Origin of the sequence: Novosphingobium sp. Chol11 (genome assembly GCF_900218065.1) — a bacterium.
Taxonomy (GTDB): domain Bacteria; phylum Pseudomonadota; class Alphaproteobacteria; order Sphingomonadales; family Sphingomonadaceae; genus Sphingobium; species Sphingobium agri.
On record NZ_OBMU01000001.1, the window covers coordinates 1879298 to 1936968 of the forward strand.

The 57671-nt window shown below is 59.2% G+C and carries 48 protein-coding genes, 2 tRNA genes and 4 pseudogenes (1 of these 54 cut by a window edge); 37 read left to right on the forward strand and 17 right to left on the reverse strand.

All coding sequences use genetic code 11. The features are described from left to right. Positions 1 to 416: 416 nt before the first annotated feature. Together NCHOL11_RS09425 and NCHOL11_RS09430 are read left to right on the forward strand one after the other, a co-directional pair. Complete coding sequence (locus NCHOL11_RS09425) at positions 417 to 1079, forward strand: protein-L-isoaspartate(D-aspartate) O-methyltransferase (RefSeq protein ID WP_097092077.1); 663 nt, start codon at positions 417 to 419, stop codon at positions 1077 to 1079. 242 nt (positions 1080 to 1321) lie between these two features. Beyond that, positions 1322 to 2311 carry a LacI family DNA-binding transcriptional regulator gene (locus NCHOL11_RS09430; protein WP_097092078.1) on the forward strand — a complete coding sequence of 330 codons (990 nt, stop codon included), beginning with the start codon at positions 1322 to 1324 and terminating at the stop codon, positions 2309 to 2311. On the opposite strand, the gene NCHOL11_RS09435 is transcribed toward NCHOL11_RS09430, so the two are convergent. After that, on the reverse strand, positions 2308 to 3165 hold the full coding sequence (locus NCHOL11_RS09435; protein WP_097092079.1) for an SMP-30/gluconolactonase/LRE family protein: 858 nt from the start codon (positions 3163 to 3165) through the stop codon (positions 2308 to 2310). The genes NCHOL11_RS09430 and NCHOL11_RS09435 overlap by 4 nt on opposite strands. A 3-nt stretch (positions 3166 to 3168) precedes the next feature. Beyond that, positions 3169 to 4263 (reverse strand): aldose epimerase family protein, encoded by a 1095-nt coding sequence (locus NCHOL11_RS09440; protein WP_097092080.1) that lies wholly within the window; start codon positions 4261 to 4263, stop codon positions 3169 to 3171. A 165-nt stretch (positions 4264 to 4428) separates the two neighbouring features. On the opposite strand from NCHOL11_RS09440, the gene NCHOL11_RS09445 reads away from it, so the two are divergent. Further along, complete coding sequence (locus NCHOL11_RS09445; protein WP_097092081.1) at positions 4429 to 5733, forward strand: sugar MFS transporter; 1305 nt, start codon at positions 4429 to 4431, stop codon at positions 5731 to 5733. Positions 5734 to 5804: 71 nt separating this feature from the next. Here the strand turns inward: NCHOL11_RS09445 and NCHOL11_RS09450 are convergent, their stop codons facing one another. Beyond that, positions 5805 to 6698, reverse strand: a complete 894-nt coding sequence (locus NCHOL11_RS09450; RefSeq protein WP_097092863.1) for an N-formylglutamate amidohydrolase — start codon at positions 6696 to 6698, stop codon at positions 5805 to 5807. 147 nt (positions 6699 to 6845) lie between these two features. Between NCHOL11_RS09450 and cpdR the strand changes: the two genes are divergently transcribed. Next, the gene (cpdR, locus tag NCHOL11_RS09455) at positions 6846 to 7223 is read left to right on the forward strand and encodes a cell cycle two-component system response regulator CpdR (protein WP_097092082.1); all 378 of its coding nucleotides are present in this window, start codon (positions 6846 to 6848) and stop codon (positions 7221 to 7223) included. A 7-nt stretch (positions 7224 to 7230) separates the two neighbouring features. Here the strand turns inward: cpdR and NCHOL11_RS09460 are convergent, their stop codons facing one another. Continuing rightward, positions 7231 to 8565 carry a dicarboxylate/amino acid:cation symporter gene (locus tag NCHOL11_RS09460; RefSeq protein WP_097092083.1) on the reverse strand — a complete coding sequence of 445 codons (1335 nt, stop codon included), beginning with the start codon at positions 8563 to 8565 and terminating at the stop codon, positions 7231 to 7233. A gap of 123 nt (positions 8566 to 8688) precedes the next feature. On the opposite strand from NCHOL11_RS09460, the gene NCHOL11_RS09465 reads away from it, so the two are divergent. Together NCHOL11_RS09465 and NCHOL11_RS09470 are read left to right on the forward strand one after the other, a co-directional pair. Beyond that, a tRNA-Val gene (locus NCHOL11_RS09465) sits at positions 8689 to 8763 on the forward strand. Positions 8764 to 9307: 544 nt separating this feature from the next. Then, positions 9308 to 10345, forward strand: a complete 1038-nt coding sequence (locus NCHOL11_RS09470) for a tyrosine-type recombinase/integrase (protein WP_097092084.1) — start codon at positions 9308 to 9310, stop codon at positions 10343 to 10345. Positions 10346 to 10404: 59 nt separating this feature from the next. Here NCHOL11_RS09470 and NCHOL11_RS09475 read toward each other — a convergent pair whose 3' ends face one another. Continuing rightward, positions 10405 to 10692 carry a HigA family addiction module antitoxin gene (locus NCHOL11_RS09475; protein WP_176502211.1) on the reverse strand — a complete coding sequence of 96 codons (288 nt, stop codon included), beginning with the start codon at positions 10690 to 10692 and terminating at the stop codon, positions 10405 to 10407. Between the two features lie 13 nt (positions 10693 to 10705). Then, positions 10706 to 10960, reverse strand: a complete 255-nt coding sequence (locus NCHOL11_RS09480; RefSeq protein ID WP_255254755.1) for a type II toxin-antitoxin system RelE/ParE family toxin — start codon at positions 10958 to 10960, stop codon at positions 10706 to 10708. 341 nt (positions 10961 to 11301) lie between these two features. Between NCHOL11_RS09480 and NCHOL11_RS09485 the strand changes: the two genes are divergently transcribed. Continuing rightward, positions 11302 to 12945, forward strand: a complete 1644-nt coding sequence (locus NCHOL11_RS09485) for a GtrA family protein (protein WP_217991052.1) — start codon at positions 11302 to 11304, stop codon at positions 12943 to 12945. A 19-nt stretch (positions 12946 to 12964) separates the two neighbouring features. On the opposite strand, the gene NCHOL11_RS09490 is transcribed toward NCHOL11_RS09485, so the two are convergent. Next, entirely contained in the window at positions 12965 to 13885 is a 921-nt protein-coding gene (locus tag NCHOL11_RS09490) for a class I SAM-dependent methyltransferase (RefSeq protein ID WP_097092087.1), read from the reverse strand. Between the two features lie 61 nt (positions 13886 to 13946). On the opposite strand from NCHOL11_RS09490, the gene NCHOL11_RS09495 reads away from it, so the two are divergent. From NCHOL11_RS09495 to NCHOL11_RS09535, 9 genes are all read left to right on the forward strand, one after another. Beyond that, positions 13947 to 14795, forward strand: coding sequence for a transketolase (locus NCHOL11_RS09495; RefSeq protein ID WP_097092088.1), 849 nt, complete (start codon positions 13947 to 13949; stop codon positions 14793 to 14795). Beyond that, positions 14788 to 15651, forward strand: a complete 864-nt coding sequence (locus tag NCHOL11_RS09500) for a transketolase family protein (RefSeq protein WP_097092865.1) — start codon at positions 14788 to 14790, stop codon at positions 15649 to 15651. Before NCHOL11_RS09495 ends, NCHOL11_RS09500 begins: the two co-directional genes overlap by 8 nt. A gap of 37 nt (positions 15652 to 15688) precedes the next feature. Then, positions 15689 to 16465: a glucose-1-phosphate cytidylyltransferase gene (rfbF, locus tag NCHOL11_RS09505; RefSeq protein WP_097092089.1), complete on the forward strand. Its 777-nt coding sequence runs from the start codon at positions 15689 to 15691 to the stop codon at positions 16463 to 16465. After that, on the forward strand, positions 16447 to 17541 hold the full coding sequence (gene rfbG / locus NCHOL11_RS09510) for a CDP-glucose 4,6-dehydratase (RefSeq protein WP_097092090.1): 1095 nt from the start codon (positions 16447 to 16449) through the stop codon (positions 17539 to 17541). The genes rfbF and rfbG overlap by 19 nt, the downstream gene beginning before the upstream one ends. Continuing rightward, positions 17538 to 18452 carry an NAD-dependent epimerase/dehydratase family protein gene (locus NCHOL11_RS09515; protein ID WP_097092091.1) on the forward strand — a complete coding sequence of 305 codons (915 nt, stop codon included), beginning with the start codon at positions 17538 to 17540 and terminating at the stop codon, positions 18450 to 18452. Before rfbG ends, NCHOL11_RS09515 begins: the two co-directional genes overlap by 4 nt. After that, positions 18452 to 18835: a GtrA family protein gene (locus NCHOL11_RS09520; RefSeq protein ID WP_255254804.1), complete on the forward strand. Its 384-nt coding sequence runs from the start codon at positions 18452 to 18454 to the stop codon at positions 18833 to 18835. Before NCHOL11_RS09515 ends, NCHOL11_RS09520 begins: the two co-directional genes overlap by 1 nt. Continuing rightward, complete coding sequence (locus NCHOL11_RS09525) at positions 18832 to 19851, forward strand: glycosyltransferase family 2 protein (RefSeq protein ID WP_097092093.1); 1020 nt, start codon at positions 18832 to 18834, stop codon at positions 19849 to 19851. The genes NCHOL11_RS09520 and NCHOL11_RS09525 overlap by 4 nt, the downstream gene beginning before the upstream one ends. Before the next feature lie 74 nt (positions 19852 to 19925). Continuing rightward, positions 19926 to 21389 (forward strand): hypothetical protein, encoded by a 1464-nt coding sequence (locus NCHOL11_RS09530; RefSeq protein ID WP_097092094.1) that lies wholly within the window; start codon positions 19926 to 19928, stop codon positions 21387 to 21389. Further along, entirely contained in the window at positions 21389 to 23332 is a 1944-nt protein-coding gene (locus NCHOL11_RS09535) for a hypothetical protein (protein ID WP_141397831.1), read from the forward strand. The genes NCHOL11_RS09530 and NCHOL11_RS09535 overlap by 1 nt, the downstream gene beginning before the upstream one ends. A 133-nt stretch (positions 23333 to 23465) precedes the next feature. On the opposite strand, the gene NCHOL11_RS09540 is transcribed toward NCHOL11_RS09535, so the two are convergent. Further along, positions 23466 to 25277 (reverse strand): AAA family ATPase, encoded by a 1812-nt coding sequence (locus NCHOL11_RS09540; protein ID WP_369680236.1) that lies wholly within the window; start codon positions 25275 to 25277, stop codon positions 23466 to 23468. On the opposite strand from NCHOL11_RS09540, the gene NCHOL11_RS18790 reads away from it, so the two are divergent. Together NCHOL11_RS18790 and NCHOL11_RS09550 are read left to right on the forward strand one after the other, a co-directional pair. Then, positions 25198 to 29319, forward strand: a complete 4122-nt coding sequence (locus tag NCHOL11_RS18790; RefSeq protein WP_369680237.1) for an autotransporter domain-containing protein — start codon at positions 25198 to 25200, stop codon at positions 29317 to 29319. The two genes, NCHOL11_RS09540 and NCHOL11_RS18790, sit on opposite strands and share 80 nt — an antisense overlap. 196 nt (positions 29320 to 29515) lie before the next feature. Continuing rightward, positions 29516 to 29589 (forward strand) — tRNA-Gly (locus tag NCHOL11_RS09550). 249 nt (positions 29590 to 29838) lie between these two features. Here NCHOL11_RS09550 and NCHOL11_RS09555 read toward each other — a convergent pair. After that, positions 29839 to 30204 (reverse strand): hypothetical protein, encoded by a 366-nt coding sequence (locus NCHOL11_RS09555; RefSeq protein WP_217991053.1) that lies wholly within the window; start codon positions 30202 to 30204, stop codon positions 29839 to 29841. Positions 30205 to 30548: 344 nt separating this feature from the next. Between NCHOL11_RS09555 and NCHOL11_RS09560 the strand changes: the two genes are divergently transcribed. The 13 genes from NCHOL11_RS09560 to NCHOL11_RS09620 all read left to right on the forward strand — a co-directional run bounded on the left by NCHOL11_RS09560 (position 30549) and on the right by NCHOL11_RS09620 (position 46014). Further along, positions 30549 to 31805: a polysaccharide biosynthesis/export family protein gene (locus NCHOL11_RS09560; RefSeq protein WP_097092099.1), complete on the forward strand. Its 1257-nt coding sequence runs from the start codon at positions 30549 to 30551 to the stop codon at positions 31803 to 31805. Positions 31806 to 31868: 63 nt separating this feature from the next. Further along, positions 31869 to 33161 carry an HAD-IIIA family hydrolase gene (locus NCHOL11_RS09565; protein WP_097092100.1) on the forward strand — a complete coding sequence of 431 codons (1293 nt, stop codon included), beginning with the start codon at positions 31869 to 31871 and terminating at the stop codon, positions 33159 to 33161. Between the two features lie 187 nt (positions 33162 to 33348). Further along, positions 33349 to 34362, forward strand: coding sequence for an AGE family epimerase/isomerase (locus NCHOL11_RS09570; protein ID WP_255254806.1), 1014 nt, complete (start codon positions 33349 to 33351; stop codon positions 34360 to 34362). A gap of 17 nt (positions 34363 to 34379) precedes the next feature. After that, complete coding sequence (locus tag NCHOL11_RS09575) at positions 34380 to 35414, forward strand: GHMP family kinase ATP-binding protein (RefSeq protein ID WP_097092102.1); 1035 nt, start codon at positions 34380 to 34382, stop codon at positions 35412 to 35414. Between the two features lie 29 nt (positions 35415 to 35443). After that, positions 35444 to 36388, forward strand: coding sequence for a GDP-L-fucose synthase family protein (locus NCHOL11_RS09580; RefSeq protein WP_097092103.1), 945 nt, complete (start codon positions 35444 to 35446; stop codon positions 36386 to 36388). Positions 36389 to 36424: 36 nt separating this feature from the next. Beyond that, positions 36425 to 37441: a GDP-mannose 4,6-dehydratase gene (locus NCHOL11_RS09585; protein ID WP_255254756.1), complete on the forward strand. Its 1017-nt coding sequence runs from the start codon at positions 36425 to 36427 to the stop codon at positions 37439 to 37441. 94 nt (positions 37442 to 37535) lie between these two features. Next, on the forward strand, positions 37536 to 39626 hold the full coding sequence (locus NCHOL11_RS09590; protein ID WP_097092105.1) for a glycosyltransferase family 4 protein: 2091 nt from the start codon (positions 37536 to 37538) through the stop codon (positions 39624 to 39626). A gap of 27 nt (positions 39627 to 39653) precedes the next feature. Further along, positions 39654 to 39944: a hypothetical protein gene (locus tag NCHOL11_RS09595; protein ID WP_097092106.1), complete on the forward strand. Its 291-nt coding sequence runs from the start codon at positions 39654 to 39656 to the stop codon at positions 39942 to 39944. A 284-nt stretch (positions 39945 to 40228) separates the two neighbouring features. Next, positions 40229 to 41338, forward strand: a complete 1110-nt coding sequence (locus NCHOL11_RS09600; RefSeq protein WP_141397832.1) for a hypothetical protein — start codon at positions 40229 to 40231, stop codon at positions 41336 to 41338. 5 nt (positions 41339 to 41343) lie between these two features. After that, complete coding sequence (locus tag NCHOL11_RS09605; protein ID WP_097092108.1) at positions 41344 to 42144, forward strand: ABC transporter permease; 801 nt, start codon at positions 41344 to 41346, stop codon at positions 42142 to 42144. Continuing rightward, positions 42141 to 42803, forward strand: coding sequence for an ABC transporter ATP-binding protein (locus NCHOL11_RS09610; RefSeq protein WP_097092109.1), 663 nt, complete (start codon positions 42141 to 42143; stop codon positions 42801 to 42803). The genes NCHOL11_RS09605 and NCHOL11_RS09610 overlap by 4 nt, the downstream gene beginning before the upstream one ends. Positions 42804 to 42927: 124 nt before the next feature. Then, positions 42928 to 45111, forward strand: a complete 2184-nt coding sequence (locus NCHOL11_RS09615; protein ID WP_141397833.1) for a glycosyltransferase family protein — start codon at positions 42928 to 42930, stop codon at positions 45109 to 45111. 78 nt (positions 45112 to 45189) lie between these two features. After that, positions 45190 to 46014, forward strand: coding sequence for a WcbI family polysaccharide biosynthesis putative acetyltransferase (locus NCHOL11_RS09620; protein WP_141397834.1), 825 nt, complete (start codon positions 45190 to 45192; stop codon positions 46012 to 46014). A gap of 49 nt (positions 46015 to 46063) precedes the next feature. Here the strand turns inward: NCHOL11_RS09620 and NCHOL11_RS18050 are convergent, their stop codons facing one another. After that, positions 46064 to 47326, reverse strand: coding sequence for a glycosyltransferase family 4 protein (locus NCHOL11_RS18050; RefSeq protein WP_141397835.1), 1263 nt, complete (start codon positions 47324 to 47326; stop codon positions 46064 to 46066). A 584-nt stretch (positions 47327 to 47910) separates the two neighbouring features. Between NCHOL11_RS18050 and NCHOL11_RS09635 the strand changes: the two are divergent. Continuing rightward, positions 47911 to 48279 (forward strand): annotated as a pseudogene (locus tag NCHOL11_RS09635) (IS5/IS1182 family transposase); the annotation flags it as partial. Positions 48280 to 48499: 220 nt separating this feature from the next. Here the strand turns inward: NCHOL11_RS09635 and NCHOL11_RS09640 are convergent. Next, positions 48500 to 49714 (reverse strand): sulfotransferase domain-containing protein, encoded by a 1215-nt coding sequence (locus tag NCHOL11_RS09640; protein WP_176502213.1) that lies wholly within the window; start codon positions 49712 to 49714, stop codon positions 48500 to 48502. Positions 49715 to 49825: 111 nt separating this feature from the next. Next, positions 49826 to 50263 (reverse strand): annotated as a pseudogene (locus tag NCHOL11_RS09645) (IS5 family transposase); the annotation flags it as partial. A 74-nt stretch (positions 50264 to 50337) separates the two neighbouring features. Here NCHOL11_RS09645 and NCHOL11_RS09650 point away from each other — a divergent pair. Continuing rightward, the gene (locus tag NCHOL11_RS09650) at positions 50338 to 51363 is read left to right on the forward strand and encodes an IS110 family transposase (protein WP_097092115.1); all 1026 of its coding nucleotides are present in this window, start codon (positions 50338 to 50340) and stop codon (positions 51361 to 51363) included. Between the two features lie 274 nt (positions 51364 to 51637). Here NCHOL11_RS09650 and NCHOL11_RS09655 read toward each other — a convergent pair. Continuing rightward, positions 51638 to 51940: pseudogene (locus tag NCHOL11_RS09655) on the reverse strand (IS5 family transposase); the annotation flags it as partial. Between the two features lie 89 nt (positions 51941 to 52029). After that, positions 52030 to 52787, reverse strand: a protein-coding gene (locus NCHOL11_RS09660; protein ID WP_217991055.1) for an IS5 family transposase whose coding sequence is annotated in 2 segments (ribosomal slippage) — positions 52030 to 52454 and positions 52454 to 52787 — 759 coding nt in all. Because the reading frame shifts where the segments join, the coding sequence is not laid out codon by codon here. A 657-nt stretch (positions 52788 to 53444) separates the two neighbouring features. Here NCHOL11_RS09660 and NCHOL11_RS09665 point away from each other — a divergent pair. Together NCHOL11_RS09665 and NCHOL11_RS09670 are read left to right on the forward strand one after the other, a co-directional pair. Next, positions 53445 to 53678: a type II toxin-antitoxin system Phd/YefM family antitoxin gene (locus NCHOL11_RS09665; protein WP_097092117.1), complete on the forward strand. Its 234-nt coding sequence runs from the start codon at positions 53445 to 53447 to the stop codon at positions 53676 to 53678. Next, positions 53675 to 54061: a type II toxin-antitoxin system VapC family toxin gene (locus NCHOL11_RS09670; protein WP_097092118.1), complete on the forward strand. Its 387-nt coding sequence runs from the start codon at positions 53675 to 53677 to the stop codon at positions 54059 to 54061. Before NCHOL11_RS09665 ends, NCHOL11_RS09670 begins: the two co-directional genes overlap by 4 nt. 213 nt (positions 54062 to 54274) lie before the next feature. Here NCHOL11_RS09670 and NCHOL11_RS18540 read toward each other — a convergent pair. Continuing rightward, positions 54275 to 54644 (reverse strand): annotated as a pseudogene (locus NCHOL11_RS18540) (transposase); the annotation flags it as partial. Positions 54645 to 55135: 491 nt separating this feature from the next. Between NCHOL11_RS18540 and NCHOL11_RS09680 the strand changes: the two are divergent. Both NCHOL11_RS09680 and NCHOL11_RS18365 read left to right on the forward strand, forming a co-directional pair. Beyond that, positions 55136 to 56389 carry a Fic family protein gene (locus NCHOL11_RS09680; protein WP_217991056.1) on the forward strand — a complete coding sequence of 418 codons (1254 nt, stop codon included), beginning with the start codon at positions 55136 to 55138 and terminating at the stop codon, positions 56387 to 56389. A 270-nt stretch (positions 56390 to 56659) separates the two neighbouring features. Beyond that, positions 56660 to 56809 (forward strand): hypothetical protein, encoded by a 150-nt coding sequence (locus NCHOL11_RS18365; protein ID WP_217991057.1) that lies wholly within the window; start codon positions 56660 to 56662, stop codon positions 56807 to 56809. 108 nt (positions 56810 to 56917) lie between these two features. On the opposite strand, the gene NCHOL11_RS09690 is transcribed toward NCHOL11_RS18365, so the two are convergent. Both NCHOL11_RS09690 and NCHOL11_RS09695 read right to left on the reverse strand, forming a co-directional pair. Beyond that, complete coding sequence (locus NCHOL11_RS09690; protein ID WP_255254757.1) at positions 56918 to 57409, reverse strand: DUF1003 domain-containing protein; 492 nt, start codon at positions 57407 to 57409, stop codon at positions 56918 to 56920. 111 nt (positions 57410 to 57520) lie between these two features. Beyond that, on the reverse strand, positions 57521 to 57671 hold the 3' portion of the coding sequence (locus NCHOL11_RS09695) for a DNA topoisomerase IB (RefSeq protein ID WP_097092122.1). 968 nt of this gene lie beyond the right edge of the window; only the last 151 of its 1119 coding nucleotides appear in the window; its start codon lies beyond the right edge, outside the window; its stop codon occupies positions 57521 to 57523.

Genomic DNA, 57671 nt, shown 5'->3' on the forward strand with positions numbered 1-57671 from the left:
CTTTCGCTGGGATGACGGAATGAGGTGACGCTGTTTACAGTGTGATGTCGATGTGGATCTTATCAGCTTTGATCGATCAAGTCCCTAATGCGGCTTGCCCATTCCTGGAGCGTGAAGGGCTTTGCGAGCAGCGCGATGTTCGGGTCCAGCTTTCCGTCGCGCAGGAAAATTTCGCGGGTGTAACCGCTGGTGTAGAGGATCTTGAGCCCAGGCCGTGTCCGATACTTGGGGAAAATGCAGAGCCTATCATAACGCCTTGTTATTGAACCGCCAACCACTCCGACTCGCGGAAGTTGGCTAAACGAGGTTAAGGCGTTGGCGCACAATGGCGAGCGCTCGGAAGACCATTAGAGGTTATGATCATCGTCGAACGGCGGGCGTGAGTCGGCGGCTCGCAGGAGCGGTCAGGAGGCGGGATGGCGGATTGCGCGCGCCTGCGCCAGATGATGGTCGAGCAGCAGATCATCCGCCGGGGCGTGGGTGATCCCCGGCTGTGGGCTGCGATGCGGGCCGTGCCGCGCGAGCGCTTCGTTCCGGAAGATGTCCGAAGCCTGGCCTATGAGGACAGGCCCTTGCCGGTCGAGGGAGGCCAGACCATTTCGCAGCCCTATATCGTCGCGCGGATGATAGAGGCAGCGGCGATCAGCCCGGAGGATCGGGTGCTGGAGGTGGGTGCGGGCTCCGGCTATGCGGCGGCGGTCATGAGCCGCCTTGCCGCGCATGTCTTCGCGGTTGAGCGTATCGCCGAACTGGCCGCGCTGGCGGAGGGGCGGATGAAGGCGCTTGGCTATGACAATGTGTCGATCGGCTTGGGCGACGGCACCGCAGGATGGGCGGAGGAGGCGCCCTTCGACGCCATATTGGTGGCGGCTGGCGGTCCGGGCGTGCCGCCGCCGCTGCGCGAACAGCTGGCGATCGGCGGACGGTTGGTGATGCCGGTGGGAGACGGCGGCGAACAGCAGCTTGTGCGCCTGATCCGCAAGGACGAGGAGGAGTTCGATCTGACGGTGCTGGAGGCCGTGCGGTTCGTGCCGCTGATCGGCGCGCATGGCTGGAAAGATGGGAATGCCGATCCCTGAGTGGGAAAGCGCATCCCGGACAACCACATGCTCGTGCAGTTAGCCTGCAGCTGTCCGGGATGACCTTATTGCCATCAGGTATGACAACGCTGTCTTCCTTAAAGCGTTGGGCGGATCGATCAAGTCCTTTTTCCTTTCGGCCCTTAAAAAGCCGTGGCCTTGTTTTGCGTGGGCTTTCCATGCCAATGCGGTGGCGATGACATGGGGTGTTCATATCAGAGCGGGCGCGGTCCGGGGTTTTCATGGCCAGCATCCATGACGTAGCGGCGCTGGCTGGCGTTTCCATCAAGACCGTGTCGCGGGTCGTCAACAAGGCGCCCAATGTCAGCGAACAGCTGCGCGAGCGGGTGGCGGCGGCGATACAGCAGCTGGACTATCGGCCGAACCAGTCCGCGCGGCGGCTGGCAGGCGGGCGGTCGTTCATGATCGCCTTTCTCTACAACAATCCCGTCGCAAGCTATATCAGCGGCATCCAGGCGGGCGCGGTCAACCGGTGCCGGGAACTGGGCTATCATCTGGTGGTCGAGCTGATCCCGCTGGCGGGCGATGAGCGGTTCGACATTCTTGAGGGGCTGGCGGCCGCACTGCGCCCCGATGGCGTGTTCCTCGCGCCGCCGCTGTCCGACGATCCCGCCGTGCTGGAATGGCTGGCGGAGAAGAAGTTGCCCTGCGCGCGGATCGCGGGGCCGAACGGGGCGCAGAGCCTGAATATCGTGACCCCGGAATGGGAGGCGGGGCGGATGGTGGCCGATCATCTGCTAGGTCTTGGCCACCGCAGGATCGGCGTCATCACGCCGCCGCCTGCCCACGAGGCGGCGACGCACCGGGTCGACGGGTTCCGCGAAGGACTGGCCGCGGCGGGGCTGGCGGAGGAGGCGGAGTTGTTCGTTGAAGGCGGGTTCGACTATCCGTCTGGCATCGCTGCGGGCGAGACATTGCTGGGGCTGGCCGAGCCGCCGACCGCGATCTTTGCGACCAATGACGACATGGCGCTGGGCGTTCTGCAACTGGCGCGGCAGCGGGGCTTGCGGGTCCCGCAAGACCTTTCCGTGGTCGGCTTCGACGACACGCCCGCGAGCCTCACCGCCTGGCCGCCGCTCACGACCGTGCGCCAGCCGCTGGCGCAGATGGGGGCAGCGGTCATCGACGCGCTAATCAACCGGCCCGCGAAGGCGCCGCAGTTCGATTTCGAGCTGGTGCCGCGGGAAAGTTCCGCGCCGCCCCCGGCTTAGCCTGCATAAAGCGGCGTAATCATGCCCTTCACACCGGCATCGACCTCGAACAAGCCGCCGTCATAGTCACTGTCCGGCAATCCGACAGCCGCCGAACTCACGAACATGCGATCCAGCCCGGCACCTGCGAAGCAGATGTTCGTCACCTGCTGCGCTGGCAAGGCGATGGCGCGGTCTAGCTTGCCATCGGGCGTGAAACGGCTGATGCGGCTGCCGCCCCAATGCGCGATCCAGATATGCCCGTCGGTGTCCACCGTCATGCCGTCGGGATAACCGTCTCCGTCGCCAAACTGGATGAAGACCTGGCGCGCGGACAGGCCGCCGCCTTCGGTACGGGAGAAGCGGTAGACGGTGCGGCGCGCGCTGTCGGTATGATAAAGCCAGTTGCCGCAAGGCGAAAAGGCAGGCCCGTTGGGCACGCGATAGCCGCTGTCCATCTGCGTCCAGCGGCCGTCCGGGTCCAGGCGATAGAAGGCGCCGCTGTCCTCCGCCTCCGCCATGTCCATCGTGCCGCACCAGATGCGCCCCTCCGCATCGGCCTTGCCGTCGTTCATGCGATTGCCGGGCAGATGCTGTTCAGGATCGCCGAACGGCTCAAGCTTGAGCGGATCAAGGGAAAGCCGCGCAAAACCGCTTTGCAGGCCAGCGATGAAGCCGCCGCCCTGCCGCTCGGCAACCCAGCCGATCGGCTCCGGCATCGCCCAACGGTCGATGCTGCCATCCGTCAGGGAAAGGCGATTGAGCGCGGGAGCGATGATGTCGGTCCAATAGACCGCATTGTCGCGCGCGGACCAGAGCGTCCCCTCGCCCAGCTTGTCGCGCATGTCGCGCTTGATGAGTTGCCACTGCGCCATGGTTCAGCGCTTTACCGAAAGGCGATAGATCATGACGTGACGATAGGGCTTGCCGGGATCGACCCGGGCCGAAGGAAAGTCCGGGTGATTGGGCGCGTCCGGAAAATTCTGCGGCTCAAGCGCGAAGCCGTCACCCATGCGATAGAGATGATCATTTTTGCCAAGGAATGTCCCGTCGAGAAAATTGCCGGAATAGAATTGAAGTCCGGGCTCCGTGCTCAGCACTTCCAGCACGCGGCCCGACGCGGGGTCCTCAAGACGCGCAGCCAGCTCCGGCGTCGCTGTCCGCCCCTTGTCCAGCACCCAATTATGATCATAGCCGCGCCCGAAACTGATCTGCCGATCGGCACCGTCGCGCACGGCGTCATCCACGCGGCGAGGCGAGCGGAAGTCGAACGGCGTTCCCGCGACCGGCCTGATCTCACCAGTAGGGATAAGTCCCGCGCCGACGGGCGTATAAGCCTTGGCCGGTATCGTCAGCAGATGACCGAGGGCGCCGCCCGGTGCGCCTTCGCCCGCCAGGTTGAAGACGGCGTGGTTGGTGAGGTTGACGATGGTCGGCTTGCTCGCCTGCGCTTCGAAACTGATGGTCAGGCCGCCGCTTTCGTCCAGTGCATAGCTGATCCGGGTGCCGAGCTGGCCGGGATAGCCCGCCTCGCCATCCGGGCTGCTGTAGGACAGCACGACTTCCGGGCGCGGTTCGCTGCGGACCGACACGACCTTCCAGACCTGTTTGTCGAACCCTTTGCCGCCGCCGTGCAGCGTATTGCCTTTGTCATTCAGAGGCAGCTGGTAGCTTTGGCCGTCCAAAGTGAATTGGCCGCGTCCGATCCGGTTGGCATAGCGGCCGACCGTCACGCCGAAAAAGTCGGGTCGCGCCAGATAGCCCGCCAGATCGTCATAGCCGAGCAGCACGTCAGCCTGCTTGCCGTCCCGATCGGGGCCAGACAGCGACTGCAATGTCGCGCCATAAGTGAGAATGCGGGCCGACACGCCATGCCCATTGGAAAGAGTGATCGCCTCTATGGCCGTGCCGTCAGGAAGCTGGCCTGCAGGAGCGCGGCTGGCTTCAGCCGCAAGTGCTGACGTGCTTGCCATCAGACACGCGAAACAATAGGACGATGATGTTCGAAAAGCATGGCTGATCCAGCCCCTCTGCATACGATCCCCCTGCCGCCGGGGTATATTGACGCCCGACGGGCAGCTATATACTCGGACAAATAGAAGCAGCACAAGCCTGTTGGCCCCTGTTGGAGAAGATGAATGCCTGCACCTCCCTCATCATCAGCCACTCTGACTGCGGGCGACCATCCCGCCACCCGGTACGGGCCTGCACTGACGCTGCTGGCGAGCCTGTTCTTCATGTGGGGCTTCATCACCGTCATCAACAACACGCTGTTGCCGCACCTGCGCAGCGTGTTCGAGCTGAACTATACGCAGACAACGTTGATCGAGTCCGTATGGTTCATCGCCTATTTCGTCGCGTCGATTCCTTCGGCCAAGCTGATCGAACGTGTCGGATACCAGAAGTCGCTGGTGATCGGCCTGCTGATCATGGCGGCGGGGGCGCTGGGCATGATGCTGGCGGCCAGCCTGCCATCCTATGGCGTCACATTGACCATGCTGTTCATCATCGCGAGCGGCATCACGCTGCTTCAGGTGGCAGCCAACCCCTATGTGGCGGTTGTCGGCAAGCCTGAAACCGCATCTTCGCGCCTCAACCTGGTGCAGGCGATGAATTCTGCCGGAACGATGCTGGCGCCGCTGTTCGGTGCTTATCTGATCCTTGGCCGTTCCAAGGGCGGCACGTCGAGCGCGGACGTCGTGCTGACTCCGGCGGAACGGCTGGCGGATGCTCAATCCGTGATCCTGCCCTATGGGTTGGTTGCCGTCGTGTTGGTGGTGCTGGCGATCGTCATTGCCCGCTTTCCCCTTCCTGCGATGGGATCATCGACCGCCCGGCTGGCCAAGGAGGAACGGAAGAAGCACTCACTCTGGTCGCATCGCAATCTGGTCTTCGGCATCCCTGCCATCTTCATCTACCTGATTGCGGAAATCGGCGTCGCCAACCTGTTCGTGAACTTCGTCAGCCAGCCGGACATCGCCAATCTGACTCATGAACAGGCTGGCCGCTATCTGAGCTTCCTGTGGGGCGGCATGATGGTTGGCCGGTTCGTAGGGTCGGCGATCATGCAGAAGGTGGACGCGGGCAAGGTGTTGGCAGCTTTTGCCACGGGGTCGTTCATCGTGATGCTTGTCGCGGTGTTCAGCCATGGACCGGTCGCGATGTGGGCGCTGATCCTGGTGGGCCTTGGCCATTCGATCATGTTCCCGACCATCTTCACCCTTGGCATTCGCGGCCTGGGGCCGTTGACCGAGGAAGGTTCCGGACTGCTGATCATGGCGATCGCTGGCGGCTCGCTGGTGGTCGTGCAGGGATGGCTGGCCGACAATTACGGTCTGCAGAACAGCTTCCTGCTGACGGCTGCCTGCGAACTGTACATCCTCTTCTACGCGCTTTGGGGTTCAAGGCCGACGCACGCCCTGCCTGACCAGCATCTGGAATGACGGGCGTTTAGAGAGCCAAGATAATGAGCGGCCGGGGTGCATATAACGCCCCGGCCTTTTTGCATGGGCGGCTATTCAGCGGCGAGCGGATAGGCGGCGCGTGGCGCTTCGCAGGCGATCGCATCGACCAACGAGCCGATAGCCGCCTGGACCCGCGACAGGCCGGGACCGGGATTGTCCAAGGCGGCGTCCAGATAGAGGCTGCGGTCAATCTCCACCTGCATGGCGTAGAGGTCATGGCCCGGCTGGCCATGGCGCTCGATCATATGATCGCCCGCATAGGGATGGTTCTGCGCCACCGTCAGGCCATGCCCTTCCAGCACATCGGCCGCCAGCGTCATCAGCCGCGCTGATGCCGCCCGGCCGAAGCGATCGCCCAGCACCGCGGTGGGCGCAGGTTGACCGGCGGCAGCTGCGGGAAGCGGCGGCATGGAATGGAGATCGATCAGCACGGCATGGCCATGCGCCTCTCGCGCGGATCGCATCATGCAGGTCAGGGCGGCGTGATATGGGCGGTGGATCGTGTCGATGCGGCGGCGCACCTCCTCCCACCCGACAGGCCGCTGCCACAATTCATATGCCCCCGGCAGCCGGCGCGGCAGCAGGCCCAGGCCGCCGCGCAGCTTCGCGCTGCCTTGAAGAGCAGCGTCACGGGGCAGGCCCGTCACCATCGCGGGATCGATTTCCCGCTCATGCCGATTAAGGTCGATCATCGCCCGAGGCGCACGCGCCACCAGCACATGATAGCCGCGTTCGATCAAGGGGTGGGCGAGCAAGTCCGCCCAGCGATCCTCCAACCGCCGCAGCACGTCGGGCGCGACTCTGGCGCTGTTCAACAAGGCCGGGTCATAGGCTCGCCCGGCATGGGGCACCGAAATAACCACCGGGGCGATCGGCCGATCCGGTCCGTAGAGATCATGCGAAGTCAAGGATTCGGCCGGAGCGCGCGGTGCGGAATAGCTCAAATCATCTCCTTCCACAGGGCGCGGCAAAAATGGTTACCCGGCTGGATATATATGTTGGTTGTCGCATATAATGCCTGGCAGCGCCACCCGCGAGGGGTGCCGCACGAGATCGGCCGAGACCGGCCAGAGACGAGACTGACCCGAGCCATGGTTCGAATTCTGCTGGCCGAAGATGATGACAGCATGCGCACCTACCTCGCCCGCGCGCTTGAGCGGTCGGGATATGAGGTGGTGGCCGTCGAGACCGGCGCGCAGGCGGTGCCATATATCGAAACGGATCAGTTCGACCTGCTGCTGACCGATATCGTCATGCCCGAAATGGACGGGATCGAGCTTGCCCAGCATGCGGCCACGGTTGCGCCGGACATGCGGATCATGTTCATCACCGGCTTTGCCGCCGTGACGCTGAAGGCCGGAAAAGCGGTGCCGCAGGCCAAGGTGCTATCGAAGCCGTTCCACTTGCGCGACCTGGTGCTGGAGATCGATCGTATGTTCGGCAGCAGCAGCATGAGCGGGCTGAACTGAAAGCCGTTTAGCCGGGGACGACTTCTTCCATATCGGGGGTCGGAGGCAGCGCTTCTCCTGCCATGGCAGCAGCGAACCGCTCCCGATCGAGGCCCCTCTCCCATGCGGACACGACCACTGTGGCGACCGCATTGCCGATGAAATTGGTAAGGCTGCGGCATTCGCTCATGAACCGGTCGATGCCGAGGATCAGGGTCATGCCCGCGACCGGCACGGACGGGACGATGGAGAGCGTGGCGGCGAGCGTGATGAAGCCCGCGCCAGTGACGCCCGCCGCGCCCTTGCTGGACAGCATCGCGACCAGCAGCAGCAGGATCTGGTCACCTATGCTCAAATCGACATTGGTCGCTTGCGCTATGAAAACCGCCGCCAGCGTCATGTAGATGTTCGTGCCGTCAAGGTTGAAGCTGTACCCTGTCGGCACCACCAGTCCGACGACCGACTTGCGGCACCCTGCCCGCTCCATCTTTTCGATGAGGCTGGGCAGCGCGGCTTCCGACGAGGAGGTGCCGAGCACGAGCAGCAGCTCCGCCTTCAGGTAGCGGATGAGGTGCAGGATATTGAAACCGACGAGCCTCGCCACCAGCCCAAGCACGACCAGCACGAACAAGAGCGAGGTGAGATAGAAGGTCGCGACCAGTTCCGCGAGGTTCGCAAGCGCGCCTACGCCATATTTGCCGATGGTGAAGGCCATCGCGCCGAGCGCGCCGATGGGGGCGGCCTTCATGAGGATCGACACCAGCTTGAAAATGGCGTGGCTGGCGGAGTCCAGCACCTGCATCAGCGGCTCCGCCTTATCGCCGATCAGGGTCAGGGCGATGCCGAACAATATCGCGACGAACAGCACTTGCAGGATGTTGTGGCCATCCGCGACGGCCGAAATCAGCGTGGCAGGGATGATGTCCATCAGGAAACCCGTCAGCGTCCGGTCATGCGCCTGCTGCTGATATTCGGCGACCTTTCCCGCATCGAGGCTCGCCGGGTCGATATTGAGGCCAGCGCCCGGATGCACGACGTTCGCGACGATCAAGCCCAGGATCAGCGCGAGGGTGGAAAAGGTGAGGAAATAGGCGAAGGCCTTTGCCGCCACCCTCCCGATCGCGCCGAGCTCCTTCATGCCCGCGATGCCGGTCACGATGGTGAGGAAAATGACCGGGGCGATGATCATCTTCACCAGTTTGATGAAGGCATCGCCGAGCGGCTGGAGCGCGACGCCCGTCTGGGGCAGGAAATGCCCGATGAGGACGCCGACAGCGATCGCCGCCAGCACCTGAACATAAAGCTGCCGATAAAAGGGCAGCGGCCCCGCCGCTTCCCCCGCTGCATTATGGATGTCCTTCATGCCGACGGGCCCCCTGTTTCCCCGCACAATATGGGCTGCGCACCCTCTGTCCAGAGAATTAGCTTTTAAGCGAATTTCCCGCTTGCACACCCCACCACCCCCCGCTATTGGCGCAACTCCCGTGGGCGTGTAGCTCAGTGGTAGAGCACTGTGTTGACATCGCAGGGGTCGCAAGTTCAATCCTTGCCACGCCCACCATCGAAAACCCCGTCAAATCAACGATTTGGCGGGGTTTTTGTTTGCCTGGAGGAGGAGGCAGACTTGGCCCCTCCCCCGATTTTTTTGGGCAAATTCTGGGCAAATTTCACCCTGTTTGGGCAAATTCTGGGCATGAAAATGCTGGGCGAACCCAGCGAGATCCCGAGTCGCTCGTGCCTCGCGGACCTGCTTGCGCGGAGCCATATGACGCCTCGGCGGCAGTCGGTGGACGGCTCGTTTCCACAGTTGCGCATACCACCCAAGTTACGCGAACGAAGCGGCGCTGCATCGCCGCAAAGCAGGCAATCTCACCTGCTGGGAAGAGAAGACACGCTGCCTTCAGGCTCCATAGAGGCCGCGATCCGCCGGAACACACACCGCCCCTTCAAGTCTGGTGGGCACTATTTCTCAGCCCAGCATGCCGACGCCGTGCGTGCACCGGAATGTGCCACCTCTTCACGAAACATGACGTACCTCGCCTTCAGAAATGCGGATAAATCCGTGCGGCGGAGGCGCGACATCACATCCGACTGGAAAAGATCACATGCTTTCAATCCGTACCCGTGGGAAGAAAGGCATCTACTATATTCGAGGGTCGGTCTCGCTTGGCGACAAGCATATCGAAGTCCAGGAGTTTAGCCTGAGGACAACCGATCGCGATGCGGCAGCCCATCTGATGGCCGAACACGAAACAAAGCTGCGCCACCAGCTCATGTTCGGTCCCGCTGCGCTCGTCGCTCAAGGAACCATAGCCGACGCCTTCGACAGCTATCTGTCCAAGGCCAAGCCTCCTTGCGCATCCGACATCCTGCGCATCGGTAAGCTCAATGCGCTCATCGGCGACTTCAGCCTGCGCGAACCCAAACAGGCATGGGAGCATTTTCGCCGCACTTACCTAACCGGCCATGACCCGGGCGGTCAGGATCGTTATCGGTCGGTGTTTCAGGCGGCGATCAATGTCCATTATGATCTCCACGATCTTCCGCCGCTGCGGATCAAGGCAATCCCGTTCAACAATGAGCGGGTGCGCTTCCTTAGCAAGGAAGACCGCGATTGGCTAATTGCAGCCTATTCCCCTCACATCCAGCCGATCATCACCATGCTGGCTTTCCAGGGGCCGCGGATCCAGACGGCATTGCAGATTCCGTGGGGCGTCGATGGGGTCGATATGAAAGAGAGATCGATCCGGCTCAATCACAGTAAAAACGCAGTTATCAAGTCTGTGCCGATGCATCCTCGGCTGTTCGATGTGCTTCGGCCGATCTGGGAAAAGCGAGGACAGCCGACCACCGGTCACGTCTTCCTCAACCGGTTTGGCAAACCTTATTCGGACACGCGCAAGTCGAACATACCCGGCGGCAACCCGATCAAGAATCAGCATGCGACCGCCTGCAAGCGCGCGGGCATCGAGGATTTCACGGTCCACGACTGGCGCCACCATTGGGCATCCCACTGCGTCATGGCGGGAATCGACCTCATCACCATCATGAACATGGGCGGCTGGAAGTCGCTGCGGATGGTCCAGCGCTATTCCAGCGTCAGCGTGGATCACATGCGCGAGTCCATCAACAAGTTGAGTTGAAGGGAGCGGGCCAAAAGGTGGAATCGGCGGGGGAACCGACTCCACTTTTTGATAAAAGGTCAGGCTGCAAGCAGCGGCTCTATTTCCTTTATGTCCGCTGCGTCCGTCACCAGCAGGTCATGATGCGCCTGAAGGTTTAGCCAGAACTCAGCGGTTGTGCCCAGCGCCCGCGCCAGCCGCATAGCGGTATCAATGGTGACGGAAGTCTCCTCCGCACATAGGCGCTCGATCCGCGTGCGGGGTACATGGATATGCTTTGCCAGCTTTCCCGCGCTAATACCCATTTCCTCCAAAAATTCATGCTTCAGGATTTCGCCGGGATGGACCGGCACTTGCAGCATGGTCATGAGCGTTCTCCTTTCAATGATAGTCCACGATTTCAGCAGTTTCTGGGCCATTATCGGACCAAGTGAAACAGATACGCCACTGGTCGTTGATCCGGATCGAATGTTGCCCTGCTCTGTCGCCGGAAAGAGCTTCCAGTCGGTTGGCTGGTGGAACACGGAGATCGTCCAGCTTTATGGCAGCTTCCAACATGGCGACTTTGCGAAGAGCAACCCGAAACAAATCGGACGGGAAGCCCTTGCCCGCCTTACCGGCGAGCACCTGCTCCATCAGCTTCCCTTTAACGCTTTGTATCATGATATGGTACGTATCATCTCGAGATACAAAACGCAAGGATAAGACGAGAACGGACGACAGGAATGAGAAGAAACTGTGGAAGTGACAGGATATTCGTGAGGGCATCTTGGCACCGCCGACTCGGCGATCTGCTTTCGTCCCCCGCATTCACGAATGGCTGACGATAGACGATTTCACCGTCCGCGACTAGCGTCGCCACTTGGCATCTCACTGCGTTATGGCGGGGAAGCCGCTAAACGGCGAACGAACGGTGCAGGACCGTCCGGCCGGTCGCCGTAGGCATATCAGAAGTTGGCCTCACTGATTTTCCGTTTATGAAATCAGACGGTCTAGGAGGTTGCCTGATGAGATCCGGCTCGACTGAATTCAACGTCGTTGGCGAAGTCATAGCCGCACCTGTGGGTCCGGCACAGCGGCGTGCAAAGCTTCACAGCTGGCGGCGCCGCCTGCCCGACATATCACTTTGTCTGACGGCCTTCGTCACCTTTGCGTGGCTGCGCAATATCCCCATCACACATGATGTAGTCTGGCAGTTTTGGGTAGCCCGACAGCTGAGCAACGGCGCGGTGCTCTACCGCGACATTTGGGAGGTCAATCCGCCGCTCTGGTTTTGGTCAGCGCTACCAATCCACCATGCCGCTGCGTGGCTCCATGTCCCGCCTCTACGACTTCTGATCGCGATCATTGTAGGAGCGGGCGCTTTCTCCGCGCTGCTGATGGGTCATCTTTCTGGCGACCGCTCGACGCTCGGTCGACTTGTGACGATGCTGCTCGCCTTTTGGCTGACCGTGGTCATGCCGCTCTATGATTTTGGCCAGCGTGAGCAGCTCGCTCTCATCTGCGCCCTGCCTTACGCTGCATTGATCTCGCGACGCTCAACCGACAGTGCGGTGCCGTTGACACTGGCCCTACTTGTAGGCGCACTGGGCGCCTACGGCTTCGCACTCAAACATTATTTTATCGTCGTGCCACTCCTTTTGGAGTGCTGGCTGATCTTCCGAATGCGTAAGCAATGGCGCGCGATCCGTCCGGAAACCCTCACGCTAATTGCGGCCGCGCTCGCCTACGGTGTGGCCACTTTGACCTTTGCGCCCGCCTTCATCACCAACGCCGTGCCCATGGCGCGGACCGCCTACCATGGCTTTGAGTCAAGCTGGGACATGATGTTTGTCAGGCCCTGGATTGTTATCTGGGCCTTTGTCGCTGCCTTCTTCCTGACCTTTGGCGGAGCATTCGGCAGGAAAGCGCACCCCTTTGTGTCGACTCTGCTGCTCGTCGCCTTAGGCTTCGGCATCGCCTATCTCGTGCAGCGCAAGGGTTGGATGTATCATAGCATCCCTGTCACCGGCGCGGCTGCGCTCGCCCTGAGCTTGCGATTAACGATGCCGGACATGCGCCGCGCAATCCCAATGACCGTAGGGCTGTTCATGCTCTCGTTACCGATCCTGCTGCCGATCAAGGTCGGCCCCTATTTCAACTTCTTCCGCGAACAGGTCGACCCGCTTCTGTCCACCCTGCCCAAGGGCAGCCCGATCTTCATGGCGACCGGCGACCCGATGTGGGGCTGGCCCACCGTAGAAGATCACGGCCTTGTCTGGGCATCGCGCCTTCCAAGCTACTGGATGATCCCCGCAATAGCCCACGCCGAGGTGATCGGCCCCAACCCGGCGCCGCTGCGCGCACTGGGCCGGCAAATTCAAGACCAGGCCGCAATCGAGATAAGATGCGCGTCGCCCGCGGCTATTATGTTCGAGCGGCGCGGCAACTATGTCTTTCAGCCGCGCGCCTTTGATGTTCAGGGGTTTTTCCTGCGCCGAACGGAAGTGCGATCCTATATAGAGCGCAATTACCGCGAACTCCCGCCGACGCGCATGCTCTATATGTATCGACGCATCACGCCGCCCAGCGCCCCGCCCAAGGGCACCAATTGTCCGGCCTTCACCAGACCACTGTCATAGGAAGCGGGAAAGGCCGGCCTCAGGACGTCTTGAAGCCCCAGCTCATGAAATTGCCGACATTTACAGACAGCCGCCGCCGGTCCAGCCAGGAGCCGCGTACCATCCGGGTAAGCCCGGCCTTCAGTCCAGCGGGCAGCGGCACAAGCCGCAGCCAATAGCTTGGCCGATAGCTGTTGTAGAAACTCGCGCCGCCGACATCGCCATAGCCATTGATCTGAAGGAGGCGCCGCGCGCTTTTCGCCGAGAAAAGCTGCATATGCTCGATGTCGACGATGGGCGACCGGCGCCCCAGCAGCCGGTTGAGCAATCCGCGCCGGTCATGCGTCACGCCGACGAACACGCCGCCGGGCCTGAGCAAGCGATAGGCCGAAGCGACAAGCGCGCCCGGATCCTGCACATGCTCCAGCGTCATGAAGCAGCAGATGAGATCGAAGCTGTCGGGCGCAAAATCCCCTTCCTCGAAAATGCCCTCGCGGATCCATGCCTTCCGGTGCGTCGGCGCAGCCGCGATGGCGGCCGTTGAAGGCTCGACCCCGACAAGCGAAGTAAAGCCGGCATTTTGGAGCCGTTCGAGAAAGGCTGCGGTCCCCGTTCCGATTTCCAGCGCGGCCCCCCGCCCCTTTAATTGTTGCAGTACGGGCCCAAGCGCGCGCGCATAGGCGTCGGCGGCATCCTCCGCTTCTTCGGCACTGTCATAGTCGGCTTCATGATAGCTCGCCGCCAGCGACGCGACACTCGGCGGGCGATCCACATAGGCTAGGTCGCAGGCCCGGCACCGCACCATGGCGTGGCTCATATATTCCGGCACCTTCCGCGAGGCAAAGCTCGACGCGCTCACCCGGCTTTCGTCGCGCGTATCGGACAGGAAGGGTTCGGCCTGATCGGCACCGGCTCCGCAAAGAGGACAGGCACGCGCGGCAACGATGGGTTCGTGAATCATGCAATCTGCCTAGTGCATCTTGGTTGAGCAAATGTTAACCATATCCGGGGATGTTGGGGGCATGAAAGAAGCACAGGTCATCGCTGCACGGCCGTATGAGACCAGGCCACTGGCCGCGCGCATCCGCGGCCAGGCCCTTCGCATGGTCACACGCGCCAAAGCGTCTCACATCGGATCGGCGCTGTCGATCGCCGACATCATGGCGGTGCTCTATGGCAGGGCGCTGCGCGTCCACCCCGGCGCACCCCGCCATCCCGAACGCGACCGCTTCATCCTGTCGAAGGGCCATGCCTGCGTCGCCGTCTATGCCGCGCTCGCCGAAACCGGCTTCATCGACCCCGCGCTGCTCGAAACATACGGGACCGATGGGTCGATGCTGATGGCGCACATCAGCCACAAGGTACCGGGCGCGGAATTTTCTACAGGGGCGCTTGGCCATGGCCTCCCCTTCGGCACCGGCAAGGCGTTGGCGGCCAGGCGGCGCGGGCAGGCATGGCGGACGGTCGTCCTCACCAGCGACGGGGAATGGGGCGAAGGCAGCAACTGGGAGGCGGCGCTGTTCGCGGCGCATCACGGCCTCGACAACCTCATCTGCATCCTCGACTATAACAAGCTGCAGAGCCTGCAGACGGTGGATGAAACGCTGCGGCTTGAACCCCTGCATTCCAAGTTCGAAGCGTTTGGCTGGGCTGTGCGCGAAGTCGACGGGCATGATCATGCCGCGCTCACCGCTGCACTGGAAGGGGCGCCCTGGGTGAACGGCAAGCCGATGATGCTGATCTGCCATACCACCAAGGGCAAGGGTGTCAGCTTCATGGAAAACAAGGTGGAGTGGCATTATCGCAACCCCACCCCGGAACTGCTGGAAGCGGCGCTGGCCGAAATCGAAGGGGTCAATGGCCATGCGTGACGCCTTCATCGATGAACTGACGACGCTGGCCGCGACCCACGACAATATCGCGCTCATCGTCGGCGATCTCGGTTACAACGTGATCGAACCCTTTGCCGACCAGTTCCCCGATCGCTTCATCAATGCGGGCGTGGCGGAACAGAATATGACAGGCCTCGCCGCCGGCATGGCAAGCGAAGGCTATCATGTCTTCACCTATTCGATCGCGAATTTCCCGACCTTCCGCTGCGCCGAACAGATCCGTAACGATGTCGATCATCACCGCCTGCCCGTGACCGTGGTTGCTGTCGGCGGCGGCGTGTCCTACGGGGCGCTCGGCTATTCGCACCATGCGGTGCAGGATTATGCCCTGATGCGAGCCATGCCCAACATGACGATCGCCGCACCCGGCGACCCGCTGGAAACCCGCGCCTGCCTGCGCTGGCTGATCGACAATCCAGGGCCTTCCTATCTGCGCCTCGGCAAGGCCGGAGAGCCGCGTTTCCACGACAGCATCCCCGACATTGCGCCGGGTCGATGGGTCAAGGTGCGCGACGGCAGTGACGCTTCGGTCCTGCTGTCGACCGGCGCAGCGCTCGGCGCGGCGGTCGCGCGGGCGGAGGGTAGGGCCGTCTGGTCCCTTCCGCTCTGGAGCATGGCCGCCAAGGCGGACCAGCCTGCCCAGATCGCACGGCATGGCCGTATCACGACACTGGAAGATCATCTTGCCGACGGCGGCTTCGGCTCATGGCTGACGGAATCGGTCGCAGGCACGCCTGCCGCCGCCTGCATTCAGCCGATCGCCCTATCGGCGGAAATCTGTGACCTGGTGGCCAGCCAATCGGCACTCAACCGGATCGGCGGGCTCGCGGCATAACCATTTCTTTACCATGCCTGTTCATAGGATTTGACCCATGAAAGCGATCATCCTTGCAGGGGGCCTAGGCACCCGCCTCGCCGAAGAAACCTCGGTCCGGCCCAAGCCCATGGTGGAAATCGGCGGCAAGCCGATCCTGTGGCACATCATGAAAATCTATGCCCAGCATGGCGTGGACGAGTTCATCGTCTGCCTTGGCTACAAGGGCTATATGATCAAGGAATATTTCTTCAACTACGCCCTCCACATGTCGGATGTGACCATCGACCTGCGGCGGGGCACGACCGACGTGCATCGCAACGCCTGCGAAGACTGGAAGATTTCGCTGATCGATACCGGCGCAGAAACGATGACCGGCGGCCGCCTGCGGCAGGCGATGCACTATCTGGGCGATGATGAGGATTTCTGCCTCACCTATGGTGACGGGGTCAGCGACCTCAATGTGGGCGCCGCGATCAACTTCCATCGCTCACACGGCCGCAAGGCCACCGTGACCGCGGTGCGACCGGCAAGCCGCTACGGCCAGCTCGATCTCAATGGCGATCAGGTAGCAGCCTTTGCCGAAAAACCCCTCGATGAGGGCGGCTGGATCAATGGCGGTTTTTTCGTTCTCAACCGCTCGATCGGCAATTATCTCAGCAATTCTGACGGCTGCGTCTGGGAGCGCGAGCCGCTGGAGCGCCTGGCGTCGGACGGCGAACTGCGCTCTTTCTTCCATGATGGTTTTTGGCAGCCGATGGATACGCTGCGCGACCGGCAGATGCTGGAAGGCATGTGGGAACGGCAAGAGGCCCCATGGAAAACCTGGCACTAGAGCGCGAGGGCGCGGTGACGCTTACACCGGAAGCTGCCTTCTGGGCGGGGCGGCGCGTGCTCATTACTGGCCATAGTGGTTTCAAGGGCAGCTGGCTGCTGGTCCTGCTGGATACGCTCGGCGCGCAAGTCACCGGGCTGTCGCTTCCACCCGATACCACGCCGTCCATGTTCGAAGCTGTGGACGGCGCATCGCTGTGCGATCACCACATTGCGGACATTCGCGACGCGGCCGCGGTCAAGGCGATCGTCACCCGTGCGGAGCCGGAAATCGTGCTGCACCTGGCCGCGCAGCCTCTGGTGCGCGCCTCCTATGCCGATCCGCTCGGCACCTATCACACCAACGTCATGGGCACGGCGCATGTGCTGGAGGCGTGCCGCAAGACGCCCTCCATCCGCACGATCGTTTCCGTCACGACCGACAAATGCTATGCCAATGACGGCCGCGCCGAAGGTTATCGGGAGGATGCGCCGCTCGGGGGCCATGACCCCTATTCCAACAGCAAGGCCTGCGCCGAGCTGGTGAGCGCCTGCTGGCGCGACAGCTTTCTCGCAGAGCGGGGGGTAGGCCTCGCCACTGCGCGTGCTGGCAACGTCATCGGCGGCGGCGACTGGTCGGCCGACCGGCTGGTGCCCGACGCAGTCCGCGCATTTTCGGCGGGGCAGACGCTCGAGATACGCAATCCGCAAGCGGTGCGGCCTTGGCAGCATGTGCTCGAACCGCTGACTGGCTATCTGCTATTGGCGCAAGCGCTGAACGCTGACCCGGCTCGCTTCGCTCGTGGCTGGAATTTCGGTCCTGCCCCTGCAGACATGGCGAGCGTCCGCGATGTCGTCGATCTGCTTGGCCGTCATTGGGGCGTGACCCGGCCCTGGGCCGCGCAGCCCGGCGAGCATCCGCACGAAGCTGCTATGCTGACGCTCGATTCCTCCGCTGCTGCCGCCGCACTTGGCTGGCGGCCTCGCCTGACGCTTGATCGGGCGCTCGCGCTGACCGCAGACTGGTATCGCGCCGAGGACAAGCGCGCCGTCACGCGCGCCCAGGCCGAGGCCTTCCTCGCCACGGTGCCGGCATGAGCCGCATCCTCATCACTGGCGCAGGTGGCTTCGTCGGCGCCGCGGTCGCCGATCTTGCGGCCCGCAATGGCCATGAAGTCATAGCCCTGGTCCGCAATCCCGCCTCGCCGCGCGTCGTCGCTCTGGCGGGACGCTGCGCCATCGCCATTGCCGACCTGTCCGATCGTGATGCCGTACGCGCCATACTTGTCGAGGCGCGCCCCGGCATTGTCATCCATTCCGCCTGGGAAGGGGTAGGCGGCCCCGCGCGCGCCGGCGATATCCAGCTCGACAATATCCGCACGACCGTCGAACTGCTCGACAGCGCCATTGCGGTCGGCGCCCGCCGCTTCATCGGCATCGGCAGCCAGGCCGAATATGGCCGGCATGATTGCCGGATCGACGAAAGCGCCGCGACCGAGCCTTTCCTTCTCTATGGCGCGGCCAAGCTGTCCGCCTGCCATCTGACCCGCCAGCGCGCGGGCGAAGCAGGCATCGGCTTTGCTTGGCTGCGTCTCTTTTCGCCCTATGGCCCCGGGGACAATCCCAACTGGCTGATCCCTTCGGTCGCGGCCCAGATCCTCGCCGGACAGGCGCCACGGACCAGCCCGGGCACACAAAAATGGGATTATCTGCACATCGCCGATTGCGCAGAGGGCATACTGGCCGCGGCCGTGACCGAAAGCGCTCAGGGCGTGTTCAACCTGTCGAGCGGTCGCTCTGTCTCTGTCCGGTCGATCGTCGAGCGTATCCGCGACCTCGCCTGCCCCGGCCTTCCGCTGACATTCGGCGACATTACGTTCGGACCCAACCAGATCATGCATCTGGAAGGCGACTGTAGCCGCCTCACATCTGCGACCGGATGGACCCCGCGGATCATGATCGAGGATGGGCTCGTCAGCGTCGTGGATTCACTGAGGCAAGCCGCGTGATGGTGCCCGCCGTAGACCGCCGGTTCATCGGCTTCCTCCTCGCGGGCGGGATCAACACGCTGTTCGGCTATAGCATCTATAGCGCGCAGATACTGATGGGCATTGCCCCGTCTGTCGCGGTGACGGTCAGCACCATTGCGGGCGTCCTCTTCAACTTCCTGACGACCAGCGCCGTGTTCTGCTCGCGCGATCTGCGCCGGCTGCCCCGCTTCCTCATCGTCTACGGCTGCATGCTCAGCCTCAACATACTGTTGCTTGAGATTGCGATGCGCGCCGGCCTTGGGCCGCTGCTCGCGCAAGCGATCGTCCTGCCGATCTTCACTCTCACCTTCCTTGCCATGCGCCGCTTCGTGTTCGCGGCCTCGCCGGAGCAGACATCATGAAGACCATCTCCATCGTGACGCCCTGCTTCAACGAGGCGGATAATGTGGAGGCATGCCGCGATGCCGTTGCCGCCCTGTTCGCCCCCGGCGCACAGCTGGCCGGCTACACGCGCGAGCATATCTTCGCCGACAATGATAGCAGCGACGGCACGCAGGACATATTGCGCACGCTCGCGGCCAGCGATCCTTCGATGAAGGTCATCCTGAACGCTCGCAATTACGGCCCGTTTCGTTCCAACTTCAATGCACTGCGGGCCGCCACCGGCGATGCGGTGGTCGTGTTTCTGCCCGCCGACCTTCAGGATCCGGCGGAAATGATCCCTGAATTCGTCAAGCTCTGGGAAGGTGGTGCGGAAGTCGTAGCGGGCGCCCGCGTCAACCGTCAGGAAAGCTTCGCGCTCCGCACCTGCCGCGCGATCTTCTATCGCACCGTGCGTGGCTTCAGCGACATCGATATTCCTGTGAATGTCGGTGAGTTCCAGCTTCTCGACCGTAAGGTGTGGGAAGCGGTCGTCAGCCATGACGATCATTATCCCTATATACGCGGTATCATCGCGTCGGTCGGCTTCCGCCGGGTGATTGTACCCTATACCTGGGCGGCGCGTCGCTCGGGCATATCCAAGAATAATCTGCCGAGGCTGATCGATCAGGCGCTGAACGGCATCTTCAGCTTCACAAATGTCCCGATGCGCCTATGCACCTTTGCCGGCGTAGCCATGGCGCTGCTCTGCATACTCTATGCGATCGCGTCCGTGGGACTTTACTTGATCTGGCCCAATCTTGCCCCAAGGGGCATGATGACGCTGATCGTTGCCCTTTTCTTCCTCTCCGGCGTCCAACTGGCCTTCATGGGTATATTGGGCGAATATGTGACGTCCATTCACGCACAGGTTCGCAAGCGACCGCTCGTTGTCGAGCGGGAGCGGATTAATATGGAACCTGCGACAGGGGGCGAGGCGGAGGCGTCCAACCCCGTTCGCGCCCTCCGGAAAAAGCTCCGCGCGGAGGCCGCGTGACGTTATCGCCAGCACGGACGTTATTACCGAGCATTCAACATCTAGCATTGATATCCGTTCCTCACCGGACGCCGGTGGCGATACTTGTCGCCTTCTTCGCCCTCGACAATGTGCTGCTGCTCGGCTTTTTGGGTCGACCGCCGCTGGTAGTGTGGGCGCTTGCGCTACTCTTGCCATCGCTACTTGGTTTCGCCGCCTATCGGCTAACGTCCGCCCCATGCCGCATCAGCTTGCCAACGATATTGGTCTGCTTCCTGGTCGCTGCGGCGCTGCTGATTCTCGGCGGCGAAGGGCGGCTTTTCTATGCCCCGACCGACTGGCAGGTTCGCGACGCTGTCCTTGCGGACATGGGTAGGTACCGCTGGCCCTTCGACTACTGGCTCGACGGCCGATCGCAAATGCTACGCGCGCCTATCGGCATGTATCTAATACCCGCCCTGTTGGGAGGGGTGAGCCAGTTTGGCCGCGATTGGATGCTGCTGGCACAGAACAGCCTGATCCTCGGCCTGCTCTTCGCCTTGGGATCGACCCTGTTCGAGGGTCGCCGCGCGAGATGGATCGCCCTTATTGTCTTCGTGATGTTTAGTGGCCTCGACGTTCTTGGCAATCTCATCGTCCAATCGGCGACTGGAGAGGTACGGTGGGACCACATCGAGGATTGGGGCGCGGGCTATCAATATAGCGCGCATATAACCCAACTCTTCTGGGTCCCGCAGCATGCCCTCGCAGGTTGGGCTGTGGCTCTTGTCTACCTTTTGTGGCGCAGAAATCTTGTTCCGATCGGGATATTCGGCGCCATCCTGCCTCTCGTGGCATTATGGTCGCCCCTCATCCTGTTTGGAACGGTGCCCTTCGCTTTGTTTGCGGCGCTGCGTGTCCTTGGTTCTCGTTCGTGGAACTGGCTCGACATCTCAACTTGCCTGATCGCGACCGCAGCTTCAGCCGCCGCGCTCGTCTATCTGTCGACAGATTCTGCCGCCGTCGGCGGGGGGCTACGTCCGCCCACCGCAATCCTTTATCTCCTAATTATGCTGTTTGAGGTGACGCCCTTTCTCTTGCCGGTCCTGCATGATCGTAACAATGGCGTCGATCGTACGAGCCTAGCCATCGCGGCTGTCTGTCTGTTCCTTATGCCAAGCTGGTCGATCGGCATGTTCAATGATTTCCAGACACGCGCCTCCATCATGCCGCTGGCGATCCTCGCGGTGGCTTATGCCGACTGGGCAACGCGCATCGCTGGCTGGCGCGAGAAAGTTGGCTTCGGGGTTGTTATCGTTCTCGGCTCCTTTACGGGCGTGATCGGCATTGCGAACGCGCTCCGCTTCGCCCCCACGCCTATACCGCATTGCTCGGTTGCAGGGATATGGGAGCGACAGTCCACCTCGCATCCTCCACACAGTTCCTACTTCGCCGCCCGGGACGCATTCCCCTTCAGCATAGTGGCCGTGGACAGAGTAAGCTCCATCCACCAAAGGCAATGCTGGGATCGCCCATGGCGCGGACCGGCGCGACCCTTCTTCGAACTGCGGGGCCGCTGATGACCTCCTCGATAACGATGTTGGCACTATATGCCGCGCTGCTCTTCGCCGTGCTTCTAAGGCCTTATGTCAGCCCAGCCTTTGGCTCGCATGCTGATCGACAGCGCCGGATCGAACTGGGGGCCTGCGCCCTTCTGCTCCTGGGGGCGGTTGCGCTGACGGCGTTCCGTCAGGGGGCTTTTCCCCTGATCGGCATATTTGTCCTGATCCCGCTTTTTGGTCTAGGAACCATGGCCCTTTTGGGCGGCATCACCGCCGCCTTGCTCTTCGCCACCACTATCTGGTGGACGCAATCGTTGTCATTCGGCCTCCTCCCAACCGCGATCGCGGCCCTGCTGACTGTGGGATCCGGATTCCTGCCACGCTGGAAGCCAGAAACAGTTACGGCGCAATCGGGATTGCTCCAGACTATGCTGCCATGCGCGATGATCGGCGTCGGCGCGGGGCTTCTGACGGCGCCTTTCGAGGCAGCGGACACCATCTACCTCGCCTGGCATCACTGGGGCGCCTATCTCGCTCCGGTAGAGGCATGGCGAGGCGGCGGCGTACCCTATCGCGATTTTCCGATCCAATATGGATTGGGGCCAACTGTCGTGCTGCTGGCCGGTTGCGGTCAGGATTGCTGGCGCGGCATGTATGAGACCACGGTCGTCGCCAATGCGTTCTACTTTGCGACGCTTGCGGGAAGCGTGGTCATCTTGACCGCGCAGTCATCCAGGGGCGTGCGCTGGCTAGCGCTTCTCGCCATGTTCTGTGCCTCCTTCATGTGGACCGGCTTCCCCAGCAACTTTGCTGGACCCGTGATCACACCGTCGGTCGCAGGGCTGCGATTCCTGTCAATTTCGGCACTGCTGCTTCACATCCTCTATGCCGAATATCACAAGCGCCGCCGGGACTGGATAGGCCATGGCATTTGGCTGATCGACCTTTTCTGGTCACCCGAAGCAGCATTCTTCGGAACGCTGATCTGGTGGCCCTATCTCGCCTTGCGCGATGCCACTGAAGCCGGCGAATGGCGCGGCGCTCTAATCGCGCTCGCCCGAGGGGCAGCTCGGGGAGCGATTGCTCTGACAGTCGGCATCTGCATCCTTGCGCTGGTCCTGTGGCTGCTTTCGGCGAGGACGATCACCCTCGCGGATTTCTTCGCCTATGTGCAGCACCCTCCCGGAGCGCTGCCGGTCAATCTTGCAGGCACTATTTGGATCGCGCTTGCGACGCTCGCGCTCGGCATTCTCGTTCTCACGCAGCAGGGCCTGTCGGCACAGGCACGGCCTCTCTACACCTGCTTGCTCGGCTTCCTGGCAGCAGGCACTTATTATATCAGCCGCAGCCACGACAATAATATCCTCAACCTCTTCCCATTGCTGATCCTGGTGCTGCTGGCGATCCTCGGAAATCTGGACAAGACCAGCGATCCCGCGCGACACTTCGGACGCGCCTTCAGTCACACAATGCTCGTCGCCATGGTCATCTTCGTAGTCACCTTCGACTACAGACCATTATGGCAGGGCATCGCGCGCGTTGGCCCGTTGCATGTTGGGCCAACAAGGCTGGTTACCCGCTTCGCCCCCTCGACCGACGACGCGCCGGCCATTTTGCCTGCGGATGCGATTGCGGGCCTGAACTATCTTCGGCACCGCCATGCCGGAGCGGTTCTGTTGTTTGATCGTAACTATCTGATGGTTCGTTCTTCCGGGGCGGCCTGGGCCAGCGTCAACAACCTCGCCAACTTCGTCCCGCTGCCTGCGGCGTCCATCGCGCATTATATCCGGCAGGGAGCAGCCGCTTACAAGCGGCCCGGCTGGATATTGGCAGATGATGAACACCGGCATTGGGTCGATGCGTTCCGGGTAGCTTATGACGTGCAGAACGATCGGCCATTCGGCAATTATCGGGCATATCACCTCGTGCCGCGCGGCACCGGCTCCGCCGAGGTTCACTGAGGCCGTCCAGCGCGTTCGTCCGTGCTGCGGCGCTCTTACAATTTTGGTTTTGTGAAGATCGCTTCGGACAAGGCGCAAATGATAGCCATGATCACGCGCCATTTACATCGCGCATTAGCGTGACGGCATCAATTCACATGCCGATGCTTAATCCTCGTCCTCGCCCAAGATCAATACCATGGTTGAGCGCCAGTTCTGCCCCTAGCCTGCGGCCACTGTCGATGGAGATGCCAAGTTCTCGCTTGCGGCTGGCCAATATCGATTCCACCTGCGGATCGCGCTCGAGGGATGTCGCCATCGACCGCATGCTATCCTGATAGGTACGGCGCTTGTCATAATCGCCCTCCACATAGGCCCGCTCGGCAGCACGGGAGTAGCGGTTCCACCGCTCGACAAACCGATCGGCGCGGAGCTCCGGATTGGTCCGCACCTCCTTTTCGTGGAGAATAGCGACGCGCGCGGCCTCGGTGTCGCCGCGCGCTGCTGAGGCTGCGAGCGAGGGGTTGCGCGCATAGGCTGTCTCGGCATCGAGCGCAGCCTTGGGCCGCAGATCGTTCAGCCCCTTGCGCGCATCGGCCAGCTCCCGAGCTTCATCCGCTGACAGGTCGAGCCCCAGATCCTGCATGTTGTAGATCATCTGCACGGCGCGGGCGTGACGGGCAATGGCGCGATCCCGCACCTGTATCATATCCGGCTGCTGCTCAGGCCCCTCTGGAGGATCGGCGCCGAGCCTTTTTCCTCCCGGAGCAGCGATCGACCTGCCAGCCGCTGCCTGCCGCTCCGGATCGCTCGCCTGTGTGTAGTCGGACACCATATCCTTGCCCCGCTCGCGGCTGAGCGTGCGGACCAGCCTGCCCTGATCGGCAAAGTCATCCTGGCCATAGTGGAGATCGACCGTGCCGCGATGCCGGGACAGCGCGACATAGGCGGCATGACGATCCAGCCCTGGTGTCGCGAGCACATGCACCCTGTCCACCGTCATGCCCTGCGCCTTATGGATGGTGGCGGCATAGCCATGATCGATCGCGGCATAGTCCTTGAGGTCGAACGCCACCCTCCGGCCGTCATCCCGCATCACCGCCATGCGGGCCTGGCTGACGCTTTGCACCGTCGCCAGCGTGCCGTTCTTGACACCCAGGCTGCGTTCATTTTGCAAGAACATGACCCGGTCACCTGCGGCAAAGCTGCGTGTCCCCCGCTCGACGGTGAGCTCGATCTCCTCGCCCAGCGCGCCAGCACCCTGCAGCCGCTCGCGCGCCGCTTCGTTGAGCGCCCGCACCTCGTCATTGGTGTGGGTGAGGATGATGCGGCTGGCTTGCGGGTCAATGCCGCGGTCCCTCTCCCAGCGATCGATCAGTTCCCGCCGTGCGTCGTCCCGCGTCTCGGCCGCATGGACATGCCCCGCTTTGTCATAGGCGTCGATCGCCTCTGCCGTGCGCCCGGTGGCAAGCGCCCGTGTCGCCTCCCGCTGCCATTCCTCGCTCTGGCGGCGGAGGGTGCCGATCTCAACGCTGCCATGCCGCTCGGCCACCGAGCGGAACGCAGCCCCCGCCTCGATCGCCTGCAGCTGTTCGGGATCGCCGACCAGTACGACCTTCGCGCCGCGCTTTTCCGCTTCCCTGATTACCCGCTCCATCTGCCGCGTGCCGATCATCCCGGCCTCGTCGATCACGAGAATGGACCTGTCGGTCAGCAGCTCACGGTCTTGCGCCCATTGATGCTCGAGGCTGGCGATGGTGCGCGACGCAATGCCAGAGCCGCCCTCGAGATTTTCAGCAGCAATGCCCGAGAGCGTTGCGCCATACACCTCGTAGCCCGCATGCTCCCAGGCTTCACGCGCAACGCCTAGCATCGCGCTCTTGCCGGTGCCGGCATATTCCTCGCCCGCGGTGATCGTCAACCAGGCGGGCGGCACCATCACCGCAGGATCCGGGTTCGAAGCCATTGCCCTCTCCAGGGGCGGTACGATCAGCAATGCCGGCACCATCAACGGCAATGTCAATCTTGCCTATTCGCCCTACAGCGGTCCCAACTATGCCAGCGGCGCCTATGTGGACCGGGGCGGCACGCTGAACGGCGACCTGTTATTCGGGGCGGGTGACGATATCCTGGTCACCACCGGCGATACGCTGGGCATAACCGGCACGATCGATGCGGGTGAGGGCATGGACAGCTTCGTTCGCGCTTATGCGGCGAGCCAGACCGTCGATCTTGCCGCTCTCCCGGCCCTTCCCACCGGGTTTGAACGGCAGGGCATCGGCGCTTTGGGCAGCGGCACGGTGGTGACGCTGACGGCCGATGGCGCGTTCCGCCAGCCCCTCATCCTTGTCGGCGACGGCACGATCGTCAATCTGGCCAATATCAGCGCGGACACGGGCGCACCTGAAAGGCTGCTGACGCTCGGCACATCGGCTGACCCGCTCAATCTGGCTGGCGCAGGACCGACCTTGCGCTTCATCAATCGCGGCACGATCGGTGACGGCATCAGCGGCTATGCTGCCGGCTTCGAAAATGAAGGCGTGATCGCCAACAGCCTCAACGGCACGACAGCTGTTCTGCTGACCGCCAGCGGGGATGACAGCTTTGCCTTCCGCAACAGCGGCACCATCAGCTCCGCCGACAATGACCCCTATTTCTACTACACGCCCGGCGTCGCCATCTCGGGCGCCACGGGCACCCAGCTGATCGGCGCGGCCATGATCGCCAATAGCGGCACGATCGATGGCGGCGTGTCGCTATCGCTGAATGCAAAGGATTTCAGCTTCAGCAATGATGGCAGCATCAACCGCGACAATGCGGTCTCGCCGTCCGTCGCGCTATCGCTTGGCCAAGGCTATTATTATGACGGCACCGACATCAATGCCGACCGCGCGACCATCATCAACAGCGGCGCTTTGGGCAACGGCATGGTCGCCGATGTGGCGGCAAAGGCGCTGACCTTCACCAACAGCGGTACGCTTGGTTCCTCCCTCTATGGGATCGCCCTGGGCCTCGCCCAATCGCCCCATCAGACCGGCGGCACGACGCAGGGCCTCTACGGCGCGATCGACCAGGAAAGCTTCTCCTTCGCCAATAGCGGAACGATCGACGGGTCGGCCTATCTTGGTTCCAATTCTGCGGCGACGTCGGGGACCAACAGCGGAACGATCAACCGCCTGTCCGTCGAAGGCAGCAGCCTTGGTAATCAGTCGATCGCCATCGCCAATAGCGGGCGGATCGGCACCGACGCTCTGGGCGCTTCTGCCCTGTCGATCAGCAGCATCGCGCATTCAGCCGAACAACAGCTGACCGGCTTCGATCCGGCGTCAGGACCGGTCGCAGGCGGACCTACGACGACAGTGACCCTCACCAACAGCGGTGTCCTGAGCGCCGATGGCGGGGCCAGCTATCGTCCGGCGAGCCCTCCGCCCTTCCCCTGGTATCCCTCGACGCCGGAAAGCCTCGCTTCGCTCACCGCGCTCCGCATCGACGCCACGAGCGGCGGCCTTTCCTCCATCAAGGTGGCGAACGAGGCGGGTGCCATGATGTCCGCCATCGGCGCGACCCGGAACGCGGCCGACCCGCAAAATCCGGTGGTGGCCGGTCTTGAGGCTATCGGGTCGACGGCCTTTGTCGGTTCGGCAAACCAGATCAGCCTGATCAATGCCGGGACGATCCGGGGGCTTGAGGGCGGAATCGTGCCTAATACGCTGGCAAATGGTCTTTCCGGCCAGTTCATGGCCGGCGCTATCCAGACCTTCAACTCCGCCGACACGGTCACCAACTTGGCCACTGGCGTCATCACAGGATCGGTCGATCTCGGCGCTCGCGATGACCAGATGACCAATTACGGCACCATCAACGGTAATGTGTATCTGGGCGATGGCAATGACCGCTTCACCCATGGCCTTGGCGCAACGCTGAACGGGATTTTCGACGGTGGCGTGGGCACCGATGCGCTGATCATCGATATCACAGGCGGCGGCCTACTGAGCCAATCGACCTTCGACAAATTCATCAGCTTCGAAAGCCAATCGATCACCGGCAACGGCACGATCACGACCGACGGACCGCTCAACATCGACAGCCTGGTTCTGCGCGACGCGCAGCTGACGCTGGGCGAAGGGCAGACGCTGGCAACGGCGAGTGGGACCAGCATCGTCTTTGCCGAAGGCACCAACAGCCTCACCAACCTTGGCACCATCATGGGCGGGCTGAGCTTCGCAGGTGGCACGAACAGCTTCGTCAATCTGGGCAGCATCGCCGGACCAGTGACGCTGGGCAGCGGCAGCAACAGCTTCACCATCGGCGCGGGGTCCTCGGTGAGCGGCCCGGTCACCGCCGATGGCAGCGACGACCTGCTGATCCTGGCGACGGGCGGCACCGACGCCGCGCCCCAGGAACTGCGCCTTGCCGGGTTTACCGGGTTCGAACGTACCCGGCAGGATAGCGGAACGTTGGCCCTGTCGGGCGACTTCACCACCGGCGCGCTGACGATCGCGGGCGGCCGCCTAATCGGCCGCACCGGATCGGTGATCAACGCGGGTTCCATCCTCGTAAACCAAGGCGCGACCTTCGGCAGCGCAGGCACGGTCAACAGCAATATCGCGGTCCGGGGCACGCTCTCTCCCGGCTCCTCGCCGGGGACGATGATCGTCAACGGCAATGTCGCGCTGGCGGGCAGCTCGACGACCCTGTTCGAGATGACGCCGACGGTCAGCGACGCACTGGTCGTCAACGGAAGCTTGAACATCGCGCCAGGGGCCACGCTGCGCATCACTGGCAATCGCCCGCTTACCCCGGGCGTCACCTATGAGTTGATCACCACCACCAGCGGCATCGTCGGCAGCTTCACCACGATCGACAAGGCGTCGAGCGTCGTGGGCTTTGTCCGGCAAGGCAACCGCAGCATCGACCTTCTGGGCCAGTTCGTGCTCGGAAGCGGAGCCAGCGGGCAGGTTGCGCAGACGGTCGATTATCTGAACGGCCTGCTGATCGCTGGCACCCCCACCAGCGGCATCCTAGCCGCCGCGCCATCCCTGCTGCTGGCCGACGGTTCGGTCAATCAGGCCGCGGTCGCACGCCTCAATGGCGAAGCCTATGCCTCCGCCTCACAGATCGGGATCGAAAATGGCCTCGCCATCGCGGCGGCGCTCCGCACTGCCTCGGCCAGCATGCAGGGGGATGAGGCGGGCCTCTTCACCTTCGGCCAGGCGCTGGGAGGCTGGCGTCGCCTGGCCGGCGAGGCATCGCTTGGCACATCGCGCGCCAATGTCTCCACCTATGGCGCGCTCGGGGGGATCGGTTTTGGCAATGAGGACGCCTCGCTTGGCGCCTATGTCGGCTATATCGACGCACGGCAGCAGATCGGCGCGCTTGCGGCCCAGACGGAGGCTGATGGCATGCTGGCGGGCGTCATCGCGCAGGGTGCCGCAGCCGGTTTCCAGATCGCCGCATCCTTGAGCTATGACGCGAGCAAGGCTGACACCGATCGCACCCTTTTCGGCGGCGGCAAGGTCAGCAGCCACTATCGCCTGCGCAGCTGGACGGCTGACCTGTCCCTCGGCCATGCCTTCGCCTTGGATCAGAATTGGACCATCGCGCCCGAGATCGGCGTCACCCACATCTCCTCCCGCCGCGGTGGCGCGAACGAGAGCGGAGACGCAGTCTGGGCTATCGACGTCGAAGCACGCCGCACCAAAGCGACCTTCCTGCGCGGTGCGCTGGAACTGCGTGGTTCGGTCGACGCCCAGATCAGCCCTTGGATTTCCGCTGGGGTGCTGCATCAGCTAAGCGGAAGGAAGACCTTTGCCACTGCCGCCTATACAGGCGTATCCAATGGCCTGACTGTCGCAGGCGTCGACCGCAGCGAAACTCTCGCAACGATCGGCGCGGGGGCGAGCTTGCGTGTTTCGGCTGCCGCCAACCTTTTTGTCGGTGCCAGCAGTGAATTTGGGGCTGAGAGCAGCAGGCAGAACGCGACAGTGGGATACAGGCTTCGCTTCTAGAGCGCGTAAGCGCAATTGCTAGACATCAACAACAGAGGGGCGGCGACAATTCATCAAATACCAGGGTGTGGAAGTGCGCCATAGCTTGCAGCAATACTGAGGTTGGGCCAGATAGTTCGTGTATCCGAGCGCTTCGCGGGACTGCGTTTTGGTGTTGACGTATGCCGTGTAATAATGGCAGGGGCTGGACCTGCGGGCGGGTATAGCTCAATGGTAGAGCACTAGCCTTCCAAGCTTGTGATGCGGGTTCGATCCCCGCTACCCGCTCCAGCACTTCCGCCAATCATAGCGATTTGGTCTCAGCGCGTTTGTTTCAGATGAGCACAGGACAAGCACGCCGATCTTGTGGATCTACTTCCCCACCAACGAGCCTGCTACCTATCTGAGAGAACGGAACTCCTACGTCCCCCGCTTGGTCTTGCGCACTCTAGCTCATCGCGCCAAGAATCATAATAGCCGCGACGACTCCCAAGGCGAACGCCAGAAACTTGAAATCTGGCCTATACGGACCTTGGCCCATCATCGCCCTTCATCCCGTAGCACATCGATAATCAGCCGCCAAACATTTGCCGCGTCGTCCTCGGTTGCCATTTCTGTCCCGCCCGCGTTCATAGCGCGCAGAATTTCAGCCCCGCCTTCCTTCATCATCCTGCTCGGCTCCTGGAGGGCGTCAGCCACCGTGATCGCCTGCAGCAGATAGCTCTGCCACATCGGTGCGCCCTCGAACTTTATGTTCTCGGGGCGCCCCTCTAGTTTGCAGAGGGCGCGGGCTGCTCGTTCGATCGGTCTCATAGTTGAAGGGTCGCGCCTGCAAGCGAGCCAGTCAAGGTCGCCAGGAAGTAGCTCGCTCGAAAAGCGGGCAAGCAGCGGCACAATGCTGCGCACGCGTCATCTATCTGAACATCACGTGCGCGGCATTCACGTTCATTTCGTCGCACGTGCGATTTCTGCCAGCCGCCCAGAGACGCGCCGCGTGAAAGCGTTCTCTGGGCCGCTTCGTAAGCTCACAGCCCCTCCGACGTCCTGTTAGAGGTCAGGTGTCCACATGTATTCCTGCGGCTGTAGGCGAAAGATCGAGGGGTCTGCATGAATTACGATACGCCCGTTCCCCCAGGGAGATGACCCTGAGTGCGGACGACGGCCCAGACTGTGGCCGGTTGACGCGATAGCTTGCGAAGCTGCCCGGTCTAATCTAGGCACGACGCCGCGCAACGATGCGTCATCTCACAATGACCGATGAACTGGATTCTTTCGTGACTCTGAAAAACACTGCGCCCGCCATTTTCTCGCATTACTCTCATTTTTCCAGATCATTCCGTCTGGCGAGCGCTGTCACGGCCATTTGCACCATGTCGGCATGCACCAACTTCAACGGTGCTGATGGCCCATCCACGCGCGCGATCAACAATGTCGACAGGGCAACCCATGCACACGCCGATCTCGGCATTCAAATGATCGACATGACCAGCGAGGTTGCGCGACAAGTGGCTGCGGCTGGGGAAGACACTACTTTTGAGGAAACATTCGGAAATGGATCGCCCGTGGGTACGGTTATCGGACGTGGCGATGTGGTGAATGTTTCGATCTGGGAAGCGCCGCCGGCCACACTTTTCGGTTCCAGCCGACCGACGATTGCAGCCTTAGCGTCTTCCTCGCCCGATACGTCACAATCCTTCGACCTTTCTGACCAGATGGTCGATCTTGACGGTCGGATCGAGGTTCCGTTCGCCGGGTCAATCATAGCCGCCGGACGCACGCCCAACAAGGTTGCAGCCGAAATCGTGTCCCGCTTGGCCGGCAAGGCGCACAAACCACAAGTCATCGTCCGCATTACGCGTAATTCCGCTGCGACCGCGACCATCGTAGGTGATGTGAATCAAAGCATGCGCCTACCGCTGTCCGCCCATGGCGAACGCATCCTCGATGCTCTGGCTTCCGCAGGGGGCACGAAGCAACCGACAAGCAAGATCACCCTGCGATTGTCGCGCGGCGACAGTAATGACTCTATGGCGCTTGACGATGTCATCCGCGACCCACGCCAGAACATCATCCTTCAGCCAGGCGATGTTATCACCGCCATGTATCAGCCGTTCAGCTTCACGGCGCTGGGTGCAACGGGCCGCAATGAGGAAATCGCCATCGAGGCGCAAGGCATCACCCTGTCTCAGGCGCTGGGTCGCATCGGTGGATTGCAGGACCAGCGCGCTAATCCGCAGGGCGTCTTCATATTCCGTTATGAAGATCGGAAGGCCTTGACCCCCGACGCCGCTCAAAATGCGCCTCAGACTGCGAACGGTAAGGTACCTGTCATTTATAAAGTGAATCTGCGTGATCCGGCTTCATTTTTTATCGCACAAAATTTCGCGATAAAGGATAAGGACCTTCTGTATGTCACAAATGCTCCGATCGCGGACCTACAGAAATTCACTGCCCTACTGTCCTCGATTATCTTCCCTGCCGTAAGTGTCGGCACTCTAACCCGATAAAGCAATGCAAATCGCGTTGTGTCTTTCCACCGCAAAGACTCTCCGGTCAAGAGATTGAGCAGAATGACTTCCACCTTAACAGAAACCAGCTTATTCTCTTCTGCCCCTTCCCCTATTTCCCTGCCGTGCACATCACAACAGCTTGTCATTCTGGTGGGAGGGAAGGGAACCCGGCTCGGTTCCCTTACACAGAATACGCCCAAGCCGCTAATGCCGATCGATGAACATCGAGTGTTTCTCGACTTTCTGCTGCATGGTGTGCTGCGACAGGGTTTCCGCCATGTCCTTTTGATTGCCGGCCATCTTGGCGATCAGGTTGCCCACCGCTATGCGTACCGTCGCATCTTGGGCGCAGACATCGACGTGATGATCGAGCCGGAGCCGATGGGTACGGCAGGTGCGTTGGCGTTCGCAAAACAGGCGCTCGCGGACCGCTTCATCCTGATGAACGGCGACACGATCTTCGACACGAATATCCGTGCGGTCGATGCTTTGTTGTCGAACACGCCTGATGCGGTCTGCTCGATGGGGCTGCGCGAGATAGAGGATGTCAGCCGATATGGCGCGGTCGATATCGATGACGACGGCCTTGTGCTCCGCTTTCAGGAAAAAAATGCGGATGCAGCGCGAAAAAGCGGCGTCATCAACGCAGGGATTTATGCTTTGCGCAGGTCGGTGCTCGATTTAATTCCTGATAGGCCAACATCGCTGGAGCAGGATGTGCTGCCCGTGCTGGCCGACCGCGGCCACATCGTGGGCGTCGCCTCCAGTGGATATTTCCTCGACATCGGTCTGCCTGAGACATTGCAGAAGGCGCAGAAAGAACTGCCCAATCGTCCTCGCCCAGTCATTTTCTTCGACCGGGACGGCGTGCTCAACATCGACCATGGATACACCCACTCCCCCGACCAATGGGAGTGGGTGCCGGGCGCGATTGATGCGATCAAGGCCGCTAATGATGCCGGGATCGCGGTGGTCGTCGTGACCAATCAGGCCGGTGTGGCGCGGGGCTATTATGGCGAACCGGACATCTGGAGCCTTCACCATCATATCCAGCTGCAACTAAACCTGCGCGGCGCGTTCATCGACCAGTTCTACTACTGCCCAGATCATCCCGACGCAGTAGTGGATTCCTATCGCGCGCCCGCACCGCTGGGCCGTAAGCCATCCCCCGCCATGCTCTTACGCGCTATCAGGCAACTCCGACTGGATGCCAACAGAGCCATTTTCGTCGGAGACCAGCAGAGCGATATGGATGCCGCAGCGGCAATAGGCATCCCCGGCCTACTTTTTCAGGGCGGCCGACTGGACAATTTTCTTTTCAGCAGCCCCGCATGGGCCAGCCTGATTTTCTAACTCACCACCCACTGCAGCCAAGTTTGCCAGGAGGTTACCTTTGCCTGCCTTCAATACGAAAGTACCTGAAATTCGGACCATTGGGGATGCCCAGCATCACGCCAAAGACTGGCTATTCAATCATGCCGCGCCGCTATGGGGAACGGTCGGCGTCTGCTCCGACGGACAATTTGCGGAACGCCTAACCTTGTCAGGCGAGTTTGTCGATATGCCGCGCCGAACGATGGTCCAAGCTCGGCAAATCTATAGCTTCATTGCTGCAGGCGAACTGGGATGGGCCGGCCCGTGGAAAGTGCTGGTAGAAAAAGCGATGACTTTGCTGCTCGAACGCGGACTTCAGGACGGCAGCCTGTTCGTCCACCAGTTTGACGAAACAGGTAATGTAATTGATCCGCGCCTTGACTTGTACGATCATGCCTTTGGCTTGTTCGCGCTCGCACATGCAGGCCGTGCCCTGGGTCGTCCGGACTATTTCGCTATCGCGAACAAGGTTATGGACCGGATGGACACCGAATGGCGCCGCCCAGAAGGCGGATTCTGGGAAGGTCAGATCACCCCCTGCCCGCCCTACCGCCAGAACCCGCATATGCATATGTTCGAAGCCGCCTATGCGCTTCATGAAGCGACGGGCGGCGAACGTTGGCAGACGTTGATGCGCGACCTGTTGAGCCTATTCCAAAGCAAATTCCAGAACGCGCGGACCGGCGCAGTTACGGAATATTTCGACATCAACTGGGACGCTCTGGAGGATTCTACCGGCTCCATCGTCGAACCGGGTCATTGCATGGAATGGGCATGGCTTTTTGAAACCGCGTTCAGCGACCTGTCCGGGGTTCCAGTCGCGACCAAGCTGACCAATTTCGCTCGCGGGTACGGCATCTGCCCGGATCGGGGCGTAGCAATCAACGAAGTCTCGCTCGACGGGTCAATCATCGACGGTAATGCCCGCCTATGGCCGCAGACCGAACGATTGAAGGCTGCGGTTGCCCGTTATCGCCGTTTGAAAACGGAGGAGGAAGCCGAGGAGGTGGTCGCCGCCTATCGTGGTCTGGTGCCCTATTTCCAGACGCCGTGCCCGGGCACTTGGTATGACCGTTGGATGGCCGACGGCAGCTGGATGCAGCAAGATGCGCCCGCCAGTTCCTTCTATCACATTACCTGCGGGCTGAAGGAACTCATGTCCTGCTCCTCTGAACTATAAGCAAAAAGAGATAGCTCATGATCATCGTTCGTTCCCCCATGCGCGTTTCTTTTTTCGGAGGCGGCACCGATCACCCAACATGGTTCCGCACTGGCGAGTCGGCGTCGGTTCTTTCAACTACGATCGACAAGTACCTCTATGTTACGCTGCGCAAGCTGCCCAGGGTGTTCGACTTCAACTACCGTGTATCCTGGCGGATTATCGAGGAAACGAGGTCGATTTCCGAAATCCAACATCCGATTGTTAAGGCCGTTCTGAACAATTACGGTGAAGAGCATAACTGGGGTTACGAAGTCCTGTACAATGCCGACCTTCCGGCCCAGTCGGGCCTCGGGTCGAGTTCAGCCTTCACTGTTGCGATGCTGAAGGCCTATCTGGGCAATCACGGCAAAATCGGTTCGAAGCATTTCTTCGCGCGCGAAGCCATCCGCATCGAGCAGGATCTGCTGAAAGAACCAGTCGGATCGCAGGATCAGATCGCGGCGGCCTATGGCGGCTTGAACCAGATCCGTTTCTTCGCCGACAGCAGCTTTTTCGTCGAACCCGTGCTGATTTCGCCCGAACGCAAGCGCACTCTAAACGAAAATTTGGTGATGTTCTTCACCGGCTTCACCCGTTCAGCAAGCAAGATCGAAGGTGAGAAAATCAAAGAAATTAACAACAAGACCGAAGAACTGCGTGCCATACACGACATGGTAATCGAAGGTCGCGAAATTCTGGAAGACAGCAGCCGTGACCTCAATGATTTCGGCTGCCTGTTGCATGAAGCCTGGATGCGCAAGCGTGCGCTGTCCAGCAACGTGTCGAACGGCGCCCTTGACCAAGCCTATGACGCAGCACTTGAGGCGGGAGCAATCGGCGGCAAGCTGCTCGGCGCGGGTGGAGGGGGCTTCTTACTCTTCTACGTCGAACCACATAATCGGCAGGCCGTTATTGACCGTCTGAAGCCCATGGTCGATATGTCATTCGGCTTTGAAAATAGTGGCGCCTCGGTCGTGCTGTACAATCCCGATCTCGAAACCAACTATGATGCGTCATCGCGGCATGCTTAGCGCATACCTTCAGCCTACAAGGGAAGCCAATGACTGTAATTGAGAAGAAATCCAGAATTCTAGTGACCGGTGGCCGAGGGCTGGTCGGTCAGGCGCTGCAGACGCGCCTGCAACGTATGGACGTGGAAGTCTTCGCGCCGGGGAGCAACGAATATGACCTAACATCGACCGAACAGGCAGACGCCATGTTCGACCGCTTCCGTCCCGACCTCGTGTTTCACATGGCTGCCCGCGTCTATGGCATTATGGGCAACATGAATAACAAGGGATTGTCGATCTATGACAATGTCATGATCAACACAAACGTCGTCGAAGGCAGCCGCAAGGTTGGCGTGCGCAAGATCGTTGCCATGGGTTCGGGCTGCGTCTACCCTTACCCGCCACCGTCTGAACATCTGACAGAAGACATGATCTTTCAGGGTGCGCCACACCATTCAGAAGATTCTTACGCTCATTCCAAGCGCCTGCTCTACTCCATGCTAGAAGCCTATAAGGCGCAATATGGCATGGATTATGTCTTCGTGATCTCCGGCAATCTATTCGGTCCGCACGACAGTTTCGATATCGAAAACGGCCATGTGACCCCGTCGCTGGTGCACAAATTCTACATGGCGGCCAAGAATGGTACGAAGATCAAGCCTTGGGGCACCGGGAAGGCCCGCCGCGACTTCACCTTCAGCTCCGACGTCGCGGAAGCGCTGGTTACCATGATGGACGGTGGCCAGGGCGCGATGAACATGGGTTCGGGTAATGTGCATGCTATCCGCGAAATCATCGAAGCGCTGGCGGAGATTTCCGGCATAGGCATGGGCCAGGTCGAATTTGACACTAGCAAGCCGGACGGTCAGGAATACCGCTATTACGACGTAAGCAAACTGTTCGACCTGGGCTTCCGCCCAAAGGTGAGCCTACACGAAGGACTGAAGAAAACCTATGATTGGTTTTCCCACAACTATCAAAGTGCTCGCAAGTGATTTCTGACATACATGATTACGGATCAGGAGAATTTCGTGTCCACTAAAAAGACATGCCTTATCACCGGTATCACCGGAATGGTTGGCTCTCACCTGCTCGATTTCCTATTGGCAAACACCGATTGGGAAATATACGGTCTTAGCCGGTGGCGCAGCCCGATGGACAATCTTCAGCACCATATCTCACGGATCAACAACAAGGACCGCGTCCAACTAATCCATGGCGATCTGCGCGACAGCCTGTCACTGGATCATGCAGTGCGCCAGGCCAAGCCGGACTATGTCTTCCATCTGGCCGCCCAGAGTTTTCCCAAGACCAGTTTCGATGCTCCGCTCGAAACCTATGACACGAACATACAGGGCACCGAACGCCTGCTGGCTGCGCTGCGCAAGTACAGCCCCGAAGCGGTGATCCACGTCTGCGCTTCGTCGGAAGTGTTCGGCCGCGTACCAAGGGAAAAGCTACCGATCAACGAAGAATGTACGTTCCACCCGGCTTCACCCTATGCAATTTCGAAGGTCGGCACCGACCTGATCGGCCGTTACTACGCCGAAGCGTTTGACATGACCGTCATGACCACCCGCATGTTCACGCACACCGGTCCGCGCCGCGGCGACGTGTTCGCTGAATCGACCTTCGCCAAGCAGATTGCGCTGATCGAACAGAACCGCATCCCGCCGGTGGTTAAGGTCGGCAACCTGGATTCGCTGCGTACCTGGGCGGACGTTCGTGACGCTGTTCGCGCTTATTACATGATGGTTACGATAAACCCCACCCCGGGTGCCTACTATAATATCGGCGGCACCCACATCTGTTCGGTCAAGGACATGCTCGACACGCTGCTGTCTTATTCGACAGTCAAGAACATCCATGTTGAAATGGACCCCGAGCGCCTGCGTCCGATCGACGCCGACCTTCAGGTTCCCGATACGACCAAGTTCGAAAGTCACACGGGCTGGAAACCAGAAATCTCGTTCGAAACAACCATGCGCGACCTGCTAGATTATTGGCGCCAGCGCGTATCGACTCAGGGCGACTTCTTGACCCGCTAAGCCGTTTCGCGCCGCCGGTGCACAGGCGGCGGCGCGAAGCTCATGATCACGAAGGCGGTCGATATGGGGCTGCAACCCGAAGTTTCACTGGATCATGCCGAATCATCCCGATCAAAACGGCGCAGGCGCCCGCGACGAGTCCGGCACGGAAAAATGGCTTTCCGGCAAGAGGCTCTGGATCGATTGCACGGATATTCTGCGCTATGCGAACGCCGGAAACCGGACAGTTTCAGGTATTCAGCGCGTCATTGCTAATATATTTTCGGCGTTGGACCAACTGGGCATTGCTTGCGGCGCGGTGACGAGCGATTATGCTGGCTTGAAGTTCGTCGCGATCGATACGGGCCATAGCTTATCACTTTTCGCCGACCTGCAATCGGGCGGATGCGCGGCGACCGACATTAAGGCGAAATGTGCCCAAGTTCAGGCATCTGCCAGGCAGTGGGAGCCCGAAGCGGACGACATCCTCCTGATCGCCGGTGCCTTTTGGCTGCATGATCCGTCCCTGCTGCTGGAGATGCGTCAGATCCCGCAACTTCGGATCGCCACCTTCGTTCACGATGTATTGATCTGGCGTTATCCGGCTTACTTTTTGCCGACGGACCGCACGATCTGGCTAAGCGCCTTCTCGCAGATGCTTGGAATAAGCGACGTGCTGATGACCAGTTCCCGCTATGTGGAAGATGAGATCCGCGCCTGCGCAATGGCGTTGCGCCTGCCTTGCCCGGACGTACTGAGGACCGGCATGGCCTCCGCCTTCCCAAGCAACATGCCAGAAAAGCCGAGCGAGATCGTTCGGCAACTCATCGGGAAACGTTTTGTCCTATGCGTCGGAACGTTGGAAGCCCGAAAAAATCACGCTTTTCTGCTGGATATCTGGGATCAGCTCCATGCCGAGCACGGCGACGCCGCGCCTCGACTGGTGTTCGCCGGCAAGATCGGCTGGAAAGTAGCTTCCTTGCTGCGCCGCATGAGGGGGCTGAATTGGCGCTCCACTCATTTCCTTCACATCGACTCACCAGCCGATAGCGACTTAGCCTGGCTCTATAACCACTGTCTTTTTTCGATCTATCCCAGCCTGGCCGAAGGTTGGGGGCTGCCAATAAGCGAAAGTCTCGCCTGGGGAACACCATGCCTGGCTGCCAATACCACGTCTCTCCCTGAAGCGGGCGGCACTTCGGCGCTCTATTGTCCTCCCGATGATGTGAATGCAGCGCTGGTTAAGATTCGGCTCTTGTTGAAGGATGATTTCAGGCTGCAGTTGCGCAAGCATATCCAGCGAAATTTCCGTCAAAGGAGTTGGCAGGAATTTACGGCAGGATTACTCGACGCTTTGTCGCGCCCCTTCCTTTCGCGCCGTTATCCCGCCCTGCCCATTGAACAGCCGTGCTCAGTTGGAACACCATTGCGGGAGGCGGACATCGCCAGCCGGGCAGCTGCGCTGGCGACGTTGGCATCCGGTTGGGAGGAGATCCGGGACGACGCAGCATATGGTCGGCCAGTCATGAAGATGGCTCTGCGCCTACAGGGCCGATACGAGGAAAAACTAATCCTCTGTTGTCTCGCCGCGGCACCCGGTGGCGGCACTATCCACGTTGAGGATGAAGAGTCGGGCGAGATGTACGAGTGGGCTTTCCCCGGTAATGATCCAGAGATAAAGCAGATCGCGCTGTCTTTTCACCCTGAGAGGGACATCAGGCTGTCGCTTCGTGTTGAGGCTGGTTCGGGGCAAGTGGCGGTATACGGGATGGGGCTTTCAAGGTCGGCCGTCGCATCAAAATTGCTGTCACAAAGACTGCTTGAAAGGATCGTTCCGAGCAAACCCACTGCAGAACTGATCGCGGACGGTCGTCGCTTAGTTGGTGGGCTGGCACCCCGATTTTTAAGGGCCGTGCCTCACCTCGCTCGCCTGCCTCTCAAGCGGGCGAGACGGGCCGCACGACGGCAGGATTGGGCAACCGCTCGCCTGAATTATTGCGCCCTGCTGCGCCTACGACCAATGGATAGCTCCGCGTGGAAGCAATTGGGCCATGCATGCAAGGAGCTTAAGGATTATGCAGGCGCCTACACTGCGTATGGCATGGCCTTGCTCCATTCAGGGGATGCAGATTCTCGTTTCCACGCAAAAGTAATGCGCGAACAACTGCACTGGCAAGATGACAGCTGGCGAATTGCGCAAGGTTAGCACCACCTCGCGAAAGGTGCGTCCGCAATGCGGCCCATAAACGGCGATGAGGCGGGTAAGCTGTTAAAGAAGCGTCTGAGCCAGATAAGCGGAGCTGTCGCGCAGATCAACTTATCTTTTTCATCCCGCCAAGGTGAACCTTTGAAAATTGAAAAAAAGGCGGAGGCCATAGCATCGTTGTTTGCGTGCGTGGCGCGTCTCCAGAAACGCATTCCGATCGCGCTGCTTACAAACAGGGGGCATGATGCTAGCTCAATCTACACCGATTTCTTGAAGAAAATGGGAACTGGTCATTTCCACCGATCGAACCCACACTGACATAGCCGGACCATGTACAAGCAAGCAACTGAGCGGAGGCCCGAAGCCTATCTAGTCCGTAACCGACCTGAGAGCCCGGTGGGAAATCCTCCCAGTGAACAGGCCAACGTTACCGCGACGGCAGCAATATTGCTGGGTCGCGACGCGCCGGCGCAAGCTCCATGCCCTCTAAGAAGTGATTGCAAAGCCTTTTGATGGTCCTTAGGAGAAGGCCATCAGGCATGGCTCCGCGCCTTTCCATCACCAATCTGGAGGGGCTTTAAGCCCGTAGTGAAGCATAACCGATGAAACTCTTGCTATACAAAATGAAAGGGTTGGGCTGGATATTTTTTATTACTGTCCTGATACCGACGACTTTAGCCATACTATATTATGGTATCTTCGCTTCTGACGTTTATGTCTCAGAATCGAGTTTCATCGTCAAAACTTCAGAACGTAAGAGTCCTCCCGCACTAGGATCGCTGCTGGGCAGCGTCACAGGCTACTACCAAGATAATAGCGACATCTACTCAGTCCAGAATTTCGCCTTATCTCGTGACGCGGTATCACAGCTGAACAATAAGGAGAGACTCAAGCAGATCTTTTCGTCTCACGATATCAGCGTTTTGGACAGGTTCGCGCCGCTGGGTTTCAGCGCATCGAAGGAAGACCTGTTCCGCTATTACAAAAAGCATGTGACGGTCGAAATTGACAGCCGCAGTGCGCTGGCTAAAATTCGCGTTGGCGCCTATCGTCCCGAGGACGCACACTGGATCAACCAGCAGCTTCTTCGATTCAGCGAGCAGCTGGTGAACCGACTGAACAAGCGAGCCGAAACAGATCTCGTTGCATACGCCGAACGGACCGAGCGTCAAGCCGCAGATCAAGCACGCTCAGCTGCCCTGAAGCTGTCGGTATATCGCGACGCTCATCGCGTACTCGATCCGGAAAAACAGGCGACCGTGCAGATTCAGTTGATCGCCAAGCTGCAGGACGACCTGATTGCTAACCAGTCGCAGTTGGATCAAATCCAGGCGGCGGTGCCAGACAACCCCCAAATTGGCCCCTTAAAGGCAAGGATCGCCAGCATAAAGCGCCAGATTGCTGAGGAATCGGGCCGGGTCACCGGAGGATCCAACTCCTTTGCAGGAGCTGCGCCGGGATATCAGCGGCTTCAGCTCGACAGTCAGATCGCTGATCGCCAGCTCGCCACCGCCATGACCGCTCTCGCTGATGCACGAGAGGAAGCCAGCCGCAAGCGAATCTATATAGAAACCGTGGTCCAGCCAAGCCGTCCCGATATCGCGGTCGAACCTCGGCGCTTGAACAGCATCCTTGCGGTCTTTGTCGTCGGGCTGATGGCTTGGGGTGTTTTCTCGATGCTGTTTGCGGGTGTGCGCGAGCACGGTTACTGATCTAAATGACCGACAACGACCCTTCCAATCCTCTGAAGAGAGCGTTTCTGGTCGAGAAGCGTGTTATCGGCGCGCTTCTTTTGCGCGAAGTCATGACCAGATACGGTCGACACAATATCGGCTTTCTGTGGCTGTTCGTTGAACCAATGATCTTTACGTTGGGTATTGTCACCCTGTGGTCGATGTTCAAGGCCAGTCACGGCACCGAAATTCCAATCGCCGCCTTCGCGTTGACAGGCTATTCTAGCATCCTATTGTGGCGCAACATGCCTGGCCGCTGCATTCATGCGATAGAGCCAAACATGTCACTCCTATATCACCGAAACGTTAAGGTGATGGACATCTACATTTCCAGGATACTTTTGGAATTTCTCGGCGCGTCGATGTCTTTTTTCGTGTTGTCGATTATATTCATCACCGTTGGGCTCATCCAACCTCCCGAAGATCTGGCTAAGGTTGCTCTCGGGTGGATCATGTTGGTCTGGTTCGGCGCCTCGCTCGCGTTGTTGGTGGGAACATTGTCGGAGAGCTCTGATCTAGTTGAAAAATTCTGGCATCCAGCATCCTATCTCATCTTTCCGCTATCAGGAGCCGCATTCATCGTCGACATCATGCCTCCTGCAGCCCAGCGCTATCTTCTGCTGCTTCCTATGGTGAATGGCGTAGAATTGCTGCGTGATGGATATTTCGGATCCATCATGCGCGCACATTACGACCTCAACTACATGGCGATGTGCTGCCTAGTCTTGACCCTATTGGGCGTGGCTCAACTCCGCCGTATCGGACGGGAGGTCGTTCCGGAATGATCTGTCTCGAAAATGTATCTAAGTCCTACAAGACCACCCATGGCATGAGGGAAATCCTTAAAAACAATAATATCACCATCAACACACACGAACGGATCGGCATCCTCGGACGCAACGGCGCAGGCAAGTCAACCCTTATTCGCCTTATCTCGGGGGCAGAACGACCCACCACGGGCCGGATCACACGGGACATGACTGTGTCTTGGCCGCTGGCGTTCGGCGGCGCATTCCAGTCGTCGCTAACTGGCTTGGACAATCTTCGGTTCATTTGTCGCATCTATGGCGTGCCCATCGCACCGCGCATTCCGTTTGTTGAGGAATTCACCGAGCTTGGTCGCTATCTGCGAGAACCGGTGCGTACCTATTCTTCTGGAATGCGAGCGCGGCTTTCCTTTGCGCTGTCAATGGTCATTGAATTCGATTGTTTCTTAATTGACGAAATTGTCGCAGTTGGCGACGCTCGCTTTCACGAGAAATGCCATACTGAGCTTTTTGAAAAGAGAGCCGACAGAGCAATGATAATTGTTTCCCACGACTCCTATTATATACAGACACACTGCCAAAGGGCCGGAGTTTTGCACAATGGGACAGTGCATATGTTCGACACCGTCGACAGTGCATTCAAGTTCTACGATGAAACGCGAAACGAGCAAGGGTAACATTCTTAAATACTGCCGATATGTGTTGGCAGTTAGACGATTATGCGGCCGTAAGCTGCAACGATCGTGTCAGACGATGTAAACTGATCGACTGACATCAACTAATACTATCGGGGCATTTGAAATGACGCACACGAAAGCTTCTTCTGTTGTGAAGAGTTACGAAGCAGAATCTATCAGGCCCACTGACATTGAGCTCGCTCATCTTGCAAAGATGAAACGCAAAATTGGTATCATCCGCCTGTGGCCAGAACAGGCGGCCGCAGAACATGAAAGCATTGAACGGTATCGCTATGCTTGCTCATTGATCGGCGTCGATCTGATTGAAGTCGATCGGCTGGGCAATCTGCTGAACGGGGAGCGTCGCCCCATAACGCGCGACGATGTAGATTTCGTGATATCGCTTCATTTCGAAACGCCTAAAGCTTATGACTGTTTTTCTTGGGCCGCATTGTGGAATCCAGTTGATTTTTATGTCGATTGGGGTTTCCAAACATTCACGGATCACCAATTTTCACACGATGGTTATTTTTCCTGCTCATCCCCCGTTATCGAACGATTCGCGCGTCAGGAATTAGGTAGCCGCTACGACGAAGTAGCTCATGCGACCGTCAATCACACTCTGTCTGGCCCCGTGTTCCGCGCCCAGGAGCGCAACGATCGTCGCCTAGTTTATTGCGGTATCAACTGGGAGCGTCTGTCGAATAAGCCGGGCCGTTTTGACCATTTGCTCCGACCACTAGACAAAGCGGGTGTGCTCGACATTTTCGGACCAGAAGTAATTCAAGGTACGCGTGTCTGGGAAGGCTTCGATGGCTACAAACGCGAAGTGCCTTTCGACGGCAAGTCGCTAATTCGTGAAATCGCCATGTCTGGTGCGGTGCTGGCTCTGTCGTCCAATGCGCATCTACGTTCCGAGGTGATGACGAGTCGACTTTTTGAGGGCGCAGCCGCCGGCGCTCTGGTCATGGCCGACGCTAATGGCTTTGTTGGGCGCTATTTCGCCGATGTGACTGTGCCTATCGAGATTACGGGCGAGGCATCGAAAGATGGAGCGAAGATCATAGCCGCGCTCGAACACTACAACAATAGCCCGGACGAGGCGTTCAAGCTGGCTAAATCGCTTCAGGATCGCTACATCGACAGCTACATGCTGCATAAGCAGCTGCTTGGTGTATATCAGCAATATATACTGAAAGAGGCTCAGCAGTCGGCTGTACGCAGGTCCAGCAGAGATAAGATTGCTTATGTTGTATTGTGGCCCGATCGCAAACAGCAGTTCCCCAAGCAGGCAATTGCTTCGATTCAAAATCAAACCGGTTGCGAAGCAATCATTCGAGTTGTCACGGTAGGCAAGGGCAGTGAAGAAAATATAATTCTGCCAAAGGTCGCGGGCGATTTGGACATCGGCATGGTTTATGTCGATGACGCTTATGACAAGCCAAATGCTGCCGGCGCCATGCTTTTGCAAGTGATTGATAGCCTTCCTGAGGATATACAGCTTATTTCGGTTATGACCTCTGGATGCGATCTTTTCAGCGATTATGCTGTGCAAATGAGTCGGGCTGCACGCGAAAATGACACTGGAGCAGTATGTGCCATCATCTTGCGGCACTATGATCCCGCCGAGTATGCAATGAGTGGAACGGAATACGCCGATTATTGGCGCCCTTCTGCTGCCAATCAGACCTTCCCTCCTGCTGCATCACACATGCTACTCAAGCGCGACTTCATTGAACGCAACGGAGGAGCGATCCAAATGATGGCTTACGACACGCTGGTCGCTTATCTGGCGCGCTTCGTCGACGACATGGCAGTTGTAGATTCGCCTCTGGCTCGCTTTGACCTGAAGATTTATGAACGTACCCGTCGCTTGTTGGAATCGCCCTATCCTAATGGCGACATCTTCCTAAATCGATATAGGCGTAACAAGGGCACCGAACAGGTGCCCGCCGGCACCTCAGCTTTAGTCGAAAGCAAATCTAACGGCGATGTGGACGCCTTCGTCGCACGGCTCAAGTCGAGCCCTAACGCAAATATCAGCTTCTTCGGCCGCCTCTCGCATCGGATTACGCTCAAGAAGGCACGTCAGTATGCGCGCTCGAGCCAGTGGGACATGGCAGAACGCTGCTACGCTACAATAATCTCCACAGGCGGCTCAAACGCTAAAATATGGAAGCAATATGCTCACTCGTTAAAGGAGCAGGGGCTGGTCGGGCCAGCGCGCTACAGTTACCGGGTCGCCGCTGATCTTGATCCAAACGACGCGGACACGCGACAGCATCTTCTACATATTCAGAGCAAGTAGTAACGTATCTTCTAGTGCGAGCTTGAAGCTGAACAATTCTATAATAGAGATATCGATATAGGCCAAAGGCTCACTGTAATGAAATATGTTTTTTTTGGAAACTGCCAAGTAAATCAGATTTATTGCAGCTTCGCAGCAGCAAAAAATTCCGTGTTCGGAAACGATGTCGAATTGGAGTTTGTTGATGGGAATGCGCCTGGCTGCCTAGAGGCACTGGATACGTCCTTGCGAACGGCTGGTGCACTGGTGTGGCAAGGTCGGGCGGAGTTTAAGGATCCACCCAAGTTTGCAGGTCGCATCTTACGCTTGCCGACGATTTACTTCTCCACTCTGTGGCCCTTCGACGGCGGGGATCCGTCAGTTGAGGCACTGTCAGAATTACCGCCGCGTGTCCCACGGGGTGATAGTTTCATCCGGGAAAGCATAGCTGCGGGCAAATCAGCCGACCAGGTCTATTGGGCATATCGCGAACTTTATGTTCCCGCTCGCGTGGACATTAAAGACCTTTTCGAACGGGAACTAGAAACACAGCGCAAGAAAGATCAGTTCTGCGATGTACGCATTGCAGACTATATCGCAGGTAAAATGCTGAGTCATCGTCTGTTTTCAATGGCATGGCACCCAACCAATGAATTGCTTCGGGAGTTGCACGACCAAGTCGCACTTTGGGAATTTTTTGATCTTAATGACATCCAAGCAACTTTAGTGCTGACGCACTGGGCGGGTGAAGAACGATTACAACCTGATGTCCCCATTCACCCGTCGGTGATCGAACATCTGGGCCTGCAATGGCGAATTTCCGATTACAATCATTTTGGTGAAAGCCGTCAGTTCGACGATTGGCTGATCCAGTACCTATCAGTCTACGATCCACAGATTGAGAGGAAGGTTAGGGCAACCTAAGTGCAATAATAATGTCAGTCTCCTACTGTCTCGAAGCCTGATTTGACGCTCAACCTTCTTTTTTATTTTTTCCCAGGGTAGCTAGGAGAACCTCTATCTTCTTCCTATATGCGTCCGGTGAAAAGCGGGCCGCCTGCTCTAAACCATTCGCCGCCAGTACCGCGGCGAGGTAGTCACTCCGTTCCAGTTTCAACATAGCATCTGTCAAATCCGCCACGCTGACTGGGTCAACCAGCAGCCCTCCATTACCGATCACCTCTGGCAGGCTTCCAGCGGTAGAACCAATGACCGGGGTTCCTAACGCCATCGCCTCAAGCGCAGGCAAGCCAAAGCCCTCATACAGCGAAGGGAAGATTACCGATCTTGCACTCTGAATTAGCGCCATCAACTCCTTACGCGGCAGATGCTGCAACAGGACACAACGCTTTCCTCCTGCACTATAACGTCTGATCTCTTCCCATAGATCGTCACTTGCCCAACCTGGAGAAGCTACCAAAACGAGTGGAAGGTTGATTCGAGCATCACGGTGCGCCTCTATAATCCGCTCAACATTCTTCTTCGGCTCCACCGCACCGAAAAAAAGGAAATAGCCGCCGTTGGTCAGACCTGCCGGGAGATTGCGCGGACTGACCTCTTGAGGCTCACTCCAGAACACCTCTTCTAACGATTGATATGTATTGACGACGAAAGCCGGATCAACGCTCATATGGTCAATGATGTCCGATCGTGAGCACTCCGAAACCGTCAGGATCCGGTCAGCATTCGCCATGATTTCACCAATTAATAAATTCATCTGGGCTCGATCACCCACGACGAGTTCGGGTCGAATCAACGGCACAAGATCATGAATGGTGTAGATATTTCGCGCCGTTTTTACCCGAAGCGGCACTGGGCAAGTCCAGTGGGCTAAATCAATGCCGGGGACGTCTATTTCTGTGAAACGGCCGAAGCGGCGGAATGCGGTCGCGGCGTTCGCAAACAACTCGCGTCGATACCATGCATTCTGCACCGGCAACCCCGACGTGTCTTCCGCTAACGGTATTCTATTTAGTCGAGGATAAAGAATATTAGAGATCGCTCCACAATAGCGTCGGATGGCACGAAAGGGACGTTTCCCTCGCTCGGTCCGCTGTAATGCTTGAGCCAATGTGGGATGATCTCCCCGAGGAATTGATGTTTCCCAATTGTTTCCCAATAATATGTCGATATCGTGGCCGCATCGAGCAGCCTGCGTTATGAAGTTACGGGCATAGGTCGCGATTCCTGTTCCCTTCGGCAAGGCGATGTTCAGCCCGTCCACGAGTACTCGCACGGATTCATCCTTTGGCGTTTAATATTAGGGTAGCTATACCGAGAACGGCCTCTGGTCGATGGCGTTTCTGCAGGAAGTCGCAAATTCGTGTAAACCTGAACGTCGATCGAGTTGGCTCCCGAAATTTAGGCCCGTCCTGATTCGGCGAGGCTGTTGGGCCGTTGCCGACGACGTCCGATGACAACCCACCTGTATGCGCCAACATTCTCGATTGATTACCTATCAGTTGGACACCTCGAAAAACCGGTGGCGTCCGCGATGACCTGAGATGATTCATGTGTGGACGACTCCCGTTGAGCAAGCGAGATTTTCCGGATGGTGCTTCCCTGTTGGTTCATTCATGTGTCCGGCCGAAGATCAGCACGCCGGACGATCTCTGCCACGTTCGCCCCAGGCACCGAAACCGCAGCGACCAACTCGCGCTTCTGCTGGTCGGTCCATACCCGCCGCCGCTGAGGGCCTGAAATTACCGTGACCTGACTCATCGCGCCGTCCCTTGTACCGGTTCAAACACCAGTGCTTGCACCGGTGCCATCTCGAAATATCAGCCGATCACCGCAAGGCGGCCCTCTCCGAAGCGATACGATCTGATCAGCAAGGAGAACAGCGCATCGGGCGTCTGGGCAGATACCGCCTATCGATCGAAGAAGAACGAGGCGTTCCTCGCCAGGGGCATGTTCACCAGCCATATCCATCAGAAGCGCCTGCCTAGGCGGGCGCTGCCCGAGCGAATAGCGAGAGCCAATGCAAGGCGGTCAAAGGTCCGCGCGGCGGTCGAGCACGACTTTGCCGGGCAAAATCACCGTATGGGCCTCGTCGTCCGTACCATCGGCATCGCTCCCGCCAGGATCAAGATCGGCATGGCCAACCTGGTCTATAACTTCCAGCGCTTGGCCTGCCTCGAGAGGAAAACTGCGCCCCCTTGCGCCGAGAGCCGCTCCCAGCGGCAGTAATGGCATGGGAAATCACCAAAATCAGCGAAGAAAATGCCGGCACATCATGCGAATAATGCGTCTACAGTCCCGGTTGTCATCATATCAATGAAAACAGCCGGTTCTTCGACGTGTGCAGTTGAGCCTTTGCCCCATGTCTGCCAAGGTCATCTACAGCGCGCGTTAGACGGACTTGGTCAGAAATAGAGTAATGTAACAGCCCATGGTGACTTCATGGACGTCACTCTGAAAACTCGTTAGTGGCCAAGGTTCCTAAGCTCATGAGGTCTACTATAGTACATGAGACCCTGCGAAGCCCTACCCCTAAGAGCCGGCTATCTTGGTTAATGCCCAGTTCTTCTGGAGATTTCAGTCCATCAAAGTTAAATTCAAGTGTGATTAAGCCATTTACGTCCGGATTGCTGGTGTGAACTAAAACCGCCTCCGCAGCAGGCGACATCAATCCAGGGATTTTCATCACTTCTCGGTGGTTAACTTTGACCACCCCCTGCCCGGAGGGTGTGGGACCTTGTAGGCTGGGACCAAGGAAAAAGTGAACCTCGAATTTAACCGATTTCACGTGTGGAGCGAAAACAAAATCTAATTGAGTCCTAGCACCTTCAGACCAAACGCCCCAGTCCTCAATGAAGGATACTCCCTCTACCGCAAAAAAGCGGGCATATCGCGACATATCCAGAGTCAGATCCCCTGCTATCGCTGGGACATCATGAGTTTTGTAGTTAAATTTTTGCATTATTAAGGGGTTATTACGATCGATTTCGACAATGTCGAATTCGGAAAGTGTATCCTTATATTTCCCAGTCCTACCATCCCCTATATGCCCGGGATGCCAGTGAGTCTCATCCGTATAGCTCTCTGCCGCGTTCCTGGAATCAAGAATGCCTTGCCTTTCTAAATCGGTAACATGCTTGCGGATTTTCTCCGGTCCTAGTTTTTCCGAGACTGCTTGGGCGAATACAGCGTCAACCGGGTAACCAGTGTCATTTCCCAACTGCATAATAGCTTCTAAACGACTTGAGATATCTTCGTAAACAAAGACAGACGATGGTTGAGACGCCATTAATCTTTCAATTGCGTCGGCACTATGTTTTACCGACGAGATAGCAGCTGATTTTTCGAATTTAAAAACCTCCATAAGTGAAACAACACAATCTCGCGGATCACGGACGCTGATAATCGGTTTCCCTCCAACGAATCGAACCAAATCGCATAACGCTTCACTAGGAGTATGTGTTTTTATCACCAAAGTATGGTTGCTTTTAATTAGATCTTGAAAATTTTCTGGGAAGGCATCCGTATATAGACCAGTTGCGTTACCGTGCTTTTTACACAATTCGAGTACGGCATTATAAATCCAGGTGCTACCACTTCGTGGCAACCCGGCACACAAAACTATAGGAGCCCGAACCAAAGCTTCAATATCGGCGATTCCCATTTCACTCTCACTTTTTACTTTCCGGCGATATGGCAGAGTTGCTATAAAATACTGGGAGTGAAACTCAATTGGGATTGTGGATTTATCTGACCACATTAGGGCGCAGACTCATTATGCATTGCACCAGAGGCGTGTGCAGATGAGCTTGATCGCCGCCAGATAGTTGGCAGCATCCTTGTCATATCGAGTGGCTATGCCCCGGAACTGCTTGATCCGATTAAAGAAGCGCTCGACGAGATTGCGCTGGCGGTAGAGCCAGGACGAGAAGCCGAAGCGCTGCTTGCGATTGGAGCGATTGGGAATGTTGGCCCAGATGTTCCTGGCTGCCCCAGCCTGGCGTATTGCGGTGCTGTCATACCCTTTGTCGCCGAGCAGGGTGGCGCCCTGGGGAATAGCCTCGATCAGGGCTTCGGCTTCGCACGCATCGTGGACCTGCCCACCCGTCAGTCGCAAGCTGACAGGACGTCCGTCAGCGTCGACAAGAGCGTGGAGCTTGGTCGTGAGGCAGCCCCGCGAACGTCCCATGCCATGATCTCCAGGTCCCCCTTTATGGATGGCCCGCCCCTCAACCGAACCGCTAAGATCTCGCGACAGCGGGATGGTTTGAGAAAGGAGCGACGGTCATGGACGTATCGGTTCTTGGAATAGATCTCGGCAAGAACAGCTGCAGCGTGGTTGGTCTGGATGCAACCGGGAAGGTCGTTGTCCGCCGGAGACTGCGGCGCGAGACGGTGATCGCTTACGCAGGCGCTTTGTCGCCCTGTATCGTGGCAATGGAGGCCTGCTGTGGTGCACATCACATGGGCCGCGCACTTGAGCGGCAAGGCCATACCATTCGCCTGATGTCACCCGAGTATGTCCGGCCCTACGTCAAGGCCCAGAAGAATGACGACCGCGATGCCGAGGCGATCGCGGAAGCCGCAACCCGGCCGACGATGCGATTTGTCGAGCTGAAGTCCGAAGAGCAGCTCGACATGCAGACGCTGCATCGCATTCGTGACCAACTCGTCGGTGATCGCACGTCGCTGATGAACCAGATCCGGAGCCTGCTTCTGGAACGCGGCCACATCGTTCCCCAAGGCCGCGCAAAGCTGGCCGTCCGGCTTGCCGAGTTGCTTGACGGAGACGAGCCAGTGCTTGGCTGCCGCATCCATCGGTTCGTCAGTGATATGCGGCAGCGCTGGACTGCGCTCGACCAGCGGATTGCCAATCTCGATGCCGAGTTCACGCAAGCGGCGCAGGCGGACGAGCGGACGAGGCGCTTACTGACGATACCCGGCATCGGGGCGCTTAATGCAACCGCGCTTGTAGCAGCGGTGGGCGATGCCCGTACTTTTGGGCGTGGCCGTGATCTTGCCGCATGGCTGGGCTTGGTGCCGCGACAAGCGACGACGGGGGGTAAGCCGCGACTGCTCGGAATTACCAAGCGCGGCAGCCGCTATCTGCGCAAGATCCTCATCCAGGGAGCCCGTTCGTCGTTACCCACGATGAGCAAGAGTGACACGCGCCTTGGCGCTTGGCTGCGGGGCTTGCTTGCGCGCTCCCACGCCAACACTGTCGTGGTGGCACTGGCCGCCAAGATGGCGCGCATCGTTTGGGCGCTGTTGCGTCATGAGCGCACCTACGCCCCAGTCGCGCAAGCGGCTTGAACGAGATCAGTCGATGCACCGCGCACCGACTGGATGATGTCTGCGGGAGGTGAGTGACAGATGGCCTGACAGTCGACCGGTGTCCTGGAACCCTACGGCGAAAAATGGCACTTGATGCCGGCCCCTTTATGAGGACCAGAACGCGCGGATCTCCATCTTGGCCAACGATCTCATATCGAAAGGCCGGATACGTTTTCGCAGACTGCTCAGATCATCCGACACAAACCGCTTGCCGACGGGGCGGGCCATACGTTTTCCCCGTCGCACCGTGCTAGCTGACGCGCATGCAGGTGGAATCGATCATCACCAGTTCGCCGTTGAAGCCAGCGGAAACCGCTGCCAACAGACGGTCCCACACACCGGCTTTTCGCCAACGAACGAACCGGTTGTAGCAGGTCGTAGATGGACCATAACGCTCTGAGATCTCGGCCCAAGGCGCACCGGAACGGAAGCGCCAGAGAATTCCATTTAGCACGCGCCGATCATCTACCCGCGGAACACCGCGGGGCTTGTTGGGCAGCAACGGCTCGATGATCAGCCATTCCTTGTCCGTCAGTTCATACCGCCGCCGCGCCATACGCCCTCCATTCTCAAAGAGCGCCTGAATCATGCGAAGGCCGACAGCTCAACTCAATTTATGAGTTCGCGCCCTAGGGCGCGGACTCATTACGCGTTGCACCACAGGCGTGTGCAGATAAGCTTGATGGCGGCGAGATAGTTGGCAGCGTTCTTGTCGTATCGGGTGGCGATGCCGCGGAACTGCTTGATCCGATTGAAGAAGCGCTCAACGAGGTTGCGCTGGCGGTAAAGCCAGGAGGAGAAACCGAAGCGCTGCTTACGGTTGGATCGATTGGGGATGTTGGCCCAGATGTTTCTGGCCGCCGCAGCCTCGCGGATGGGGACGCTGTCATACCCCTTGTCGCCGAGCAGGGTGGCGCCTTCGGGAATGGCCTCGATCAGCGCTTCAGCTTCACAGGAATCGTGAACCTGCCCACCTGTCAGTCTCAGGCGGACAGGACGTCCATCAGCGTCGACAAGAGCGTGGAGCTTGGTCGTAAGACCGCCCCGGGAACGTCCCATGCCATGATCTCCAGATCCCCCTTTTTACCGGTCGCACCGTGCTGGTGGACGCGCATGCAGGTGGAATCGATCATTACCAACTCGCCATTAAAACCGGCAGAAACCGCCGCCAACAGCCGGTCCCACACCCCCGCTTTCCGCCAGCGGACGAACCGGTTGTAGCAGGTCGTCGATGGCCCATATCGTTCCGGGATCTCCGCCCACGGCGCGCCGGAACGGAAGCGCCAGAGAATTCCGTTGAGCACCCGCCGGTCATCTACCCGGGGAACGCCACGCGGCTTGTTGGGCAGCAACGGCTCAATGATCAGCCATTCCTTGTCAGTCAGTTCATACCGCCGCCGCATCCTACGCCCTCCATTCCCGAAGAGCGCCTGAATCACGCAAAGGCCGAAAGCTCAACTCAATTTATGAGTTCGTGCCCTAGTTCCTGGGTCTCATTTGAGGTAGGGATAGCATTCTCGGCGCGTGATGGTTTGTCTATTTGGGGCGATCACAGCGCTCTTCTCCCGCCGAGTTGTAGCGCATTGGCCCAGTTCCTGAAGCAGGCGGCCCTCCACTTTTTTGCCTATGCGCCCATGGTGTCGCGGACGCTGGACGCACTCAACCATGCAGTGGCTATGCCCTCATCGAACGGGTCAAAGCCCGACCCACCGGCCATCTACCTGGAAGCTTCAAACCCTTCCTCGCGAAGAAGAAATATCGCTAGAATGACTGCGGAGGTTGGGCCTTCACCTGCGTGATTGAAGTCTGGTTAACGACAGGCGGGCGGATTACAATTTATATGGCTCTGCGGTAGTCCAGCACGCTTACCAAAGTCCGCTGAGACAATCCACTCACCGCCCGGAATTTTCCGACGCTCACCGCCTTGACATAGCGAAGGTCTCGCTACGCTATAACAATAAGCTACGCGGCTACCGGCCCCGCAGCTCCTTGGCAAACCTGGAAAGCGGGATGGTTGCGGTACACCGACTACTTAGCTATATAGTTAGCCAGGAGGTGCTATGGCCCAGTTTTCAGTCCACGATGCGAAGACCAATTTGTCCAGGCTGATCGCTGAGGCGCTTGCCGGTGGCGAGGTCGTCATTGCGCGGGGCAATGTGCCGGTCGTGCGGCTTGTCCCGCTTGTGCCCCGCGGTAAGCGGCGCTTCGGCGCTCTGAAGGGAAAAATCTCCATCGATGACCGATTTGCCGACCCTCTTCCTGAGGAGGAACTCGGCGGCTGGAACTTGGTGTGAGGCTGCTGCTCGACACGCATGCGTTAATCTGGTGGCTGGCCGGTGACCCGGCATTAAGCCGCCATGCCTGTGACACCATAAGCAATGAGGCAAACAGCGTCGCCGTCAGCGCTGCGTCGGCCATGGAAGTCACTACCAAGTTCCGTATCGGTAAGCTCCCCGATGCCGCGTTGCTGGCGCAGGACTTTGAAGCCATTATTGCCGAGCAAGGCTTCGACGCGTTGCCGATTACCGTTCATCACGCTCGCCTCGCGGGCGAGATGAACATCGCCCATAAGGACCCTTTCGACCGGCTGTTAATCGCTCAGGCGCAAGCCGAAGATATGACGCTGGTCTCTAACGAGGCGCTCTTCGATGGCTTTGCGGTGAAACGTCTCTGGTAAGGCGAACACTCCCGGGAGATGATGGGCCCTTGCAGCCTCACGGCTACCGGTCCACTGCGCATCTGCCAGGGACAAAGACCCTCAGCACTGCCTCCTGCCCGCCGTCAGCACCCTCAAGCCAAGGCTTCGTTTCGAGACATCGGCGTTCGCCTTCTTGGACCTTCTGCACCAGAGATCTCGGACTCCCAAAACTCTGACATCTCAGTTGATTTTCCTGGAGAGAACGCCTGTTTCCCGCCGCCTTGACATCGAAAGGTGCTGGTGCGTTGGCTCGATCTGGGATCGCCTCCACGCCACGCTCATCGACCGGAGGCTTTCGCTAAAAATCCCGCTCCACCAGCAATTGGCCGATCTTGGCGTGCAGCTTCTCGATTTCCGCCTCGATGGCAGCCTTGGCCGTCTGATCGCCACTATCGAACAGGCTGGCCATCCCATCCATCGCCTGGCGCTTCCATGTCCCGAACATTGTGTGATGAATGCCGTGCTTCGCAGCCAATTCGGCTAAGGTCAGTTCTCCCCGAATAGCTTCCATCGCCACCTTAGCCTTGAACTCCGCGCTGTAGCGCTTTCTTGTCGTTTTCATTTCCGTCCATCCCTCAGGTCGGGATGAGCTTATCACCCTGTCCAAAAATTCCGGCATCACCTCAATACGCTTGGCTCTCCTGGAAAAGATCACATGTTCTCCGTCCGCGCCCATAGCATTATAAGTGAGCGCTTCCACCAGATCGTGTCCCACTAAGGCGCTCATATTTTATAATTGATCTTGAACTACAGATGGCATTGGTAATCGTTTTCGCATCCCGCTATGCGTTCTCGCATGAGCGAGGGTATAAGTGACCATCGGGCTCTGTTGGGCCATATGTGGCTGCGGGCGGCGTTCGCACCGCAATGTCCGCCGCCCTATACTGAAAGCTATCTCGTCCGGGTGCGCGGCGCACCGAAGCGATCGCTGGGCGCATCGTCGAATTCTACCCGCGCTCCTATGCTACCGGTGACGATGTCGTCGCCAACTTGCGCTTTGCCCTGCGATATGAACCTCTCGATCTGGGCGTGCTGGCCGCGGTTTTCGCCGCCATGGACACGGAAGTCGTCGCGGCATGGGTACGCGCCGAACCAAGCGGCAGCTATGCCCGCCGCGCCTGGTTCTTCTGTGAGTATCTGACCGGCGAACGGCTCGACGTACCGGATGCCGCCGCCGGCAACTATGTCGAGGCGCTCGATTCGCACAAACATGTCGCCGGGGCGCGGCGGAACTCGTCACGGCACCGCGTCGTCGACAATCTGCTCGGCACGCCGGACCTGTGTCCTACGGTTCGTCGCACAGCGAAGCTGGAAGAGCAGATCGGGGTTCATATAGATGCCGAAGCACGCGCGATCATCGAGCGTTACGACCCGGCGGTGCTCGCCCGCGCGGTCCGATATCTTTTCACCAAGGAGACGCGCTCGTCCTTCGCGATTGAGGGTGAGGCGCCCAGCCCGGATCGGACCGAACGGTTCGTCGCGGCGCTGCGCTCAGCCTCCAGCTTCGACACGGGCGACAAAGACGCAATGGTGCGGCTGCAGAATTCAATCGTCGATCGCCGCTATGCCGCTACCGACTGGCGCAACTTCCAGAATTTCGTCGGCGAGACGACCATGGATTTCCGCGAGGAGATACATTTTATCTGCCCTCGGCCCGAGGACGTCCCCTCGTTGATGACCGGCTGGATGGCGCTGACGGCACGGATGCTCACCGACAGCATCGAACCTGTCGTGGCGGCGGCGGTCGCGGCCTTCGCCTTCGTCTTCATCCACCCGTTTGAGGACGGCAACGGCCGCATCCACCGCTTCATCGTCCACCATGTGCTGAGCAAGACCGGTTTCAGCCCGGACACCATGATCTTCCCGGTGTCGGCTGCGATCGTCCGTGATCAACGCAGCTATGATGCGGTGCTGGAGAACTTCTCCCGGCCCCTGTTCAGCGCGATCGAATGGGGCTGGACCACCGACCGCGAGATCGAGGTCCGCAACGATACCGCGCGGCTCTATCGCTTCTTCGACGCCACTCCGGTCGCCGAGTACCTCTATGACCGCGTGGTCGATACCGTCCGCACGGACTTACGCGAGGAACTGGGCTTCCTGACGGTGTTCGACCGCGCAATGGAAGGAGTGCGCGCAATTGTCGATATGCCGGACCGCCGCGCCGCGTTGCTGATCCGCCTGATGCTTCAGAATGGTGGACGGCTTTCCAACAGCGAACGCGATCGCTTCAACGAACTGACCGATGCCGAGATCGCCGCGATGGAGCAGGCGGTACAGCAAGCGCTGGCCACGTCGCTTGACGTGTGAGATCGATTATCGATCTGTGAAAATAATTAGATATCAGGCAGCCGATCGAGATTTGGTTACATGGAAGCTGTAAGCCTTTAAAGCTGCTGCTCCAAGCTGCAGGGGCGCCGGTCTCGCGCCGGTCAAGCAGCGGATCGATCCACCCGCCACTTGGGTGACGTCATTTGAGCGGGGTCTGCCTGCCTGGGCCGCCAAGCGACCATATTCATGCGCCCTGCCAATTGATTATTCCCGGCAACAATGCGACTCTCCACTAAGGAGGCAATTTCGATGACCCAATTGGGCAAGTACTGGGCAAACGTCCCCGCAGACTTTGTTAACCGCAAGGAAAACGGGCCTGAAATGGTAACTAACCCCTGTGTTGACATCGCAGGGGTCGCAAGTTCAATCCTTGCCACGCCCACCATCGAAATCCCGTGAAACCAACGATTTTGCGGGTTTTTGTTTACCTGGAGGCAGCGACCAGCCCTGCCGTGCCCACGACTACTCTGGGCGGTCCTGAAGTCAGGTTGTCGTCATGAGGCGGAACTAGGGCTCTGACCTCCGGTCCTGCTGCTCAATCTCATCCAGGACGGCCTCCGGCGCTACGTCTCGAGCAATGTCGTCCAGCACCGGATCGCCGGCTTTTCTGATTCCCAGATGCTGTGCCAATTCCAGGTTCAGCTGCACGAGCTTGGTGATCTCATGCTCAGCCAACAGGCTGATCTGAAGATCGAGGTCAGCTCTTTTGTCCGCCGCAGCTGCTGCTCGGTTCTGGCTGATCAATACAAATGTCGACAGGAATATGGCTTCGACCGATGCCCAGGTCGCGAGAATGACGAAGGTCGGGTCGAATGGCTTCACGCCAGGAATCACGCCCAGGTTTATCGCCACCCATGCGCCGAACAGCAGCATGTGGAGGTATACGAAGCGCATGCTGCCGGTGAATCGCGTTATCGCTTCAGCAGCCTTTTCCTGGATGCTCGCTCTTTGCTCTTCGCCGCGGCGGCGCGCTTCCAGGGCGGCGATGTTCCGCTTCAATGCTTCGGAAAGATTGGGTGGCTGAGGCGGCGGAACTGTCACCGCTGCTTCCGGCTCGCGCCCCGGAGGATTGCTCATAGTCACTACCTCCCAGGAGCGAGCCTGTTCACCTCAGGCTCTCCCCTCTCCATCCTTTGGTGAGAGTTTGCGCTGGAGAAACGAGAGAACCAGGGTCTCTTCGGGTGAAAGCTGTGTCAGGTCTCCGCGCAATTCTTTCTCTACCTCCTCCCGCGCCTCCAGGATCAGGGCGTCGTTCAGATAA

Coding starts and splice junctions, on each gene's coding strand:
- NCHOL11_RS09610 (WP_097092109.1), top strand. CDS start 42,141: ATGATCTGTCTCGAAAATGTATCTAAGTCCTACAAGACCACCCATGGC.
- NCHOL11_RS09615 (WP_141397833.1), top strand. CDS start 42,928: ATGACGCACACGAAAGCTTCTTCTGTTGTGAAGAGTTACGAAGCAGAA.
- NCHOL11_RS09425 (WP_097092077.1), top strand. CDS start 417: ATGGCGGATTGCGCGCGCCTGCGCCAGATGATGGTCGAGCAGCAGATC.
- NCHOL11_RS09600 (WP_141397832.1), top strand. CDS start 40,229: ATGAAACTCTTGCTATACAAAATGAAAGGGTTGGGCTGGATATTTTTT.
- NCHOL11_RS09540 (WP_369680236.1), bottom strand. CDS start 25,277: ATGGCTTCGAACCCGGATCCTGCGGTGATGGTGCCGCCCGCCTGGTTG.
- NCHOL11_RS09470 (WP_097092084.1), top strand. CDS start 9,308: ATGCTTTCAATCCGTACCCGTGGGAAGAAAGGCATCTACTATATTCGA.
- NCHOL11_RS09440 (WP_097092080.1), bottom strand. CDS start 4,263: ATGGCAAGCACGTCAGCACTTGCGGCTGAAGCCAGCCGCGCTCCTGCA.
- NCHOL11_RS09565 (WP_097092100.1), top strand. CDS start 31,869: ATGACTTCCACCTTAACAGAAACCAGCTTATTCTCTTCTGCCCCTTCC.
- NCHOL11_RS09495 (WP_097092088.1), top strand. CDS start 13,947: ATGAAAGAAGCACAGGTCATCGCTGCACGGCCGTATGAGACCAGGCCA.
- NCHOL11_RS09525 (WP_097092093.1), top strand. CDS start 18,832: ATGAAGACCATCTCCATCGTGACGCCCTGCTTCAACGAGGCGGATAAT.
- NCHOL11_RS09430 (WP_097092078.1), top strand. CDS start 1,322: ATGGCCAGCATCCATGACGTAGCGGCGCTGGCTGGCGTTTCCATCAAG.
- NCHOL11_RS09620 (WP_141397834.1), top strand. CDS start 45,190: ATGAAATATGTTTTTTTTGGAAACTGCCAAGTAAATCAGATTTATTGC.
- NCHOL11_RS09580 (WP_097092103.1), top strand. CDS start 35,444: ATGACTGTAATTGAGAAGAAATCCAGAATTCTAGTGACCGGTGGCCGA.
- NCHOL11_RS18365 (WP_217991057.1), top strand. CDS start 56,660: ATGACCCAATTGGGCAAGTACTGGGCAAACGTCCCCGCAGACTTTGTT.
- NCHOL11_RS09575 (WP_097092102.1), top strand. CDS start 34,380: ATGATCATCGTTCGTTCCCCCATGCGCGTTTCTTTTTTCGGAGGCGGC.
- NCHOL11_RS09520 (WP_255254804.1), top strand. CDS start 18,452: ATGGTGCCCGCCGTAGACCGCCGGTTCATCGGCTTCCTCCTCGCGGGC.
- NCHOL11_RS09515 (WP_097092091.1), top strand. CDS start 17,538: ATGAGCCGCATCCTCATCACTGGCGCAGGTGGCTTCGTCGGCGCCGCG.
- NCHOL11_RS09435 (WP_097092079.1), bottom strand. CDS start 3,165: ATGGCGCAGTGGCAACTCATCAAGCGCGACATGCGCGACAAGCTGGGC.
- NCHOL11_RS09445 (WP_097092081.1), top strand. CDS start 4,429: ATGCCTGCACCTCCCTCATCATCAGCCACTCTGACTGCGGGCGACCAT.
- NCHOL11_RS09595 (WP_097092106.1), top strand. CDS start 39,654: ATGCGGCCCATAAACGGCGATGAGGCGGGTAAGCTGTTAAAGAAGCGT.
- NCHOL11_RS09475 (WP_176502211.1), bottom strand. CDS start 10,692: ATGACCATGCTGCAAGTGCCGGTCCATCCCGGCGAAATCCTGAAGCAT.
- NCHOL11_RS09460 (WP_097092083.1), bottom strand. CDS start 8,565: ATGAAGGACATCCATAATGCAGCGGGGGAAGCGGCGGGGCCGCTGCCC.
- NCHOL11_RS09680 (WP_217991056.1), top strand. CDS start 55,136: ATGGACACGGAAGTCGTCGCGGCATGGGTACGCGCCGAACCAAGCGGC.
- NCHOL11_RS09535 (WP_141397831.1), top strand. CDS start 21,389: ATGACCTCCTCGATAACGATGTTGGCACTATATGCCGCGCTGCTCTTC.
- rfbF (WP_097092089.1), top strand. CDS start 15,689: ATGAAAGCGATCATCCTTGCAGGGGGCCTAGGCACCCGCCTCGCCGAA.
- NCHOL11_RS09480 (WP_255254755.1), bottom strand. CDS start 10,960: ATGGAGCAGGTGCTCGCCGGTAAGGCGGGCAAGGGCTTCCCGTCCGAT.
- NCHOL11_RS09650 (WP_097092115.1), top strand. CDS start 50,338: ATGGACGTATCGGTTCTTGGAATAGATCTCGGCAAGAACAGCTGCAGC.
- NCHOL11_RS09605 (WP_097092108.1), top strand. CDS start 41,344: ATGACCGACAACGACCCTTCCAATCCTCTGAAGAGAGCGTTTCTGGTC.
- NCHOL11_RS09590 (WP_097092105.1), top strand. CDS start 37,536: ATGCCGAATCATCCCGATCAAAACGGCGCAGGCGCCCGCGACGAGTCC.
- rfbG (WP_097092090.1), top strand. CDS start 16,447: ATGGAAAACCTGGCACTAGAGCGCGAGGGCGCGGTGACGCTTACACCG.
- NCHOL11_RS09490 (WP_097092087.1), bottom strand. CDS start 13,885: ATGATTCACGAACCCATCGTTGCCGCGCGTGCCTGTCCTCTTTGCGGA.
- NCHOL11_RS09485 (WP_217991052.1), top strand. CDS start 11,302: ATGAAATCAGACGGTCTAGGAGGTTGCCTGATGAGATCCGGCTCGACT.
- NCHOL11_RS09665 (WP_097092117.1), top strand. CDS start 53,445: ATGGCCCAGTTTTCAGTCCACGATGCGAAGACCAATTTGTCCAGGCTG.
- NCHOL11_RS09500 (WP_097092865.1), top strand. CDS start 14,788: ATGCGTGACGCCTTCATCGATGAACTGACGACGCTGGCCGCGACCCAC.
- cpdR (WP_097092082.1), top strand. CDS start 6,846: ATGGTTCGAATTCTGCTGGCCGAAGATGATGACAGCATGCGCACCTAC.
- NCHOL11_RS09640 (WP_176502213.1), bottom strand. CDS start 49,714: ATGGGAATCGCCGATATTGAAGCTTTGGTTCGGGCTCCTATAGTTTTG.
- NCHOL11_RS09560 (WP_097092099.1), top strand. CDS start 30,549: ATGACCGATGAACTGGATTCTTTCGTGACTCTGAAAAACACTGCGCCC.